We start from the raw sequence: 57,671 nt of genomic DNA, 5'->3' as shown, positions 1-57,671 counted from the left end.
CTTGCGGTCGGCGACACGCTGCCCGCTTCGGTGCGCGACCACCTCGCTGGAACGCCAGAAGAGGACGCCAACGGCAACAAGGTCCACCTGCGGGTCCTGGCTGTCGGCGGCACCGCTGCAGTGAGCGATGCGGTCATGTCAGCAGCGGTAGACGCTGCTGCCTCGGCTGACGCACTGTCGGTCACCATCAGCGGCGCTGCAGACAAGGCAGACGCCGGTCTGGCAGCGGCTCGCGGCGGCAGCACCATCTACCTGCACTTCAGCGACGACATCTCCCGTGAGGCGAATGCGAACCTTCGCAACAAGCTGGAGGACGTCCTGCAGATCAACGGCGTGCCTGCCGACGTGGCAACCGATGCCCCCGGCACCGCTGCGCCGTGCGATCCCGACACCGTGACGGTGACGCTGGAGCGCACCCTGAAGGCCAACGACGTGATCTCCGTCGTTGAGGGCACAGTGCTGGTGGGCGCCGACGGCGACCGCCGGCCCGTGCAACCGACTTCGGCAACCGTGCCTGCGGCTGCGGTCGACACCCAGCGTCCGACGATCCGGATTGTCGCCATCCGTGGCCACAATGCGGTCTACGGCTTGGTGTCTGACGACACAGGGCTGGCGAACGCCGGTCTCGCGTCGGGGTCGCTGACTGATGCCAATGGCGAGGCTCTCTTTGAGGTCACCGCCGGCGACGTTGGTGTCACCGGAGTGACTGTGACAGGTGTCGACTTCACTGATGGCGATACCACCAACGACAAGAGTGCGCTGCTGACGTTCGCCCTCGGCGACGACCCGAACAGGGACGGCACCCAGGTCGGCGTGATCGATGCCAACGACCGCTTCCGGGCGAACCGCGGCGCGATCACCGACACCCGGACGCCGGAAGCCAACCAGAGCCAGGTCACCACTGGCGTGCCGGTGGCTCCCGTCAGCCAGCTGCGAGTGAGCAGCGTGCAGATGAGCAGCCTGGACCACAACATGCAGGCCATTGCGCCGATCCCGTCGGCGCACCAGGGCGCTGCTGCTCCGACGGATGCCCGCAGCGCCACGCAGGCACAGGCCAATGAGGCCGTGTGGCTGCAGGCCAAGGCTGACGGTGCTGCGGCTGGTGCGTTCGGCAACGGCTGGACCATCCGTGGCGACCGGGCGAGCACGTGGGACGTGAAGAAGGACGCCGACATCGACGTCTTCGTCAGCACCACGGATCGTCGCATCGTGTTCCGGATCGTCAACGGCGAGCCGACGTTCGCTGACCTGAAGGCTGCCCTGGAGGGCAACGCGACGGTCAACAGCCTGTTCAACGTCCTCGTGGACAACTCGTACCTCGACGACAACACGGACACCTGCAAGGCTGCGAACCACAAGCTGATGCATGCACTGCTTCCGGTGTCGACTGCCGAAGACGCAGGCGACGGTGACGATGTCGCCACGCTGGCTGGCGGCAATACCCGGGCGAACCTCAGGGTGACCTTCAACGGCTACGTCGAAGACATCACCGCTGATCAGTCCGGGCGTCTGATGACACACGTGCTGGCTGGCGCGCTGACGCGTGCGCAGGCAGCTGGCGTTGCCGATCAGGCGGCCCTGCTGACGGCGCTGAATGCAACGGCCGGTGACTTCACGAAGGATGCTGCTGCTGGCCCGATGCGGACCGGCATGTTCGACATCAGCACGGGCAATGCTGCGGCACTGCCGAAGGCGCGGGACATCGTTGATATCCCTGACGGCTTCGACAAGAACGCTGACGGCACCCCGGTTGACAGCGATACCAGCACCACCACCGTCATCGACCGGCAGGACAGCACCGGTAACAACTCGGTGGCCAACGGCTACGGCGACACTGCCGCTGGCGACAACGACTTCAACTACGGTTCGAAGATCCGCATCGCCATGAGCGCCAGCGTCCCTGCGCCCACCGGCTAGGAGCTGGTTGCACAGTTGACCTAAACCGCTCGGGCGGCTCGCCCGCCCGACCGGAACAGCAAAACTGAGAGGAGCCCCGGGGCATCCGCCCCGGGGCTCTTCGCGTCCCCCCAGCCGGCCCCAAGCCGCTGCAAGAACGGTCAATTCCTGAAATCACACGGAAAGGAGTGGAACAAGGAGAAACACACCTTGATTACCTATTCGAAGCGGCGAGGCAGGCGCTCTCTCGCAGCGATCTTGGCAGCGATGCTCATGGCATCAGTGCTGGCAGTCGTAGCAGGGACACCGGCCCAGGCCGCAAACACATCGCGAGAAGTGCTGGACGACCACGACAGAGATCCGAGCACTGCCGAAGTACGGCAGTTCGCCGGTACCGATCGGTACGCAACCGCGCTGGCTTTGGCGAAGGCATTCGCGGGGCAGGTGGGCGGTATCGGCTCAGTGCCTGTGGCGTTCGTCGCCTCGGGCGAGTCACTCGTTGATGCTGTCGCCGTGTCCGCGCTGGCTGGCGACGAGGACGCGCCAGTGCTGCTCACCCGAGGCGGGGAACTGCACCGCGGCGTCAAAAACTTCATCGAGGACTACGGCGTGGCGCAGGTCTATGTGCTCGGCGGTCCCGCTGCCATCTCTGACAGCGTTCTGACTGCGATCAGGTCTGCCGTGAACAAGCCAAGTGTTGAGCGAATCGACGGCTCTGACCGCTATGCAACCGCTGCGCAGATTGCATCGCGCATTGCTGTGCCCGGCTCTTGGTGCGGGGACACTGCCGTTGGGGCGATCCTTGCGAACGGCGGAGATGTCAGTCTCGCTGGAGCAACCGCTATCGCCCCAATCGCGAATCGGCTGTCGCTGCCGGTGCTGCTCACACGAGCAGATGAGTTGCCCGACTCGACGCAGGAGTGGATCGAGACGAACGACGTGCGCACCGTTGCAGTTATCGGTAGCGAGACCCATGTCTCACAATCGGTGCGCGCAGCGCTGACCTCGTCGGGTGTTCAGACAATCATCCCGGTTGACGGCGACAGCCCCGCGCAGATGTCGGTTGCGGTCGCGAATCTCGCGCTCAACGAATGCGCGGACGACTTGCTGCCCGTCAACATGATGAGAGCAGCGCTGATCAACAGCAGCGGACACGCTGTGTCGCCGGATGCGATTGCAGCCGCTCCCTACCTCGCCGAAGGGCACTTGGTGCCGGTTCTGTTCGTGAGTGACACGTTGCCAGCATCCGTGCGAGATTGGCTGGCGAGCCGACCCGAAGAAACCACTGGCGGCGACAAGATCGAATACGAACTGCTCGCCATCGGCGGCTACAGCGCAGTCAGTGCCCAGGTGATGGCGGACGCTTTGGCGGCATCGGCATCGGCGGATGCGCTTACCGTGAGCATCACCGCTAGCGCAGCCGACACCCCCGACGGCATGAAGCCTCCAGCAGCGACCGCAACAGTGTTCACGCTGCGGTTTAGCGACGCCGTCAATCTCAGTGCGGTGCAAGACCAAATCGGGGAACTGGTCACCGTCAACGGCGTACCCATCTCCACGACCGGCACCGATGTCGCCGCAGCAGTCGTCGACGCGTCAGCGGCCGGCTCATGCGACGTGCGCAAGGTCACCGTGACGTTGGCCGATGTCCTTGAGAGCGGCGACACACTCGCCATCCAAGCTGCTGCCGTGGGCGCTAGTGAGGACAAGCGCAAAGTCACGCCGACCGAGATCACGATCGCGACAGCTCCCGGCGACACGACCGGCCCGGACATCAGCGTGGTCGCCGTGGAGGACAAGCGCAGTGAAGGTGCGGTCGGTCTGGTGTTCCTCAATGTCGTCTCCGACGACATCGGTACGGGACCCGGCGACGGTGTGATCGTCACACGCGACGACACCGCGACTCGGAACGCTGACGAACGCGAAATCCGAGTCACCCGCAGCGGTGGCCCAGCACTCGGTCCTGATGCTGGAATCACCGTCACCGCGACGACCGCTACTCCCCATGCGGCAGCGGTCGACGTCGAGGCCGACAATCCGCTCAAGGCAGGCGACACGATTCTCGTCAGCAGCGATGCGCTGCGCGACGTGGACAACAACAAGAGCGGCCGCGCGATAGCAACCGTGGATGCCGCCCGGAACAGCCCCGAACTGCGGCGCGTCTACATCAACGTCAAGACCCACGCCTCGGCCACTGGCCTTGTGGCTGCAGAACAGCTTGACGATGACTCAGCGGTCGCTGGCACTGGAGTCGGGAGCATCACCATCAAGGCCAAAGCCGACGGAGATGCGGCCGGCGCCGACGGTAACGCCTGGACCGTGACTATCCGTCGCCACAGCGGCTACGACCCGGCCAAGAAGGCCGACGTTGCTGTAGCGGTTGATGACAGAGGTAAGCGAGTCGTCGCGACCATCCTCAACGGACGGCCCACTTACGGCATGCTCAAGGCAAAGCTCGATGCGCACAGCGGCTTTGCTGCCCTGTTTGAGGTCACGCTCGGTGGCTATGACGATGACGATGACGCCACTACATGCTTGGCGGCATCTGACACGCTGAAACTGCGAGTGCCGACTGCCGGTAACGGCGCCACGATCGACATTGGCGACACCACCACGACCGGCCAAACGGCTGGTGTCACGCTGGTGGCAATCGAGGCCCACTGGCACACGTCGCTCAGCGCCGCCAGTAGCGAAGGAGAGGGCCTGTTGGCAGCGATTCTGACTGCCGCCAACGCTCGCGCCCCCGGCGATTCTCCCGCCGCTGATGCAGCCCAAACAGCCCTCGGACTGGCCACGCTTGATCCCGATGGCGCAGGCCGCAACGTATGGGCACCCGGAGTGACGCCGACGAACCAGCCCGGCCGTGTCGTGCGTTACATCGGCGTTCTCGACAGCGCGGATACTTGGGCGATCCCGCGGCCCAACAGCAACGGCGACCTCATCCGCTTTGAAGCAGGCAACAACACAACCAACCTGGTTAGCGGCTTCGCTGCGGCCGCAAGCGCGGCAGCGAACGCTCAGGGCGTGTTTGTCCAGCACAACGCAAAGCAGACCGGCCTCTACATCAGCGACCGCGGCAGGATCGCTGACCCGAAGCCGCTCGCGGAGTAGCTGACACGCACCCAGTGTGAGGGCCTGAGGCCCCCGCCCGATGCAGGCATCACATGCGTCCGGGCGGGGGCCTCTCCCATTGTCGGCAGCCCCTAGGCCCGACTCTCGCTTCGGGACGTAGGGGACGCTCGGGTTTCGGCCCCGGGGCTTCTTGCGTCTGTGCTCGGCGGTTGTGGCGTGAGCTGGCCGCTAGCGCCCCGTCGGGCCCCAGAGCCGGATCAGGCTCTCGGCGGCATACCAGCGGCGGGCCCGGCCGACCTGGCCCGTGCGGACCTCGATCTCGGTGAGCACGCTGTGCTCGGCCAGCTTCTCGAGGGCGGTTCTGCCGGTGCGCTCGCTGACGCCGAGCAGGTCGGCGACGTCTGCTGAGTTGACGACGGGGTGCCCGGCAAGGTGGGCCAGCAGCACTCGGGCGGCGCTGTCGCGGCGCAGGATGCGGCTGACCAGCACCCGTCCGAGGCGGCCGTTGCCGTCGCCGTATGGGTGGATCGCCTCGAATTGCGCGTGGGCGATCGCAGCGCGCGACACCGCATCGAGATCGTCAGCGGCATCGGCGAACTGCACCAGGTCTTCCATCAGCCGAGGGATCTCGGCCGGGGGCGGGGGCACGTAGACCGCATCGTGGGGTGACGTGCCGCCGACCCAGCCCTGAGCGGGCCTGAGCACGCCGACCATGTCCGCAGCCAGGTCGATTTCGGAATGACCTGACGCCCGGGGCTCCTCGTGTCACCGCTCGACGGGTTCGAGCAGGAAGCTCGGTATCGGGAAGATTATAAAATCTTCTGTCAAGAAATCACCAACTAGGCGTTTATTCCAGAAGATTGTAAAATCATCCTGTACAAAACTCTTGTATGACAATTCCAGAGGGAAGATATTAGAATCTTCTGGTTGAGGGTGGTGCGCATGGCACGGTCACAGCTTCGTCTGGTTGATATCCCCGACCGTCTCACGGTTGACGAGTTCTGGGATCTCTTCGGCAGCGTCGAGCACGAGACGCTCGATTTCAAGGGCGGGCCCAACGACAGCTTCAAGGAGCTGCTTCCTGCCATGGCCATGACCGAGGGCGGTCTTGCGGTTCTGGGCGTGAGCGATACCGACGACGAGCGCGAGATCACCGGCTGCCCGCTCAGCCAGCGCGTACAAAACAGCATCACTCGCTACGCGAATCAATGCAACGTCCCGGTCGAGCTCAAGGCGTTCGGCGTAGCCGAATTCGAACTGATCGCTGTGGGGATCCCCCGGATCAGCGACCGTATTGTCACGACGCCCGACGGGCGGCTGCTGCGCCGCGTCGGCGGTGATTCGCAGCCGCTCACCGGTGACGCGCTCGCGGCGTTCGTTCGGGACCGGCCCCGCCGGTCGGCGGAGGAAGAGCCGCTGGGACATCGGTTCGACTCAGTCGACTTCGACCTTGAACTCGTCAACTCCGCGCTTGACCGTGATGGGCGGCCCGCTGTCGCCGAGACAGATCTCAGCAGCGCTTTCGTTGACTTGCATCTCGCCGAACGCGCCCCAGGCCCCGAACCGAGCAGCACCGTCGAGGTGACGACCGCAGCAGCGATTCTGTTTGCGCGCGACCCGCGCCGGTTTGTCCCAGGTGCCGCTGTGCAGCTCGTTCGCCGGACTGGGATTGGCCCGACTGCGGGCGCCACTTCGGACCGCCACGAGTGCTGGGGGCCGCTGCAGACTGCCTTCACGTGCTGTGTCGAGTTCATCGACCGGCACACCCGTACCTACGAGACGGTGAGCGGCCTGTTTCGCGAACCCATCCCGGAGTATCCGCATGCCGTCGTGCGCGAGGCACTGCTGAACGCCTTGGCGCACCGCGACTACGGCCTCATCGGGACCACCATCGACGTGACCGTATGGGACGACCGCATCGAGATCCGCAGCCCCGGTCCGCTTCCTGGTCACATCACCGTTGACAACATGCGACGAGAGCACTTCAGCCGCAATCGCCGGCTGATGAGAGCTCTGCGCGGCGTAGGCCTCGTGGAAGAGTTCGGCGAAGGCGTCGACCGCATGTACCACGAGATGGAGGCGCGCCTGATGCCGCCCCCCGAATTCGCTGCCGCCGCCGACTCGGTGACCGTCACCTTGCGCAACCAGTTCCTGGTCGATTTCGAAGAGCAGGCATGGCTGCTTGCGCTGGAGGGATGGCCAGGCTCGGCCGAGGAGCGACGCGTGCTGGTCGAGCTTCGTCGCCGCGGCGAGGCGGCCAAGCGACACCTCGCCGAGGTACTGCCCAATGTCGATCTGGACTACCTGCTCGACCGGATGCGCTCGCACGGCCTTGTCGAACGAGTCGGCCGTGCCGGCGGCACACAGTATCGGCTGTCCGTTGATGTCCTCCGGCGAGCCGGGGCCCCAGCCGAGGCCGAGGCGCGCCTGCACAGCGGCGGACTGCTGCGAGAACTCGAGCGGGTGGGCAGCCTGTCGACAGCCGAGGCGGCGAGGCTGCTCGGCATCGAGCGAGCTGCGGCCCGCAACATGCTCAATGAACTCGTCGCCGCCGGCAGAGTGCGGCCAGTCGGCAACACACGCGCACGCCGCTATTTCATGATCAGCGACGACGCCGACACGGGGACTGCGAATTCGACGCAAGGTCCGAACGCCTAGCCGCATCGCTCCCAGCAGCGCGGTACCCGCACCGGCTCGGAACGCATTCGGGGCGAACGGCTATGGCGGCAACCACGCGTCACCGCTCGACAGTTCGAACTCGTCGGACGGAAGCGTTACATTCGACGGGGTGGGCAGGCGTGAGCAGGTCATCGGCCGGTTCCGGGCGGAGATCCGAGATGCGGCAGCCCGCAACAAAGCAAGCGCGATTGCGCTCGTCGGCTCCGTTGCCCGGGGCGATGATGACGCGCAGAGCGATCACGACTTCTTGGTCGAAGTTGACCAAGAAGTCGTGGTTGTAGTGAGATTGGCGTCGTAACTGTAGTCAAATTGGCGTCGTTATTGTAGTGTCAGCGTGTGAGCTATCTCGCGAGGACCGTCGACGCTGAGCTCGATGCGCTCGGTGATGCACCCGCAGTCTCGATCGAGGGCGCTCGCGGGGTGGGCAAGACCGAGACGGCGCAGCGGCGAGCCCGCACGGTGCATCGTCTTGATGACCCGGGCCAGTTGGAGGTGCTGCGCGGCGAGCCGCGGCGGGTGGTCGAGGGCAACCCGCCGGTGCTCATCGACGAGTGGCAGCGACTGCCGGTCTCGTGGGACCTCGTGCGTCGAGCCGTGGACGACGATCCTTTGCCGGGGCGTTTCCTTCTGACGGGCTCCGCGACCCCGTCAGAGGCGCCCACCCACACCGGTGCCGGCCGCATCATCGCCTTGCACATGCGGCCGCTGTCCATCGCTGAACGCCAGATCGCCCACCCGTCGGTCAGCCTCGCCGAGCTGCTCGCCGCTGGCCCAGCCGCGCTGGGAGGAAACACGCGCATCGGCGTCGAGCAGTACGCCGAGGAGATCGTCTTGTCGGGCTTTCCGGGCATGAGGCGCCACCCGGATCGGGTCCGGCGCGGTCTGCTCGACGGCTACATCGATCAGATACTCAGCCACGATGTCCACCAATTCGGCCACACCTTCCGCGACCACGGCTCGTTGCGCAGGTGGATGACTGCCTATGGCGCGGCGGTGTCGACAGCGGCCTCATTCGAGAAGATCCGCGACGCCGCTTCGGCGGGCGAAGCCGACAAGCCGGCGCGATCGACCACCATCCCGTACCGCTCCGCGCTCGAAGGCTTGCGCATGATCGAGGAAGTCCCGGCGTGGCTGCCGACCCGCAACAGGCTGCGACGGTTGGGCACCGCTTCGGTGCACCAGCTGGCCGACCCGGCGCTGGCCGCTCGGCTGTTGGGTGTCGACGTCGACACACTGCTCGGCGGATCCGGCACCTGGAGCGGCGACGGCACGCTGCTCGGAGCGCTGTTCGAGTCGCTGGTGACCTTGTCGGTGAGGGTGTACGCGCAGGCATGCGAGGCACGGGTTCATCATCTGCGCACCCAGGGCGGCGAGCATGAGGTCGACTTGATCGTGGAGCGCGCCGACGGCGCCGTAGTGGCGCTCGAAGTGAAGCTCAGCGCGGTCATCGGCGACGACGACGTACGGCATCTGCGATGGCTCGCCGATCAGATCGGTCCGCAGCTCCTCGACGCCGTGGTGATCTCGACAGGATCGGATGCCTACCGGCGCCCAGACGGCATCGGTGTGATCCCGGCAGCCCTGCTCGGTCCTTGACCGCAACCGGCGCACGGCGCTGATGGGCGAGGCGACGGGGCGTGAAGCAAGACCATTTGGCCGCCGACCAATGTCCAGTTGCCCGGTTGGATCGCGGCAAGCTCCAGCAACGCCGGCCAGAGAGCTTCATCGATGCCCGGCAGGACGGGAAGCTCAATGGGTTCCCGCTCGATGAGGGTGCGGTCTTTCACGATCTGGCCAGCAGCTCGCGGGCGGCACGCTGGGAGCGGTCGTCGTCTGCCTCGAGCAGATCGACGGCGACGACCGGAGCGGGAGCGACCCGCTGGCCGGCTTCGAATGGCCAGTCGTGGTCGCTGACCACGCGCAGTTGCACATTGGGCTTGTCTGCATCCCCATCGAGAGCGAAGCGATCGGCCAGTTCGGAGACTCGCGATTCGGGTACGTACGCCTCGGCTTGGTCGCTCACGATGAGATCCACGCTGTGGGCACTCAGCGCGCTGACCCCGCTGGCGACCACGGCGGGATGCGAGAGCAGCTCTGAGTGGACTCCTGGATGTGCGTAGAACCAGCGGCGCTGGGCGCGGCTCGACAGGCGCTTGGCAAGCGCTTCGAGTCCGCACTGCAGTCGCTTCTTGGCCCGCGACCGGTCGACCGGCGACGCTCGCACAGCGTCCCCGCTGGCGAGCGCCAGCACATTCCAGGCGGAGGTTGCATTCCACGGCCGGCCGGCCTCTGGCCGAGAGCGCGCAAATCGTTGGACTTCGGCACGATCGAGCACCCATGATCGCCCGATCCGGTGACCGTTCAGCTGACCTGAGGCCACCATCTGGTGGATGCGTCGGGCACTGACTCCCAACCGCCTTGCAGCATCAGCTATCCCAATCGGCTCCATATCATAATACTACTTATTAAGGAAGTAATGTGCAACCACGGAGTACGCGAATTCAAGTGCAAGAAGCACCGCGCAACAGGGCCGAGTGAGTCTGTAACTCAAGCGCCGCAGACCGGACGAGTATCCGCCTGACTCCCTGCATAGCGCCACGACGCCCCGTTCAGTGAGCGGCTGCTATCGGGGTTGTCAGGACCCGAAATCACACGGAAAGGAGTGGAACAAGGAGAAACGTAACCTTGACTACCACCAGATTGCGGCGGGGCAAGCGCTCTCTCGCAGCGATTCTGGCAGCGATGCTCATGGCATCGGTGCTGGCAGTCGTAGCGGGATCGCCAGCTCAAGCCGCAAACACATCTTTCGAGGTCCTGGGCGTCGACACGAACAACGACGGTGTCAACGATGCCCGTGCGTTCGCCGGCCAGGACCGCTACGACACCGCGCTGCGACTGGCGAAGAACTTCGCCGTCTCCAAGGGCGGCCTTGGCGCAGTGCCTGCAGCGTTCGTCGCGTCGGGCGAGACCTTGGTCGATTCCATCTCGGTTGCCGGCCTGGCCGGCTATGTCGACGCTCCGATCCTGCTGACCCGGGGCAGCTCGCTCCACGGCGGGGTCGCCGATTTCATTGAGGACTACGGCGTCAGCACGGTGTATGTGCTGGGCGGCTCGGCGGCCGTGGGCGACGCGGTGGTGACCTCCATCGAAGGCCTGCAGTCGAAGCCGACGGTGACCCGCATTGCGGGACACGACCGCTACGCGACAGCCGCGGCGATCGCCAACATGATCGGCAGCGAGTCGTCGTGGTGCGGTTCGAACGCGGTTGGCGCCGTGCTGATCAACGGCGCCACCGAAGCGATGCCGTTCGGCGTGGCAGTGCAGACGATCGCGTACCGGCTGCAGCTGCCGGTGCTGATGACGACGACCGGCGAACTGCCTGACGCGACGGCGGAGTACATCACCGCCAACGACGTGGAGCACGTGCAGATCATCGGCGGCACCGCAACGGTGTCGGCCGAAGTCGCATCGGCACTGACCACGCTCGGCGTGGACACCGTGGGACGCGTCGACGGCGACTCCGCTGCCGCAGTGTCGGTTGCGCTGGCGCAGATGGCCGGCAACGGCTGCGGCGACGCCTTGGGCCTCGTGTCCACTGACCGGGTCGCGCTGGTTCGCGGCAATCCTGACGGCGTGGTCGGCGCCCCGGTGCTGGCCTCCAGCCTCGCCGGTGGCTACCTGGTGCCGCCGCTGGTCGTCAGCGACAGCCTGCCGGCCTCGGTGCGCGACTACCTCGCCGCGACGCCCAAGACCATCGGCACGAACAAGCTGAACCTGGGCATCGTCGCTATCGGCGGCACTGCTGCGGTCAGCGAAGCCACGATGAGCGCCGCTCTTGAGGCGGCAGCCTCTTCCGGCACACTCTCGGTGCAGATCGGTGCCGCTACCGACACCAATCTGGACGGTGTTGCCAACGCGAGCGATCCCGTGCGTCCTCAGAATGTCGCAGCGGCTTCAGGGAGCGACCCTGCCACCCCGTACTTCACGCTGTACTTCAGCGACGACGTGGACTTCGCCGACACCGCTGCACTGCTGGGCGAACTCCGAGACATCGTCCAGGTGAACGGCGTCCCAGCCGTGGTCAACGCAGTGACACGGAGCACGGCCGGCGGCACCTGCGACAACCGCAGGATCAATGTGACGCTGGGACAGGCGCTCAAGGCAGGCGACACGATCTCGATCGCGGCGTCTGGCCACAAGCTGGGCACCAACACCGACGAGCGCACCATTGCACCTGCGTCTGCGACAGTGATGGCTCCTGCGCCTGATCGTGCGAGGCCGACGGCGACTGTCCTCGGCATCGCGATGGCGGCGAGCGGCGTGACCAATCACGACGCAGACGGCTTTGCGGTGACCTTCAGCGACGCAGGCGGTTTCCCAGCCATGGACGCGAACAGCCTCGATGCTGACGACTTCACGTTCGTGCGGGCATCGGGCCAGACGACTGGAGCCATCGCCGCCAACGGCGTGACACATGGTGCTGTCACGGCAGGTGCCAAGTCGTTCACAGCGACGGTCACCATCGACCGCAATCTGGCAGTAGGCGACAGGCTCGTCGTCAAGCCGGGCATCGTCAGTGACAGGGCCCTGCCGCTGGCCAACACCAACGCCGGCACCTCCGGCAGTGCCATCAAGGCACAGGCGAGCCCGCGCATCACCTCGGTGCTGATGAGCAACCTGCGCCACAGCGCGCAGAACACCTGGTCGGTGCCCTCAGCGCTCGTCGGAGGCGCGACTAGTGGCCATGAGATCACGATCACGGCCAAGGCCAGCGGCGACGCCGCGGGCGCGGCCGGCAACGGCTGGACGATGGTGTTCGACCGGGCCAGCAACCACAACCCCGCTAAGCCGCTGGATATCGACGTGCGCGTTGACACCAAGGGCCAGCGGGTCACGGTGCGGTTCGTCAACGGTCCCGCTACGGCCACGTTGGGTGACCTGCTCGCTGCGCTGAAGGCGAACGCCGACTTCGACGCACGGTTCTCGGCAGGCTTTACCACTTGCACCACAGGACGCGGCACGACGGCGCTCGGCCTGGTCACCACTGCGGACGCCCGGAACTCTGTCGCAGCCGCGTCGAGCCTGGGCCGTACCCAGTTCGCCATCGAGGTGCGCTTCAACGCCTACGTCGACACCGTCACCGATACCGAGCTGCTGGCCGACATCCTGGCTGCCGCAGCTCGGCGAGCGGGCACGACGAACGACGCCAGTGGAATCCGAGCTGCCCCTGCCGGTGCCGATGGAACTCCTGCTGCAGGCGGCCTCGACCTTGCGAGCCCGACTGCGCCCACCGGCCCAGTGACGCTCGTGCGCTACGAGGCGACGACGGCCTTGACCAAGAACCTGCCCATGGCGCGTGACTTGGTGGACACGAAGGCAGGCCATACCGGCGCAGCCGCCATCACCGGGCCGCCGGCCTACCCGGCGATCAGCGCGGTGGCCGCAGTCGCAACCGGCTACGCCGATGACGCTGTCACAGGTGCCGACAACACCGGCGCGCAGGACAAGGTTGACGAGGACAAGAACGGTGCCTCGCAGAACCGGATCCGTGTGTCCAGCAGCGTCAAGGTTCGCTAGGAGCCAGCTGCACAGTTGACCTGAACCGCTCGGGCGGCTTGCCCGCCTGATCGGCCAAGACCAACAACGAAAGAGCCCCGGGGTTTCGGCCCCGGGGCTCCTCGCGTCTCCGGTCTCGATCGGGACTCTGGCGATAAATAAAATACTCTGAAATTCATTTGAATATAAGGACAGCGTCTTTTACGGTGCTTGGCAGTTCGCTGCTGGCACCGGGAGGTCGCCGTGTCTGAAGAAGATCGATCTCGCCTCTACGCTTGGCTGCGTGAACAGACCGACGAGCCGCTGGCGGAGTACCTGATGTCGTGCCTGCCGGTTGCGCCGCTGTCGGACCTGGTGACCAAGCAGCATCTGGAAACCGTGCTCTCGGCAGAGTTCTCCGCGTTCGAGCTGAAGATGGCCGCGCAGCGCGAGGTCGATCGCAAGGAAGCGGCCGCACTGCGCGAGGCGGATCGCGAGGTTGCCGGCAAGCGCCACAAGCTGCTCGTGGGCGCAGCGATCATGCTTGCCGTGGAGATCGTCGCGGCTGAGGCGGGCTGGCTGCGGTGGTTCACCGACCTGCTCGCCAGCACGTTCTGACGCTGGAGCGCGTCGGGCAGGCGCGGCACTGTCCGGGCGTCACCAAACGCGGGGTCGATGCCGGCGAGAGCTAGGCGCTGACGACCTCGAGGCCGTGTTCGCTCGCTGTCTCCGCGAGCCGGGTGTCGAAGGTGACGACTGCTCGTGCTCGGTGGCTGAGGGCGGTATCGAGCACGACGGCGTCGGGAAGCCGCAGCCCGGTCTGGGCTCGCAGCGCCGCCCAGCGCACTGGTGCATCGCGGTCGACCTCGGGAATGTCGAAGGCTGCGCGCAGTCGCAGCACGGCGTCCTGCAGAACGCCCAGGCGGGCCGGTGCGACAAGGCACTCGGCAAGGGTGACCGGGTGCAGCCACACGTCTTCGTCGGCGATGCCCCGATTGATGGCAGCCGCTGAGAGGTGGTCACCGTCACTCGGGTCGCGCAGCGCCACCACCCAGCTTGCGTCGGCGACGATCACGCAGGCCAGTCCTCGGTGCGGTCATACAGCGCAGCCGAGCCGGGCAGCGACCCGGCCAGATCGGCTCGGGCATCGGCGCGCGCAGCGGGCGAGCGCCCGCCCCGGGCCCAGTCCAGCAGCACGAGCTGGACGAGTTTCGCCCGGGGCACGTCGGACCAGCGCTGCGCCGCCGCGTCGAGCACGTCGGCGATCTCGTCGGTCTCGGTCACCGGGTGACGGGGCCTCGTGGTGGGCACCACGAAAGTGTAACACTAGGTATCGCACCTGATCGTGCGGCCCACCGCCTGCGCGCCGAGCCGCGAGCGCCGCCGATAACGGCTGCGATATGAGAGGCTGGGAGTCTTGCCGGTGCCGCAGTGCGGCGGCACCGGTGCCCGGGTTCCAAGCTGAAGGCGTCGAACTGTGCCTCGCGTGCCTCACCATCGACGTCGGCGTGCGCTCGCAGCGGTGCTTGCCGGGATGCTCGTTGCGACGGTGCTCGCTGTTGTCGCGGGAACCCCGGCCCAAGCAGCGAACACCTCCGGCGAGTACCTCGCCCCCGACGGCGAGCGTGAATTCGCCGGCAGCGATCGCTACCAGACCGCGCTGAAGCTCGCGAAGCGGTTCGCTGACGACCGCGGCGGCATCGGCTCGGTGTCGAATGCCCTCGTCGCGTCGGGCGAGTCGCTGGTGGACGCCGTGTCGGCCGCCGGTCTCGCCGGATTCTTGGATGCCCCGGTGCTGTTGACCCGCCCTGACACGCTGCATCGGGGCGTGGCCGACTTCCTCGACGACTACGGCATCGGCAGCGTCTACGTGCTCGGCGGCGCCGCAGCCGTCAGCGATGGTGTGATCGACGAGCTCGATGGGCTGGAGGGTGTCAGCTCGGTGGAGCGCATCGGCGGTGACACCCGTTACGACACATCGGCGGCGATTGCGTCGCACCTGTCAGGCGAGTCATGGTGCGGCACCAATGAGAACTCGGCGATCCTGGCCAACGGTGCCGACGAGTCGCTGTTCGATGCCGTGGCGATCGGGCCGGTGGCGAACCGGCTCGAGCTGCCGGTGCTGCTCACCGCCGGCGACGAGCTGGCCGATGCCGTGCTCAGCTATATCGACGCCGAAAACATCGAGCACGTCGTGATCGTGGGCGGCGAAGGCAGCGTGTCTGGCGCGGTTTCCCAGGCGCTGCGCGATGCCGGTGTGGGCATGGTCGAGCGCATCGGCGGCGACTCCGCGGCCGCTACGTCGGTCGCGATTGCCGAGACCATCGGCGGTGCCTGCGCCGATGACCTGTCGCCGGTGTCGGCGGACACCGTGGCGCTGGTGAACCGTGAGCGGCTGGCCGACGGCATCTCGGCCGCTCCGGTGCTGGCTGACGACACCGACCAGCTCGGCGGCGGGCTGATTCCGATCCTCGCCGTAGGCGACACCCTGCCGTCGTCGGTGCGCGACCACCTGGCTGCGACGCCTGCGGAGGACCCGGCTGGCAACAAGATCCACCTGCGGATCTTGGCCGTGGGCGGCACAGCGGCGGTGAGCGACTCGGCGATGGCGGCCGCCGTCGCTGCGGCCGGCTCAGCCGGGGCGTTGACCGTCACCCTCAGCGCATCGGCCGACAAGGCAGATGCCGGCCTGGCAGACGCACGCGGGCAAGACACGATCCACCTGCACTTCAGCGACGACATCTCCCGAGCCGAGAACGCCAATCTCCGCAACAAGCTGGAGGACATCCTGCAGATCAACGGCGTGCCCGCAGACATCGCCACGGACGCCCCCGGGCTCAACGCACCGTGCGCTCCCGACACGGTCACTGTGACGCTGGAACGCACCCTGAAAGCCGGCGACACCGTGTCGATCGTTGCCGGAGCCGTCCTGGTCGGCGACGGGGGCGATCGTCGTCAGGTGCAACCCACGTCGGCCACCGTGCCTGCGGAGCCGGTCGACCGGCAGCGCCCGTCGATTCGCATCCTTGCCATCGTCGGCCACGATGAGATCTACGCGGTCGTGTCCGACGACACGGCGCTCGCACAACAAGACGGCACGCTGCTGGCTTCGACCGCCCCGACTGGAGCCGGCTTGAGTGCCCTGTTCGAGAAGACGCGAGGCACGGCGGCCATTTCGAGCCTGGCCACGAGAGGGCTGCCGCCGACGAGTTCATTCCTGACATTCGCCCTCGAGGATGACACCGCGACGGCGGGTGTCGATGAGGGCGTGGTCGGCCGAAACGACGCATTCCGGGCGAACCGGGGTGCCGTCAGGGACGCGGCGGGCAACGAGAGCCAAGTCACGACCGGAGTGGCCGTCAACCCGGTGAGCAAGCTGCAGGTGAGCAGCGTGCAGATGAGCAACTTGAACCACACCAGGCAAGCAGTGGCGCTGATCCCGTCGGCCCACGAGGATGAGACCCCTCCGACTGCGCCGGCGAGTGACAACCCGGCGGTGTGGCTGAAGGCCAAGGCCGATGGTGACGCCGGCGGTGCATTCGGCAATGGCTGGACCGTCAGGGTTGACACGGCGAGCAGCCACGACCCCTCAGAGAATGTCGACCTCGATGTGTTCGTCAGCACCGAGGACCGCCGCGTCGTGGTGCGGGTGGTCAACGGCGAGCCGAGGTTTGCCGATCTGAAGGTGGCACTGGAGGCCGATTCCACCGTCAACAGCCTGTTCGACGTGGTGGTCGACAACAAGCACGACGAAAACGGCGACACGTGCAGGGCTGCCAACGAGAAGCTGCAGCTGGGCTTGCTGCCTCAAACAGGCGATGAGAACGCTGCCGACGGCGACGACGCCAACACACTCGGCGGTGGCATCACCAAGGCCAGGATTGAGGTGAAGTTCAACGGCTTCGTCGAATCGATGAGCGCTGACCAGTCTTCGCGCTTGATGGGCCATGTGTTCGCCGAGGCACAGAAGCGGTTCGCGGCTGCTGGCAATGCCGGCGACGTGGGCGCTGCGCTCGGCCCAATCACGGTCGAAGCAGACGGCACGTTGACCCATGCGGCGGCAGCGCTGGGCGCAGTTGACGGTCCCCTGGAGAGTCGAGGGATCTTCATCGAGGTCAGCGATACGTCGGCCTTGCCGCAGCCGCGGGACATCGTCGAGATTCCCGACGGCTTCGACACGGACGCCGACGGTGACCCGGTGGACAGTGACGGGTCGGCTGACGGGGTGCAGCGCACCGACACCGGCGGCCGGTCCGTCGCTGACGGCTACGGCGACAACCATTCCGACGGCACGACCGACAACGACTTCAACTACGGCTCCAAGGTGCGGATAGCGCGCAACAGCAGCATCGAAGCTCCCGAGTAGCGGCGGGCTGCCGGCCGCTGGCAGCCATGCCGACCGACGACGGTGAATTCGAGCGGCTCGACGTGTCGCACCTGATCGGCGTCCGGAAAACCAGTTAGTGAATGTCGCGGCAGTCGGCTACGTTGAGTCCAGCCTCGTTGCCCGGCATGTGCGGCGACCTACCAGGAACCGATCGTGCGCTATTGAGCGCCGCGACGAACAGCGAGGCTCGATGACCTCTCCAGTCGAGACGACCGCCGCCATGACGCCACAGGCCGAGCAGCATGATCCCGCCGACGGCGCTCCGGCTTCTGGCACTACGGCGCTCACCGAGCCCTCGCCGGAAGCGGTTGCGGACGTCTCCAGCGACGCCGGCGAGCAGGCAACGAAGCGGCGGGAGCTGTCGCAGAACGCTGTGATCGGCCTGTTCGGCGGGCTGGTGACAGTGCTGCTGGGTGCGCTCATCGGATTGATGATGTGGCAGTTCGACTCGCTCAGCGACCGTATCGACGGCCAAAATGACCGCATCAACTCGCTCGGCGCCCGCATCGACTGGCTCGGCGCCCGCATCGACTCGCTCGGAACTGAGCTGCGCGCCGAGATGGACGACCTGGAAACCGAGATGCGGGCAGGATTCGCTGAGATCAACGCGGTGCTGCTCGATCACACCGACCGGCTCGCCCGCCTCGAGACCGCCGCCGGGCTGCCGCGGCCCGGCGGCTGAGCCCTTCGCGGGTGTCGTGCTTCGCACAGCGCTGAGCGTTGCGGTCGCCCTTGCGCTGGGCGTCGGTCTCGCCTTGGGGGCGGGACTGCCGGTGCCGGCTGGTGCGGCGGCGCAAACCGGCGATGCGGCGACCGGCTCGTCAGCGGCACGCAGGGTGCTGGTGATCGTGCGTGGCTCGTCGTCGGTCGACGCGGCGGTGGCGTCGTCGCTGGTGGCCGCGGGGCTCGGCGACGCCGTGGTGTTCGCTGAGTCGGCGGATGCCCTCGGCGCCGACAACACCTCGATCATCGGCGAAGTTCGGCCCGCCGAGGTGCTGCTGGTCGGCGGCACAGCGGCGCTGTCGGCGCAGCTCGAAACCGAGGTGCGACGGCTGGTGCACGACGTGGAGATCGACCGGATCGCCGGCGACGACCGGATGCACACGGCGGCGCTGGCGGCCGAGCTGGTGCTGGCAAGAAACTCAGCACAGCCCCGAGCCTCGACAGGCTCGACGGCGCAGGGGAACCCGGGGGAGCCCGGGCGGCCGAGCATCGTGCTCGCCAATGCGTGGTCACCGCAAGACGTCGGCACCGCGGCCGCCGCGGTGATCGCGGGCGGTGCCGATGCGATGCTGTACACCGCGGATGGCTGGCTCGGCTCCCGCACTGCGAGCGTGCTGCGTGCCCATCAACCGGGGCGGCTCGTGATCGCAGGCACGCCGGCGACTTTCACCCACGAAATGGTCACGAGCGCACTGCTGGCCGCGGACTCCAGCACGCCACCGGCGCGGCTCGACGGGTCCGACGGTGCTGCTGCCTCGGCGCAGGCGACGCAACTGGATGCACCGGCCGACATCTACGCAGCAGGGCTCGTCGACATCCCAGACGTCTTCGAGGTCGTTGTCATCGCCCGCGGCGAGCACCCACAGGACGTCAGTGCGGCGCTTGCTCTTGCGGCGGCCGTCGACCGTGGCGCGGTGCTGCTCACCCATGACGCGCAGCTCGCTGACGGTGCCGAGGCGCTGCTGCTCGGACACCAGGCCCCGCACATCGTGATCATCGACGCGACCGAAGCCGCAGGCAGCGTCGGCGTGGGCTCGGCAGCGATTGCAGATGCTGGCAGCGACTCGCTGGCCAATGCAGACGCCGGCGCGCAGCAGAGCGGCCTCGCCGAACTGCTTGCCCCCGCGCTCGAGCAGTTGGCGACTGCCGCAGCCGTGACCAGCGTTTCGACGCTCACTGACTCGACTCGCCAAGCGCTTGAAGGATTCGCGATTGCCGATCGCTCGGTGCGGCTCGGCTTCGTATCGGTGTCGGTCGGCCACGACCACGTCTGCGGGCTGCGCAGCAACGGCACCGTCGCCTGCTGGGGCGTCGGTGCCGGCGTCGGCAGCGCTGCCGCCGGCGGCAAGGCACGATCGCCCAGCGGCACCTACCGAGCCGTGGCGGCGGGCGGCACGTTCACGTGCGCCATGCTCTCCGACAGCACCCTGAACTGCTGGGGCAGCAAAAGCCAGTGGCAGGTGTACACGCCCGACGGCAGGTTCGCCGAAATCACCGCCGGCTGGGGGCACGCATGCGCCCGGTTCTCCGACAACAGCGTCACCTGCTGGGGCGATCAGTGGGGGGCCGAGTTCCTGATTCCCAGCGGGGCGCCGTTCCTGGCGCTGTCGGCGGGAAGGCACCACACGTGCGGGCTCGAACCCAGCCTCAACATCACGTGCTGGGGCAAGGCCGGCGACGGTCAGCTCACGGCTCCCGACGGCGTCTTCGTTGCCGTGGCCGCTGGGGAAACCCACTCATGCGGCCTCGAGATGAAGGGCGCACTCGAATGCTGGGGCAACCGGAGCGGCGGCGGTACCGGCGCTGGTGCCGGCAGCGTTCTCCCCGACGAGTACGCCGCTCGCAGGTACGTCAGCGTGAGCACCGGGTCGGGCGTCACGTGCGCTCTGCGACCCGCCCAGCTCATCGACTGCTGGGACATCAACAGGGGCGACGCCGGCAGCAGCGAGCGCAGCAACGCTGCCATCGAGCACGTGCCCGGTGGGCTCTATACCGCCGTGTCAGCCGGCGGATCGTTCGCCTGCGCCTTGCGCACCAACACCAGCGTGGTCTGCTGGGGCCGTGAGCCCGGCGACGCCTGGGAACCCTTCGGCGGCACCCCCAGCCGAGCCGCTGAGCAGGCCGGCGCAGGCTAGTTATCGTCAACGAGTGCTCGTATCCGGAAAGGCGCGGCGGGGGACCGTTCTCGGCGTTGCTGTGGGCGTCATGGCGGGTGTCGTGCTGGTGCTCGCCGCAGCCTGCTCGGCCTCGCCCGACACCTCGCCCGATGCCGGGACAGCGGGCGTCGAGGGCGAACCCGCGCCCGGAGCCGTTGATGACCCGGACGGACCCGAAGGTCCCGACGGCTCAGACGGCGCTGCCACAGGTGCCGGCGCCGGCGACGCTGCAGACGGCGGCGCCGACGCCGGCTCAAGCGACGGTGCCACAGCAGGCGATCCTGCTGGGGGCCGCTTGACCGGGCTCGCCGCAGAACCCCGACCGTCCCACGAACCGGCCCCCGTGCCGCCGTGGCCCGGCACGGCCTACCCCGACGACGACGGCCACCCCGACGAGGGCTGGATCGAAGCGCTCCACAGCGAGACCGTCGTGTTCGGCTGCGGCGACGGGAACTTCTGCCCCGACGAGCCCATCGCCATGGCCCATCTGGCCGAGCTGCTCTACAACCTGCGTTTCCGCTCCCCCGACGGGCACGAGCGACCCACCATCGACCACGCACTCGCCGACATCGCCGCCGTGTGCAGGCAAGAGCCGTCCTGCTTCGATCGGCGGGTCACCGCCGGGCAGCTAGCGCTGATCCTGGTGCGTGCCTTCGACCTGCCGCCCACCGCCGCCGCTGCAGACAGGTTCGACGACATCGACGGCCACCCCGCCCAGCAAGCCATCGAGACCGTCGCAGCCGCCGGCATCCTCACCGGCTGCGACGAGACCAGCTTCTGCCCTGACCGTCTCGTCACCCGCAGCCAGGCCGCAGCCGCCCTCATGCGAGCGCTCGGGCTGCCCCCGACAGCGCCCCGCCCGGTGCCGTGGCAGCTCGAACTGGTTGTCGGCGAGCTCGAAGGCGGCGGCACCACCGATCTGCGTGCCCCCGCCGGCGACGACCGCCTGTTCGTCACGCTCAAAGGCGGCACCATCCGCATCGTGGCCGGCGGGGTCATGAGCGACACCCCGTTCCTCGACATCACCGACCAGGTGCGCAACGACCACAGCGAGCGGGGCCTGCTCAGCCTGGCGTTCCATCCCTCCTACGACGACAACGGCCGCTTCTTCGTCTTCTTCACCGACCTCGACGGCGACGGGCGCATCGTCGAGTACCGGGCCGACCCCGCCGACCGCGACCGGGCCGACCCGACAAGCGCACGCCCCGTCATCGCCATTCCCCGCGGCCGCTACCTGCCGAACCACCAGGGCGGCAATCTGCAATTCGGCCCCGACGGCATGCTGTACATCGCGGTCGGGGAGGCCGGCTGGTACAACGACTGGCCCCGCAACGGCCAGAACCCGCACACGCTCGAAGGCACCCTGCTGCGGATCGACGTGGACGCACCCGGCGACGGCACGGCGCCCTATGGCATCCCGCCCGACAACCCCTTCGCCGACGGGGTCGGCGGCCGGCCCGAGGTGTGGGCGTACGGCCTGCGCAACCCGTGGCGGTTCAGCTTCGACGGGGGGAACATCTACATCGGCGACGTCGGCCACGAGCACCGCGAAGAGGTCAGCGTCGCCCCAGCCGCGGCGGGCGGCCTCAACTACGGGTGGAGCCTGTTCGAAGGCACGAGCTGCTTCCGCGGTACCGGCTGCGACGCCGCAGGCCTGGTACATCCGGCGGTCGAGTACGGCCGCGACGACGGCGTGGGCGTCATCGGCGGCTACGTGTACCGGGGCGATGCCATCCCGCAGATGCGCGGCCACTACTTCTATGCCGACTTCACGGGCGGATGGGTGCGCACCTTCCGATGGTCGGGCGGCGAGGTCACCGAGCACTACGACTGGTCACGGGCCGTCGAGCGGCCCGAGAGCGCCCGGTTCAGCTGGTCGTTCGGCGTGGACGGCCACGGCGAGCTGTATCTGCTGACCCGCTGGGCGATCTGGCGGATTGCGCCGGCGTCAAGTTCGTGAGCGGCCCGCCTCAGCCGCGCTGACGCAGCGAGGCCACGAAGGCGACGAGCGAGTCGATCTCGGCCTCGGTCAGGATTTCGGCGAAGCCCGCCATCTGGGTTTCTGGCCGGCCGTAGAGCAGCACCTCGCGCACTTCGTCGGGGGCGAGCGTCGAGATGGTCAGGTCCAGACCGATGCGCCCCGTTCCGTCGTCGCCGTGGCAGACCGAGCAGATGTCGTCGAACAGCGCCTGCCCGGCGGCGTCGGCGCCCGGCGCGGTGCCGGCCGATTCGCCAGCGGACTCTGCCGCCGACCTTCCGGCCGAGCCCGCAGTGTCCTCGCCGTTCGCCGCATCCGCCGCGAGGCCCGCCTCGGCCAGCGCGCTGCGGGCCTCTTCGTCGGACATGGCATCGGTGTCCGCAGCGTCACCCTCGGGCCCGGCATCGGCGCCCGTCGCAACATCGCCTGCGGATCCGCTACCGGCGCCTGCGGTCGTCTGCGCTGCGCCCATGCCCCCCGACACCGCAGCATCCCCGTCTGCTTCGCCGTCCCCCGCCGCACAGCCCCCGACGAGACAGCCCACAGCGGCCGAGCCCACGAGCACAAGCACGAGCAGAGCTGTCCGACGCACCGACGGGCACAGTACCGACGCACGGCGCGACTGAGCGCGCCGGGAGGCGGGGTACCCTCGCCGCCTGAGCCTGTGACACCCTTCGGGCAGGCTGCCGATTGGTCATGGTGATGGGATCCTCCCGACGAATTCGATGGGTGGCCGCGCTGGCCGCCAGCCTCATCGCGGCCTCGTTGCTGGCAGTCCCCCACGCCGGCGGCCAGAGCGCCGAGGAAGCCGAGGGACCGGTCTCGCCGCGGCAATGGCCGCAGTCGTTCCTGGCCCAGCCCGAGCTGGAGGGCTGGCCGAACGCGGTGCGCATGTGGGGCCCAGACCGCCACCAGACCGCCCTGGCCGTGTCGCTGACCCTGCGAGGCAGGGGCGGCTACCCGTTCGACACCGCCGATGCCACCTCCGGCGGCGGCCGCAGCCTGGGTTCGTCCGATGGCTGGTGGGGGCTCGAGATGTGCCCCCGGTCCGTCATCGTGGTGGCCTCCGACGTGCCCGCCGATGCAGTCACCGCCGCCTCGCTGTCGGACTCCACCGGCGGCTCCAGCGAGCCGTACCTGCGGCGCGTCGCTGCCAGCGACCCCCTGTTCGACCCCATCGGCGGCTTCGCCCGGGTCGACACCTATGCAGCTCCCATCCTGCTGACCGAGTCCACCCGTGACGGCGCCGATGCGCTCAATCATGCCGCTCGCCTCGCTGCACAAGACCTGCGCACGGGCGGCTGCAACGCCGCTCGCCAAGCCATCATCGTGGGCGGGCCCGCTGCAGTGCCCGTCGAGATCGAGCAGGAGCTTGTCTCGATCGGCTACGGCGAGGTGTTCCGGGTGAGCGGCGAGACCCGCTATGGCACTGCGGCGGCGGTGGCTCAGTCGCTGGGCACCCGTTCGATTCCCCGCAGCACTGCGGGGTGCAAGGACAGTTCGGCAGCCGACGGCAGCGCCGTGCCGGCCTTCTACGCCAACTCGGTGGTGGAGTGGCGCGAGCGGGCCAGCAAGTGCGAGCTGCTGGGGCGCACCGTCGTGCTCGCAACGTCGCTCGATGCGTTGGCGGCCGGCTGGTGGACCAGCTACTGGCAGGTGCCGGTGCTGCTGCACGACGGCAGCGACGAGCTGCCCGAAGCTACCGCCGTGGCGCTCAGCCTGCTCGATGTCGAGAACCTGATTGTGCTCGGTGACGCCTCGCAGGTGTCCGAGGCGGTGGCGGACCTGGCTGCGCAGATCGCCGGGGCCGAGCTGCGCCGGGTGGCGGGCGCCGACCGGTACGAGACCAGCGTGGGGATGGCCAAGATCTTCGGCGGCTGGTGGCCCACCCGCACCGGCGACCACTTCGCCCGGTCGTCGGTGTGCCTGGCGGCATTGAGCGACGAGAGCCAGCGCGCTCAGGGCTGGCCCGATGCGCTGGGCGCCGGGGCGTTCTGCGGCGCGGCCACGGCGCCGTCGCCCGTCACGGTGCCCTACGCCACCGTGCGCTTGGCGGGCCCGCTCGACGCGGCCGAGCCGGGCCTGGCGGCGCTGGCACGACGCCCGGCATCAGCCCCCGCTTCCACAGCAGTGCCCCGGCCCGCGCATGCGGCGGTGCCCATGCTGCTGGTGCCCGCCGGCGCTTCCGAGTTGCCGGCATCGGTCGAGAAGTTCCTGCGCGACGCCTTCGTGCCGGGCCGCCTGTGCTCGCGGGCGGTTGGCGGCATCGAGTCCGACGGCTCAGGCGCCGACGACGGCGGGGCCTATGCCGCCGCGGTGAACTCCGGGCGGTGCTTCGCTCCGGGCATGGTGCTGGCCTTCGGCGGCGAGGCCGTCATCACCGCCGACGTGCTGGCGCAGACGTCGGCACTGGTAAGCGGGCGCTTGGCACCCGACGCCGAACCCGACGTGCCGGTGCTGGTGGGGGCGTATGCGCCCCATCACAGCGACCCGGACCGCATCGAGAAGGCGCCGTCGGCCAAGCGGGGCCTGGGTGTGTTCGCCAGCAAGCTCAGGTTCGACGGCACGGTGTTCCATCGGGCCAATGCCGACGGGGCCATCACCGGCCCCGCCAGCAGCTCGCTCAGCTCGGGTCAGGACTGGCTGTGCTTCCCCCGCGGCACCTATGACGATGCTCGCTGGCTGGTGGTCGAGACCTCGCCCGACCGGTCGCCCGTGCTCGAGGTCGACCTGACCGCCTTGGGCTGGTACACCGGCGACGCGGACGGTGTGCGGCGCAGGCCACGGCCGGCCAGCCCGGGCTGCGTGGCGGTGGTGCTGTCGGAGACCGATCCCAACTACGTGCGGGCCGCCGGCCCGTACGGGCGCACGTCACGGGCAGTGGCCGTGGCGGCCAATGCCAACCGGCAGTTCCGGCTGACCGACGTGGTGGAAGCGGCCGAGCCGGTGTCGAGCGGCGTGCCCAGCGGCGAGCACCCGCCTACTGGCGGCACCACCAGGCTGGCGTTCCGCAGCCGCGATCCCGGCGTGTTCGCACAGCTGCCGCCGCGGCGCCAGCAGGTGCGAGAGGCGTTCGTGTCGGTGGAGATCGTGCGCGGATTCGGTGCGGGCGCGCCCGATCTGTTCAGCGCCCTGTGGTCGCTGGAGACCGCGGCGGGCACGGTGTCGGGCATTGCCGAGGGCGAGGCCCGCTTCGTCGACAACCGCTGGGAGCTGCGGGGCATGAGCGCTCTGCGGTCGGGGTCGTGGCTGCGCTCGCTGTACGGATCGCGGCCCTCCGAGCCGTCCGGCCTCGAGGCCGGGGCCGCCGTGGCCGGTCTGGCCGACGACGGTTACGGCGCCGGCGGTTTCGTGGCCACGGTCGGCGTGAACGACCTCGGCAGCGACGACGACACGGTCGTCTGGCGGGTGGACGGGTACATCAACGCCGAGCCATAGACTCCCGGCGGCCGGGAGGGCGAATCAGACATGAGTCACACCCTGCGTCGGCACAGCCGCGGCGCGAAGGCACAGCCGCAGCATGAATCCGCCCGCCGAGCACGCCGCCGACGCCGCCCGTTAGCTCTCGGCCTGGCTGTCGCCGTGCTGGCTGGCTCGGTGGTGCTCGCCTCGGGGCCTGCGGGCGCACAGAGCGCGGACATCACCGCCCAGCGGGTCACCGGTTCGAACGTGTACGACATCGCCGCCAATGTCGCGGGCACGCTGTGCAGCACCGATGCCGGCTCGCACAGCGTGGCGCTGGCGTCGGGCGAGAACTGGCCCGACGCGCTCGCAGGCACTGCGCTCGACCGGCCGCTGCTGCTCACCCGCAAGGACTTCCTGCCGGCCATCACCCGGCTGTATCTCACGCCGTGCGCCGATCACCCCAAGGCCAAGGTGATCATCCTGGGCGGCACCGCTGCGGTCTCCGAGAGCGTGGCCGACACGCTGCGGGGCATGGGCTACGAGGTGGACCGCGTTGCCGGCGCCGACCGCTACGAGACCGCCCGGCGAGTCGCACGGCTCTTCGCCCCCGACACGCTCAGCACGGTGTATGTGGCGTCGGGCCGCAACTTCGCCGATGCCATCGCTGCTGCGCCGAATGTCAGCAAGGACACCCCGCTCATCCTCACCGAGCCGGACGAGCTGCACGCCGAGGCGCGCCGCTTCCTGACCGACGAGGACCGGACCGTCGAGTCGGTGACGATCCTCGGCGGCACGGCAGCCGTCTCGGCCGGCGTGGAAGAGAAGATCAGAGAGCTCGGCATCGACACCGACCGCATCGCCGGCGCGGACCGCTACGAGACGGCCGCGCTCATCGCCCGCCGTGCGTTCACGCGGTCCGACTGTTTCCCCGTCACCGATGTGGCGGTGGCCAGCGGGACGATCCCGTACGGCGGCCTGGCCGCGGGAGCGGTGCGCGGTCCCTGCCAGCCGATGCTGCTGGCGCCCGATCCGGACAGGCCGGTGCCCGAGGTGCTCGCCGAGTTCGGGCGCGACTGGGCGCTGGCCATCGGCGCCGACACCCGGGCAGAGGTGACCGGCATCGGCTCGTCGTCGGTCATCTCGTCAGCGGCGATCCTGGCGGTGTCGACCGGCATCGCGGCCGACTCCGGCGACCCGGGCGGCGCCACCGGGGAGCTGGACTGGGCCCGGCTTGCTCCCGCTGTGGTGCGGGTGGAGTGTCTCGACCTCTCGGGCCGCGCGATCCAATTCGGTTCCGGTTTCTTCGTCGACGACGGCCGTTCGATCGTCACGAACTACCACGTGGTTGAGCATCCGCGCGGTGGCGACTGCCGCCGCATCCGGATTCTGCGAGGCGGCACCTTCGAAGTGGAACCGACACGCGAGCTGGCAGTGGCGCTCGAGCGGTCAGCCCCAGACCGTGACCTCGCCCTGCTGGTGACCGATCCCGACATCGAGCCCCATCGCACGCTGTCGGTGTCGACCGAATCTCTCCGGGCCGGCGAGGCGCTCACGGCGCTGGGATATCCCGCCTTGGGCGGCAGCACGCTCACCCTCACGACCGGTCGCTACTCGGGCGCCCAGCAGTTGGATGGCCTGACGTGGATCAAGACTGATACGCAACTCAGCAGCGGCAACAGCGGCGGACCGGTGCTCAACGACCGTCAGGAGGTCATCGGCGTGGCGACCCGGCTGCGAATCCTGACCGGCGGCGGTGCCACCCTCGGCACGCTCAGCCTGCTGGTGCCTGCCGAAGACGTCATCGCCCTCATCAACGGCGACCTCGGGGAATAATCGACGCAACCGGCTACTCCGGGAGAGACAGCAGCGATGAGCATGAGCCGAAGCGAGAGGCTGCTGGAGATTCTGCGGAGCCAGGGGCTCACTGAGCTGCCCGAGCCGGTGCAGCTCGCCTCGGGCAACTACTCGCGCTACTTCATCGACGGCAAGGTGGCGCTGGGCGCCGGCGACGACCTGCGACTGGCGGCAGAGGCCATCAACGAACGAGTGACCGGTGCCGGGGTCGAGTTCGACGCCGTCGGCGGCCTGACCCTGGGTGCCGACGCGCTGTGCGCCGCTATCGCTGTGGTGAGCGGGGCGAACTGGTTCATCGTGCGCAAGGAGGCCAAGGGCCGCGGCACCAACCGGCTGGTCGAGGGCACCCGGATCGGCGCGGGCCACCGGGTGCTGCTGATCGACGACGTGGTCACCACCGGCGGCTCGATCCTGAAGGCATACGAGAGCGTGCAGGCGACCGGCGCCCACGTAGTGGCCGCTGTCACGCTGGCCGACCGGGGCGACGACGCCCGCCGTTCGTTTGAAGAGCGGGGCGTGCCCTACTTCCCGATGGCCACCTATGAGGACATGGGCATCCCCGCCATCGGCACCGAGACCGCCAGCACCGCCGGCTGACTGAGCGATTTCAGGACAGCTCAAAATAGTAATAGCCGTTATGTTCTACGGGGATGCGACGCCCCAGTGTCATCGTGCTGGCTTTGTTGGCCGCACTTCTCGCGCTCGGCGGTGTGGCGGTGCCTCCGGCGAGCGCGGCGGCGGCTGAGCACCACGTCGCGATTGAGGCAGCAGACAGCGCCCCGAACGCCCCCGCAGACGACGGCTCGGATGTCTCGATCACGCGCTATGGCGGTGCGGATCGGTACGAGACCTCGCTGAGGATCGCCGAGGCGGTGGCCGCAGAGGCCGGCGGCTCGCTGGAGTGGGTAGTGCTGGTGTCGGGCGAGCGCTGGACCGATGCGGTGGTGGCCGCGCCGCTCGCCGGGGCACGCAACGCGCCGGTGCTGTTGACCCCTCCCCACGAGCTGCGTCACGATGCGCTGGAATTCCTGCAGCGGGTCGGCGTCTCGCTCGCGCTGGTCGTGGGACCGGATGCGACCGGCGGCGTGCATGGCCCGGGTCGAGGGGTTGCCGAGTCCGTGCTCGCCGATCTCGCCGCGGCAGGCATCGCCCCCCAGCGGGTGACAGGCGTGGACCGGCATCACACGAGTCGCGTTGTCGCTGCCACCTATGGGCCGAGGACCATGGGGGACCTGGGTTCGACTGCCATCGTCGCCAGCGGCGAGGTGTTCGCCGACGCGCTCGTGGCAGGGCCATTCGCCGCTCGTGGCCATCATCCGGTGCTGCTGACCCCGCCCGACGAGCTTTACCCCGAGGTGGCCCGCTACCTGCAGTCGGTGCGCATCGAGCACGTCGTGTTGATGGGTGGCACCGCGGCGCTGTCAGAAGCGGTCGAGCAGTCGATCAAGGACCTGGGCATCAACGTGACCCGCGTGGCGGGCGCCACCCGCTACGACACCGCGGTCAAAGCCGCCGAGCTCGCGGCTGATCGCTACACCAGCACCGCCGGCGAGCCCTGCTTCGCCACCAGCACCGTCGGCATCGCCCGCGCCCGGGTGCCGTTCGACTCCTTCAGCGCAGCACCGCTGCTGGCGCGCCTGTGCGCCCCGCTCGTGCTCGCAGACCCCAAACAGATCCCGCCCGACACCGCCGCCTATCTCGACGCTGCCCGCGAGGCCCACGACACGGTGGACCTGCGGGTGTTCGGCGGCGATGCCGCCGTGTCGGGAGCAGCCATCGACGCCTACCGCACCGGCACCGAACCCGTCGCGGACACGGGCGGGACCGGCGAGGAGGCCGGGGGCGCCGACGCTGGGGACATCGAGATCACCCCGATCGGGCGCGGGGTGTCGATCACCTCCGAATATCAGATCATCATCGAGCTGCAGCCCAGCGACGTGGAACCGGCCAATCCGCTCGATCTGAGCAACCGCACCCTGGTCTTCACCCCGAACGCAAACGGGGACTATTCGCGTCAAGTACTGCCGCTGAGCTGGGAGCCCGACTTCCGAGGCGAGCGGTACAGAGGGTCGGCAGAGATCGAACTGCAGCACTTCCCGTTCGAATTCTCGGGTGAGTCGTGGCGATCGTTCCACCTGTCTCAACGCGGCCTCATCACCTTCGGCGAGGCCTTGCCAGAGAGCGACCCCGTCCGATTCGGCACCATGCCGAGATACGCGGATTTCATCGTCAGGAGCGCAACGCCAACGATCAGTGCGCTCTACAAACCAACGCTCTGGGGAAGCTTCTACGTCACTGAACTTTCCGATCGGGTGATCATCACCTGGCTTGCCTGGGACCCACTGCTTTCGCCGTACGGGCAACGGCCCGAGCAGACGTTCGATGTTCAGATGGTTCTTCACTCGGACGGACGAGTCGCATTCAACTACGGGCCCGATCCGGCGAATCCTGACGAAGCGTTCCGGGACGGCGTGGTGGGGCTGTTTCAGGTCGACCAGTCGACCGGTGCGCCGCGAGTCGAACCCGGCCGGATGGCCGACCTGTCGGATCCCGACACGCACTTCTCACCCGTGCAGATCGAGGCGTTTCGCTATCACGCGATCGAACGCGGGGGCGACGGTGTCGCCGACATCTCGTGCAGGATCATCGACGTCCTCGGCAACGAATTCGATTTCTTCGCTCTCAACAGCCAGTCCCGCGTCGACCAGCAGGAGGCGGGAACCCCGTCCAACATCTTCAGAGGCAACATCCAAGCCGCGATCCAGGGCACCGGACTCAAGGGGCACCTGCCGACAACTCCATGCCAGAGCAGGCTGAAGACTGCCTGGCTCTTTCCCATCTGGATGAAGGCAAGAACGGTGGTCAATGAGGACTACATGCGATACGGGCATGGCGGTCCCTATGACGTGGGTCTGACGCTGTTCGCTCACGAACTCGCCCACGTCTGGACCGCATTCGCCTCCTACGAGACCAATGGCAATCGGGTGCCGTTGCACGACGCGTATTGCGACTGTCACTGGTTGTTCGAGTTGCATGCGCCGGCAGCGTTTCCTTGGCGCGGCAGCGAGGACGGTTCGATCATGGGGGGTGCCTTCTGGCGCGAACATCCCGATGGATCGTTCAGCTACACCGACGGCTGGAAGACCAAGGCGGGCGGATTCTCCTGGCTCGACCTGTACCTCATGGGACTCGCCGCACCCGACGAAGTGCCGGACATGTTCATACTCCGCGATCGGCAGCTGGTCGGCAATCACACCGGCGTCTACACAGGTACCAAGGAGGTCGTCACGTTGGAGCAGATCATTGCGGCCACCGGGGTCCGGAAACCCCCCGCTGACGAGGCGCGACGCGAGTTCAACATGGGCTTCGTCTACCTGTTGTGGCCGGGGGAGACCGTCGACCTCGAATTGCTGCGCGAACACGCCGACTACCGCGACCGCGCCGTGGACCACTGGCACCACATCACCGGCGGGCGAGGGCGGCTCACCTCGACGCTGCCATGAACAGCGGCACCCGCGTCCGATGCAATGCGCTTGCCGCAGCGCGTCCAGTGCGGCGCGCCGGCGTCATCCTGCTAGCTGTGCTCATGGCACTCGGCAGCGTGCCGGCGTTCCCGGCCAGTTCGGCTGCGGCCCAGTCGGGCACTCACGACGCCGACGGCGCCGACGTCCCGCTCGTTCGTTACAGCGGCGCAGACCGCTACGAGACATCGCTGCTCATCGCCGAGGCAGTGGCTGAAGCGTCTGGCGGCTCGCTGGACTGGGTCGTCCTGGTGTCGGGCGAGCGCTGGACCGATGCGGTGGTGGCGGCCCCGTATGCGTGGGCGCGCGACGCACCGGTGCTGCTGACGCCGCCCGATGAGCTGCGGTCCGATGCTCGGGAATTCCTGCAACGGGTCGGCGTCACGCGGGCAATGGTCGTGGGACCGGACGCCAGCGGTGGCGTACATGGCCCGGGCCGCGGGGTCTCTGCGGCCGTGCTCGCCGAACTCGTTGCAGCGGGCATCTCCCCCGACCGGGTGGCGAGTGTCGATCGCTATGCCACGAGTCGCGCCGTTGCCGCCCGGTATGGGGCGAGAGACATGGGGGAGTTGGGCCGCACGGCCATCGTGGCCAGCGGCGAGGTGTTCGCCGATGCGCTGGTGGCTGGACCCCTGGCTGCTCGCGGCCCCCATCCGGTGCTGCTGACGCCGCCCGATGAGCTGTACGAGGGTGTGGCCGACTATGTGCAGTCGGTGGGCATCGAGCACGTGGTGCTCATGGGCGGCACGGCCGCACTCAGCGAAGCAGTCGAACGCGGCCTCACCGACCTCGGCGTGGACATCACACGGGTGGACGGTGCTACCCGTTACGACACCGCGGTCAAGGCCGCTGAGCTGGCGATTGACCGCTACACCCGTGCCGCGAACCAGCCCTGCTTCGCCACCAGCACCATCGGTGTGGCCCGGGCTCGTGTGCCGTTCGACGCGTTCAGCGCCGCACCGCTGCTCGCCCGGCTGTGCGCCCCGTTGCTGCTGGCAGATCCCGGCCAGATCCCGCCCGACACTGCAGCGTTCCTGGATGCGGCACGCCAGACGCACGGCAGCATCGAGCTGCGTGTCTTCGGCGGCGATGCGGCGGTGTCGCATGCGGCCATCAACAGCTACTTCGGCAGCCAGGTCTCTGAAGAGGCCGACGCCGCCGACGACCCCGCCGCCGACTCAGCCGATGAGCCGGTCGGTCAGCCACCCGGAGCGTGCGGCGGCTCCATCGATGACGAGCCCCGCCAGTTCGTGCCCTCCAGGAACGCCGAGGACGCAGCGTGGTCGCCGGACTGCAGCCAGCTCGTCTACACCCAGGACGGCGCTATCTGGCTGGTGAACAACGACGGCACCAATCGCCGGCGGCTCGTGCCCTCCAACGGCGGCTACCAGGCCTATGCCGTGTGGTCCCCGCTCGGCGATCGGATCGCCTACGCACGCGGGTACCAAGACGGCGACCACTGGGACTCCCACATCTGGACCGTCAACGTGGACGGCAGCCACAACAATCAGCGCACCGAAGGCGACGTGGTGGACCGCTGGCCCACCTGGTCGCCCGACGGCAAGAAGATCGCCTTCGAGCGCATGTCCGGCAGCGGCCGCGACGCCGACGGCCATCGGCTGGACAGCGATCGTCACATCGTGGTGATGACGTCGTACGGCAACAACCCGAAGGTCCTCAACTCGGGCGGTGCTTGGGAGTACTCACCCGCGTGGTCACCTGACGGCACGCAGCTCGCCTACGTGACCAACGGCGACGTGTGGCTGTCCGATGCCGACGGCAGCGATGCACGGCGGGTGCAATTCGACGCGTTCTTCAACGCTGGGGTGTCGTGGTCTCCCGATGGCCAACGGCTCGCCTTCGTGCGTCCCGGCAAGGAGCAGGAGCAGATCGTCATCTCCGACCTCGACGGTCTCAACGAAGAGATCGTCTTCTCCTTCCCGGGACACCTCCGCACCCCTCGCTGGTCGCCCGACGGGCAGCTGCTCGCCTTCCACACCATCGGCGGCGACAGCAGCCACGTCGTCTATGTCGGCGGGGCCCGAGGAGAGCCCGTCCCGGGAGCCGATGGGTGCAGGCCCGAGGACTTCCCGAACTCGATTCCCGGCTACTTCCTGCACGGAGGCCCCACGGCGACAACCGGCACACGCCGCATAGCGGTGCTGTTCGTGGACTTCGCCGACAAGCCGGCAGCCCACACGACGCACGAGGAAGAATCCGGCGCCCTGGAGTACGCCGAGACGTATCTCGAGGCCATGAGCTATGGCGCGCTGGACGTCGAATTCGTCCCGGTGCACAGGTGGCTGCGAGCCGACCAGACCGCCGAGGAGTACCTCAAGCTCCACATCGATCATCTGCTCGAAACCGACGGCGAGCTGACGACCCGCGCCGCCGAGCAGGCGGGCGACGAGATCGACTTCTCGACGATCGACGAGATCATGGTGGTGTTCCCGAGCACCCACTTCTACGGCGGCAACACGTTGGCCGCCGTCGAGATCGACGGAGGCGTGCTGCCCGTCTCATGGGTCAACACCTTTCCGAGCGCTAGCCCTCACGGAACGCTGTTGTGGGGCCATACCGCGGCCCACGAGATAGCGCACAATCTCGGGCTGCTGGACATCTACTGGTTCGGTTACGAGCCCACTCCCGAACCCCCGCCCGGAAAGGTCTGGGTGCGGTCTGAGTGGGGGCTGATGTTCATCAACGTGTTCTTCCTGGTGCCCGAGCGCCACCCCGGGATCCTCGCCAGGTTCGAGCGACCCGACGGCACCACCGGAACCGAGGTGTACCCGTGGCTAGCGCCACGCGAGATGCTGGCATGGCACCGCTGGGTGCTGGGGTGGCTGGACGAGTCGCAGGTCGAGTGCGTGACCGATGACCAGACGACGGTCGAGCTGTCTGCCGTCGCCGATCCCGGCTCTGGCACTGCGATGGCCGCAATCCGCCTGGGTCGGAACGACGTGCTCGTGCTCGAGAGCCGCCGCGCGCAGGGCCACGACGCCGACATACCGGCAACGAGATACGACGGAGCGAGCGGCACGCTGCCGCGCCTCATAGAAGAGGGAGTGCTCGCGTACACCGTTGATGCCTACCCGGAATCGCACCGGCTGCCCGTCAGGCTCGCTCAGGATCCCGAGGGCACCCAGCACCTCGACGAGGACCCGATCCTCGCGGTGGGCGAGTCGGTGACTGTGAAGGGTTACACCATCACGGTCACCGCCGATGACGGCGATACCCACACCGTGTCGATCACCCACGACGACTAGCAGCAGTAGCTTGCCCAGGATGCGTCGTCTCGGTGTCATCCTGCTCGCCGCGGTACTGGCGGCGTGCAGCGGTGCCGCAACGCCGCAGCCGGAGTCAACTCTGCCGAGCGACACGTTGTCATCGTCGACGGCGTCGCCGACGACGCAGCCTGTTTCCACGACCGATTCGTATGAATCGTCTGCGCCCGCGCCCGCTCCGGCAACAGCGGCGACGACATCAGAGCCAGCGGCGCCTGCCTCGGTGCCAGAGACCCCGACAGAGTCGACATCACCGCCCATTCCCACGACGGCGGCACCGACCCCCGAAACGACCGGCGTCCAGCCCGACGCCGCCCCTGAGGCCGCACCCGACGACAGCACTGCAGTGGCAGGTTGCCGAGCGATAGACCCGCTGCAACCTGCGGGCGTCAGCGACCCCGAGGGCGCCCACGCGTTCACGTTCACTGGCTTCAACGGATCAGCGGGTTCGCTGTCTGGCTACGCAGGCTGCGGGCTCATGATCAACTTCTTCGCGTCGTGGTGCAGCCCGTGCGTTGCGGAGATGCCCGACTTCGAGGAGTTCTGGCAGCGCCATGGGCACCGGGTCGCGGTGCTGGGACTTGCTCGGGAAGATTCCGCGGAGGACGCGCTCGAGATGATCGCGACCACGGGCATCACCTACCCAACCGGAATGGACAGCACTGACCTCTTCATCACACTCGGCGGTCTGGGCATGCCGACCACGGTGTTCATCTCGCCGGAGGGCGCAATTCTCGACGCTTACAGCGGTCTCATGACTGCCGACGTGATCCTCGAGTTCGCAGATCGGTATTTCGGGCCGCTCAACTAGATGCGATAACCCGGCGATGTCGTGCATTGCCGAATGGCCATCGCCTGAATGCCGTGCATGGAAATCGCCACATATGCTTCGCGCGCATGGGCGAAGCCGCACCACCGGCTGCGACCGCTGTTCGAACTGGCCGGCGAACGCTGCGACGGGCGCTCGGTGCGTTGCTGGCGACATGTGCAGTCGGCGCAGTCCTGATGGGGGTGCCCACTGGCACGACTCAGGCGGCAGCGCTGGAGGGCACTGTCGAGCGGATCCACGGGCGGGATCGTTTCGAGACCGCTGCGACGACGGCGTGGCGGTTTCGGGACAACGGCGGGTCGCTGTCCACGGTGGTGCTGGTTTCGGGCCGCTCGTTCGCCGACGCGCTGTCGGCGGCGGGGCTCGCCGGGCTGCTGCGAGCGACGGTGCTCTTCACCGAGCGCGACACGCTGCCCGATCCCACCCGTGAGGTGCTGCATCGCGCCCGCACGCATCGTGTCGTCGTAGTCGGCGGCACGGCTGCTGTCGGTGCCGATGTCGAAGCGGCGCTCGCCGAAATGGGCATCACCGTCGAGCGCATCGCGGGCGCTGATCGATACGCCACCGCGGCCGAAGTGGCGCGCCGGATCGCTGATGAGGAAGTCGGCTACTGGCTCGGCCGTCGTACCGCGTTGGTGGTCTCCGGCACCGGATGGTCCGACTCTCTCGCCACTGGTCCCGCTGCGTGGGCCGGGCCCCACCCGGTCGTGCTGACCAGCGCGTCGCGGCCGGCAGCCGAAGTGGTGGACCTGCTCGTTGAGCTGCGTATACGCCACGCCGTCGTGGTCGCCAGGCAGGACGCGATGCCCCTCAACGTCGTCCGGGCACTGGGCGATGCCGGCCTGAACGTCACGCGCATATCGCGCGCAACGACCGTCGAGACGTCGGGACGATTCGCGAGGGAGCTGGCCCTGACGCACCCCGAGTTCGACGGCGAGATAGCGGCGACTGTTTCCGGCAACGACTTCGTCGACGGCCTCGCGTCGGCGCCCCTGCTGGGACTCCTCGGGGCCGCGCTGGCGCTCGACGATGCTCGACCGGAAGACGCGGGCAGCGCCAGCGGGGACGGGTACTTCGTGATGTGGCTGGAGTCGCAGCGCAGGATCAAGCACGTGCTGGTGATCGGCGGCCGCGATGTGGTTTCGGCGCGCACCGTCAGTCGGGCACGAGTAGTGCTTGCCGAGCAGCGCACCGATGAGTTCGTACCTGACCGCTCGCCCGGGTTCGCGTTTGTCAAGCCACCGATCGAGCCCCCGCCGGCACCCCCTCCGGCCGTCTCGCCCGTTCCGAACCCTCCGGGTACACCGCCCGGCACGACCCCGCCAAGCACGACCCCGCCCCCGACAACCGCGCCAGCGCCTACCTACGTCACTCCCATCCAGATCGCGGGCGACACTCCCAATGTCACCAAGTCGGCGTTCCACGACGGCAGCGGCAAGACAGCGCACGAATATTGGGGCGATGAGAATTTCCCCAAGGTCTCGGGCCTCGACTTGAAGCCGATCAGGCGTGCTTGCAGCGGCAAGGACTGTTTCGTCTCCGACGATGTCCCGACATTCGAGACTGCGAGCACGTACGACCTCTGGCCCAGCGCCAACGTGCTGGTCATGACCGTCGGATCGGAGACTCGGGCCTACCCCGTCAGCGCCGTCTCCGCGCACGAGGTGATCAACGACACGTTCGGAGAGGTGCCGGTCGCCGTCACGTACTGACCGCCGTGCAATACAGCCGTCGGGTTCCGGCGGACTCTGGGAGACAGAACCTTCAGCTTCGGCGTGTCGGGGTACCTCGAGGGTCCCTTCGATGCGTCGCCGCCGTTGCTCATCTATGACCGCCAGACCGAAACGCTGTGGCGTCACGGCACCGGACTGGCCATCTTGGGCGAGCTGGCAGGCAAGCAGCTCACCGTGATCTCGATACGCACCATGACGTGGCAGAAGTTCAAGGCAACGTATGCCACGGGCGACAACGATCCGCTCGTGCTGCTCGACTGAGCAGCGACCTGCAACGCAAGCGCGCATCAACAGCCGGCATGGGCCATGTTCGGCTGCACCATCGCCGTCACGGACGACGACGGCTCGGCGCACACCGTGTCGATCAGACCCCGATGAGCTGGGCAGTTTCGGGATGTTGTGCGGCGAGTCCGCGATCGAGCGTCACTAGCCGCCCGTCGAAGTGTCGAGCCAGTGCAGCAAGGTAGGCGTCCGTGACCTGGCGGTGCCCGATGACACCGGCGAGCACCGTCGCGTCGAATCCGATCTCGTCGGCCCAGAAAACGTGCTGGGGCAGCGCCTGGATCTGCCGCAGTGCGCCGAGCGCGTCGCGCAGGCCGACCCCTTCCCGGATGAGGAATCTCAGCAGAGCGCCTTGGGTGATCGGACAGGTGGCCAACCCGTCGGCTTGGCCGTCGAACCACGTTCGCGCCTGGCGATGGTGCACATGGTCTTCGACGGTCAGGGCAATGAGAACGTTGGCGTCGGCCAGGGCTGCGGTCACTCGTCCTCCAGCGATCTGACGTCTTCGGCGGTGACGACTCGGCCGATCTGGATGGTGGGCAGGCCGCCAGCCGGTACCGGAATCGTCGACGCGTCGACGGGGTTGAGTGCGAGCCGGATCAACTCACAGACGACCTGGCTCAGCGACTTGTGCTGCTGGTGCGCCATTTCTCGGGTGACGGCGTGCAGATCCTCTGGCAGATCGATCGTTGTCCGCATCATCGCATCATATCATCATGATGAAACAGCGCAGGTCAGGCCAGTTTCGCCGCTGACTGAGCGAACCGGGAACGATGTGCGATAACGGACGTTATGTTGCCGGTGATGCGCCGCCTGGGTTCCGCCTTGATTGCGGGCGTACTGGGCCTGACTGCGTTGCTGGTCGTCACCGGTCCCGCCCGGGCGGCCAACACCGCTTCGGAGCTGCTGGTCGACCCCGCTGATCGGGTTACGACGGTTGAAACCGATGGCGTGCGGCCCTTCGCTGGTCGTGACCGCTACGAGACCGCGCTGCGCCTCGCCGAGCGCTTCGCCCACGAACGCGGCGGCCTCGGGTCGGTCTCCACGGTGATCCTGGCGTCGGGGAGAGCCGTGGCCGATGGCGCCGTCACGGCGGGTCTCGCCGGGCACCTCGCAGCGCCGGTGCTGCTGACGCGTCCCGACGATCTTCCCGAGGGCGTGGCGGACTTCATCGATCACCACGGCATCTCGACCGTGATCGTGGTGGGCGGCGTGACGTCAGTATCGGAGCGGGTGCTCGATGAGCTCACGGCGCTTGAGACGGAGCCAGCGGTCCGGCGCATCGCCGGCGCCGATCGGTTCGCTACCGCAGCGGCAGTCGCCGCCGAATTCGACAGCGGTTCGACGTGGTGCGCCACCGACGATGTTGCCGCCGTGCTGGTGAACGGCAGCAACGAGCACCTTGCTGAGGTGATGGCGATCGGGCCGCTGGCCTATGCGCGCGAGCTGCCGATTCTGCTGTCGCGCCAGCACGAGCTGCCCGAAGCGGCCGCGAAGTACCTGCGAAACCGGCGCACCGAACGTGTGGTGATCGTGGGCGGCACGGAGGTGATTTCGGACGAGGTGGTGTCCGCGCTGCTCGAGGCGGGAGTGGACGAGGTGGAGCGGGTTGCGGCGACGCGCACGGCATCGGTGGAGACGGCCATGGCGCAGCTGATGACCGTCACCTGCCGGCACGAGTTGGAACCCGCAGTGAGCATCGTGGCGTTGACGCGCCGGGGCTCGGCCGGCGACACAGCCGTCGATGCGATCGCGGCCGGGCCTGTCCTGGGCGCCGGCCTGGGCGATTCCGGACCCATCCCGCTGCTGCTCGCAGGCAATCCGTTGCCGCGATCGGTGGGCAGCTTCCTGGCTCGCACACCCAGGGAAATCGACGGCCGCAAGAACCATGTGCTGGTGGTGGCGATCGGCGGGCGCAGCGTCATCGACGAGACCACGATGCGGGCCGCTGTACAAGCAGCCGCGTCGGCCCGGCAGCTCAGCGCCCGGATCACGGCGAATGCGGGAGAGAGCACGCTGCGCATCAGCTACAGCGAGAGCCTTGAGGTGGACGGCGACCGCTTCGCCGGGACGCTGCGCGACTTGCTGTACGTGAACGATGTGCCGGCCTGGATTGACGGGCAGCCGGTGGTCAGCAGCCGCACGGCCGATCCGTGCGAGACGTTCTCGTCGTTGGACGTCACGTTGCATCGTGAGCTCGAAGTCGGCGACAAGATCGACCTGCTGCCCGCCGAGGACTGGCCCAGCACCAATGGCGATCGGCGCGTGATCCGCGGTGCCACACGCACCATTCCCGAGCCGCGCCCGTCGTTCCGCGGACCGTCGATCGAGGTCATTGCGCTGCCCGGGGCCACCAAGCTCTGGGTTTCAGTGAAAGCCACCGAGTACCGCAATCCCGAGACCGGCGCCGATGGCGGCATCACCGTCAACTCGGGCCGCATTCGCGTGGTGGCTGAGGACGACACCGCGGTGACCGTGGGCCAGCCGGTGCGGGTGCGCCTGGATCGGTTCTTGGGCACCGCGCTGTACTCGTTCGATCTGCAATCCGGCGGCGGCACCTACGCATTGGCTCCTGACGATCTGGTCATCGTTCGCAACGGCGTGGCGATCAATGCCAGCGAGCGGCGCAGCGGCAGCCGTCGCGTCATTGTGGAGGAGCCCGAGGTGCGGCTGGGGGTGGCTGCAGTGAGGGTCGGTCCGCCGAATCCGGGCGTCGACGACAGCGTCCAGACGACACGCCCAGCGGAAATCGCCACGGTCAGCAAGCGAGCGCAGGCTTCATTGGGCGGCTCGCTGTATGTGGTGGCCAAGTGGTCGGGGTCGGCGGCGGGTGCGGCGGGCAATGCCTGGCAGATTCACAGCACCCGTGCTGACAACGCCGTGGTCACGCCCGGAACTGTCGAGGGCGACGACCCGCCCGCGACGCAGGTTTGGGTGGACGCCACCCGGCAACTCGTCAGCATCAGGCACATCAACGCACCCGCCGGCCAGGAGCGCGAGCAGACCTACGGCGAGCTGGTGCAGGTGCTGAACAGCAACCGGGACTTCTCACGGCACTTCGTGGCCGAGCTCACCGAGCCATGCGAGGGCGACGAAGAGGTGGTGGATCTCGGCGAGGAAGGCCTGACAGGCGACGCCAGTTTCGCCGGCGGCATCAGCTCGATCAGCTTCCTGGTCACGTTCAACGACTACGTCGAGGCATTCCAGACCGACGGCACCACCGTCATCGGGGCCGGCGCAGGTGCCGTGGGGGAACTGATCGACGATGTACTGGGCGGGCTCATTCCCGACTACGGCCAAGCGGCCACCGGCATCCCAGCCGATCAGGTCGAAGCAGCAGCGCCGGTGCCGGGCAAGGACGTGGTGTTCCGGTTCACCACCCACGACCCTGATCACACCATCGCTCAGATGATCAATGTCCGCAGCAAGCGGATCGACCTTCGCGAGGGCCTCGCAGCCAGCTATCGCCCCGACGACGGCAGCACGGCCGACATCGACGAGAGCGTCAGCGCCGGTCGTGCCCTGTTTGCGGTCTCCAGCCGTGACTCGCGACTGCTGAGCGACCTCGCCCGGGGCGCCAACTCCGGTGGCTGACGCGGCGTCGGGCGCAACTGCCGGGGTCGCGAAAATGTGACGGCGAGCCTGCTTGGGGGTCGCGGTAGCATCGTGCTTGACGGGAGCGATGGCGCTCCTGCTGTTCCCACGCGTGACTGCTATGGCCCTGCGCCTTGAAGACAGAGATCTGGTCCTCGCGTACCAGGCCGGCGACGATGATGCGTTCGCCGAGCTGGTGCGGGAGTACCGACCGCAGCTGCTCGGTCACGCGCGCCGCAAGCTCGGTTGTCCCGAGGCGGCTGAGGACGCCGTGCAGGAGGCGTTGGTGCGGGCGCTGCGTGCCATGCCGCGCTTCAACGGCAACTACCTGGTCGGTCCGTGGCTGCACCGCATCCTGTCGAACGTCTGCAGCGACGAGGGCAACCGTAAGCGCCGGGAGGGCGAGAAGACCGAGCGGTTCGCGTCGAACGACCGGGCGCTGAACCCGCCGTCGACCATCGAGGACGAGCTCGGTCTCGACATCGACGATTCAGAGCTGGCCGACGCCGTCGACAATCTGTCCGAGCAGTACCGCGAGGCGCTCATGCTGCGCTTCGTCGAAGAGCTGAGCTACGAGGAGGTCGCCGCCAAGGCCGGTGTGTCCGAGGAGAACGCCCGGGCACGGGTGTCCAGGGCACGCAGTGCTGTCCGCGCTGCCCTGAAGCTGGCGGCCGCTGCGCCGGTGGCGCTGATCGGACTGCTGCGTCGCGGCGAGCGTGCCGCTGCCGCGGTGACCAGCCAGTCTTCGCCCGGTGCCGGCCGTGCCGCACTGAACTCGGCCATGCCGGTGCTGACCGAGGCAGCCCCGATGGCGTCGCGTGCGGCGGCTGCGACGGCGAATGCCGCGACCGTCGGCGTGCCGGTGGTGGCAAAGGCCGCAGTCGGCTTCGGGTTGGCGACCGCAGTGATCGCCCCGACGGTCGACTCGCCGGTGCACAAGGCGGCCGACCGGGTGCTGCCCGACTCGGTCATGGAGGTGCTGACGCCGCTGGCCGTGGCGTTGCCGGCACCCGATGCGCCTGTCGTGGTGCCCGCCGCTGTTCCGGCGAGCGGTGTCGCCGACGTGAGTGATCCGGCTGGTGCCGAGGGCTCCGCCGTGTCGGCGCCGGCCGCCGTGGCAGCCGCTCCTGAGCCCGAAGCAGCCCCGCAGGTGGTTGAGGCGTCGGCTGCTGCTGTTGTTGCCGCACCTGCGGTCGACGACGGCGTCCAGGTCTCAGAGACGACGGCTGAAGCCGTGCCGGAGATCATCGAGACGAGAGTCGCGTCCGAGGTCGTGATCAATCCCGATCCCGAGACCACGGTGAGCGACAGCAGCAGCGTCCAGGGCGCCCAGTTGACGTTCACGCCGTCGGGTGCCGACCGCTACGACGTGGCCGGTTCGCTGGCGTTGCAGGTCACGACGACGACCACGATCACCGATGGCGATCAGGAGACCTCCGAGTCGATCACCACCACCGAGTCGGTTGCGGTGATCTCGCCCAGCTCGGCATCGCTGGAGGCTGCCGACCCGGCGATCGACGAGCGCCGCTTCAGCGCTTTGCTGGTGTTCGCCCCCGGCGACGACGGTGCGTCTGCCGAGATGCGCCTGGCCGCCCGCGGCACGGCGAACGACGACGGCTCGCTGGCCATGACCGGCTTCTTCACCGCCACCGGCACCGAGTCGCTGCCGCTGGCCGAGCGAGGCACCATCTCGGGCACGCTCACCCTCGACGCCGAAGGCATGCCCGCCTCCCTGTCGATCACCCTCATTCAGTAAGCACCGGCCGGGCGCCGCCAATCCGGCATCGGCCGGACGACGGACGCGGTCAGGCGTTCTTGATGAGGAGGCCGCCGTCTACGGGGAGCACCGCGCCGGTCATGTACTGGCTGGCGGGCAGGCAGAAGTTGAGCGTGCCGTGGGCCACTTCCTCGGGCTCGGCGTAGCGACCCAGCGCCGTGCGGCGCTTGGCGAAGATGGTCTTGTGCTCCTCGGAGATCTCCGCCGTCATGGCGGTGCGGATCGGGCCGGGGCAGATGCAGTTGACCGTGATGGCCTCGCGGCCCAGCTCCACGGCCAGTGACTTGGTGAGGCCGATCACGCCGTGCTTGGCGGCCGTGTAGGGCGAGCCGAACTTGGTGGCGCCCCAGCCCTCGGTGGAGGCGATGTTCACGATGCGGGCCGCGTCCGACTGGCGCAGGTACGGCAGGGCCGCACGCACGGTGTAGGTGTGCGCGGTCAGCAGCACCTCGAGCGAGATGGCCCAGTTGTCCTCGTAGCCCTCGTCGTCGATCGGCGAGAAACGGGAGATGCCAGCGTTGTTGATGAGATGGTCGATGCCGCCGAACCGCTCGGCCACCTCTGCGGTGACCTGGTTGACCCGGTCACGGTTGGCCACGTCCATCGTCCAGCCCGCGGCCGAGCCGCCGGCGTCGTTGATCTCGGCCACCACGGCATCCACCTCGGCTTGGCCCAGGTCGGTGACCGCCACGTGCGCCCCCTCGTCGGCGAACAGGTGGGCCGTGGCCCGGCCCTGGCCCATGCCCGCACCGGTGATCAGCGCCACCCGGCCCTCGATCGACCGGTTCAATGTCGACAGTCGCTTCGTCGTCCCCACAGCAAATCTCCTCGTTGAATGTGTCCTCGTTGAATCTGTGCTCGCTGAATTCGGTTGTGCCGCGCGCCGTTGTCCGCGGCGTGCGGCCTGCTCAGCCGGTCTGCCAGGCGGTGCCGCCGTCGATCTTGAGCACTGAGCCGGTGGTGTAGCTCGACGCCTCCGAGGCGAAGTAGAGCGCAGCGCCCACCACCTCATCGGCTTCGCCGCCGCGGCCCAGCGCGATCTCGTTCTCGGCCCGCTCGTTGAACGCGTCCATGTCCCAGGCCTTGGAGATGTCGGTGAGGAACGGCCCGGGCATGATGCAGTTCACCCGCACGCGGGGCGCGTACTCGCGGGCGAACGACTGCGTGATGGCGTGGATGCCCGCCTTGGCCGCCCCGTAGGCCGTCTCGTTGGGCGAGGGCGCCACGGCCGCCACCGAGCTCACGTTGATGATCGAGCCGCCCCCGGCTTCGTACATGCGCTTGCCGAACACCGCCGAGGCCCGGAACGGGCCCTTCAGGTTCACGTCGATGACCTTGTCGAACAGCGCCTCGGACACCTCGTACAGCGACGGGTACAGGGGCGACAGGCCGGCGTTGTTCACCAGCACCTCGCAGTGGTCGAACTCGTCGTAGACACGCTCGCACAGGGCGTCGTTCTGGTCCCAGTAGCCCACGTGGCACTCCACCGGCAGCGCCCGCTGGCCGGTCTCGGCCTCGACCTCTTTGGCCAGCGCCTCGCAGTTGTCGAGCTTGCGCGAGGCGATCACCACGTCGGCACCGGCCCGGGCGAACGCCAGCACCATCTCGCGGCCCAGCCCCCGCGAACCGCCGGTGACCACCGCCACCCGGCCCGACAGGTCGAACAGCGCTGCGTTCGACTCGGCAGCTGGCCTCTGATCGGCCATCTCAGCGGCTCCAGGAGTTCCAGCTCATCACCGAGTCGAGATCGGTGCGAGTGGCCAGCTTGAACTCGGTGCCCACGGTGTAGGCCACCGGGCTCAGCGCGTACTGCCGCACCTTGTCGTAGGGGATGCCGAGGATCTCCGCGGCTTCCTTCTCGTAGCCGAGGTGCAGCGTGGTCCAGCAGGTGCCCAGGCCGCGTTCACGGGCGGCCAGCATGAAGCTCCACGCTGCGGGGATGATCGAGCCGGCCTGGCCCACCATCATGCGGGCGTCGTCGGTGCGGCCGGTGATGCAGGGCAGGAACAGCACCGGGCTGCGGTGCATGTTCTCTGACAGGAACTCCGCCGACGAGGTCACCCGCGCCTGCTGCGCCTCGCGCTGGGCGCCCAAGCCCTCGCCTACCCGGCCGGCGTACATGGGGCTGTTGCGGTAGGCGTCGAAGCCCTTCTTGTACAGCGCCGAGATGGCCTCGATTTTGTCGCGCTCGGTGACGAACACGAAGTGCCAGCCCTGCATGTTCGAGCCCGTCGGGGCCTGCACGGCCAGCTCGACGCACTCCCGCAGCACCGATTCGGGCACCGGCCGGTCGAAGTCGAGCCGCTTGCGCACTGCCCGGGTGGTCTGCAGCACTTCGTCGGCCGACAGGCCCAGTCTCAGTCCAGTTTCAGTCATGGCGCAGGAGCGTAACCGGCGCCCGTTCCGCGTACCGGGGCGCATCTAGCGGAGGAACTTGCTGGTGGTGTTGTCGGCCAGGATGCGGCCGCTGGTCTGGCAGCCGGCGCAGTAACTGACGGTGTAGTCGCGGTACTCGACGGCTCGCACTACGTCGCCGCAGACGGGGCACGGCTGGCCGGTGCGGGCATGCACCGCCGAGGGGCGCTCAGCGGACCGGCTCATCTGGGGGAGTTCCCGTTCGGCGGCCAGTGACTCGTCGACGACGGCGCCGATGGCGGCCACGACGGCCTCGACGCCCTCGCTGTCCATCCGGCCGGTGGGTGCGAACGGCGACAGCTTCGCCCGGTGGCAGACCTCGTTCGCCAGCCGCCGCCCGAGCCCGGACATCACCCGCTGGTCGCGCAGGAAGTTGTGCAAGCGCGCCGGATGCGCCGCCATGAGCTCAGCCATGCCCGCTGTGTCCACCTCGGTGGCTTCGGGCCCCAGCCCGGCCAGCGGCTCAGCTGCGTGAACATCGCCAGCCAGCACCCACACGCCTGCCCGCTTCTGCGTGCCCGGCTCGGTGAGCATCAGCCCCAGCCCGCTCTCGAACTCGAAGCGGGCCAGCCCATCGCGGGGCCGGCGCGGTCGCTTGGCGTCGGGCTCCAGCACCCGCAGCCGGCCGCCCTGCATCAGGTGCACCACGAACGTCAGGCCTGCGTTGCCGCTGTCGGAATCACTCGACGGGGGAGCGAGGTGCAGCAGCAGGAACTTGGCTCGCTGGCTAATGCGTTCGAGCGACCAGCCGACGGCGTCGTTCGGCTGCGGGCTGGCGGTCTTGAGCGCCGTGAACGACAGCGGCTCGAACCGCTTGAGCACCCCGCCGGCCGCCAGCGCCTCCAATCGTTCGGCGTGCGCCCGGATCTCAGGTATCTCGGGCACGAGCCGTCAGCCTCCGGCGCCGCTGGCCGGATCGTCGCGGTCATCGGCGCCGTTGCTGGGTGCGCCGTCCTGCTCACCGGCGAGCGCTGCGCCCAGGGCCGCGTCCACCACGGCCAGCGCCTCGGCAGCGGCGATCAGTACTCGCACGTCGCCGCTGATCTTGATGAGGCCCGCCTGCATCGCCGCCAGCGCACCGAGCTCCCCCCGCCGCACGGCTGTGGCGGTTTCCCGGGATTGGCTCATCACCACGGTCCGGTCATCAGCATCCGCGGTCCCCTCGGCCTCGTCGGCCCCATCAGGACCATCGGCACCATCGGCACCGTCGGCATTGCTGACGTCCGCGCCGTCAGGCACCGGCTCGAGGTGTGCTCGCCCGCTGTCCAACACGAGCCGGTACGCAACCACCGGTCCGCCGTTGCCGTCGCCGATCCGCTGCTCCACGGTGGCGTGCACCTCGGGCAGCTCCACGTCGGCGAGCACCTCGGACATCGCAGCGCACCACGCTCGGGAACCGATTTCCACGCCAGCGAACCTATGCCACGCATCAATCCGGTGTCACGGTCGTGCTGCCCGGCGCACGCCGCCCGGCGGCACCGTTCTGCCCGAACCTGCTGGTCCTATTCAGGCCGGACGAACTGCAAGATGCACTCTGTCGAATTCGTCTGGTACCGGAACGGCGCATAGTCATCTGCGCTGTGCGAGTAACCCCGGACGCGCTCTCCTGCGGTGAGCAGCACGGGTTCCCATGCGTCCCGCCGGCTGAGCTGGTCGGGATCATCGGTTTCCTGCAAGACCAGGTATCTGCAGGTGTCGCTGGGGTTGTGCCAGCGCCACCAGCCCGCAGCGATGCCCTCCCCGACCGCACACGAGACATCGGGATGGTCTCTGAGCGAGTACGTCGTCCAGTCGAGCTCGGTCGCCGGTTCGGCGCCCGTGTGCGCATGCGCATAGCACGACCGCTCGGGACCGAAGAAGTCGAGGATGCACTGGGTCGCCGTGGTGCTGATCGTGAACGGCGCGAGATCGTCTGCGCTCGCTGAGTAACCCCACACGCTCTCGCCCGCTGTGAGCAGCAAGAGCTCAGATGCGTCACGCCGACGCAGCCGATGACGATCAGGGTCGTCGGCGTCTTGGGTCACCAGATATCTGCAGGTGTCGCTGGGGTTGTGCCAGCGCCACCAGCCCGCAGCGATGCCCTCCCCGACCACACACGACACACCGGCATGATCGTCGGGGGAGGCCTTGGACCAGTCGAGCTGGGTCGCGGGTTCGGGTCCGACATGCGCGTAGCACGTCCAATCAGCCTCGCTATCGACCTCGTCGACCCCGACCAGATCTGTTGTGTCGTCAAGTTCGGGCATGTCGCGGTCACGCTCGCTGCCGTGACGCTGCGCATAGACGTCGATGCCGCTGGTGTAGCTGCCGACTCGTTCGAGGAAGCACCGCACAGGGTTGGTGGAAATCACCATCTCGTCGTGGTTCGGCTGGGGCGCGAACCCCAGCACTATCTCGCCCTCCGCGAGCACGACCGGGCCGCGTGCATCCAGCCACCAGATGTCATCCACTGGACTCGCGTAGGACCCGTCGGGCCGTCGGGGGTGCGGGGAAACGGCGATGTACAGGCAGTTGCCGCGCGAATTCGCGGCCCACTGCCACAGTCCTGGTGCAAGCTCGACTCCGACGACCCCGCTGGTCTCGTCGAGGCAATACGTGCCGCAATCGAACTTGTACTCCTCCCGCAATGGCTCGCTCTCAGTTTCACCTTCAGCCTCGACGTCCATGCCGGCGCCATCCTCCGCACCAGCCGCTTCGGTCGTGGTCGGTGGTGCAGCCGTTGCTGTCGGCGGCGGCTCAGGCGCCGCCGTGGTGGTTGCAGCATCCTCCGTGGTTTCGTCCGGCGCGTCGTCCACGCCGGTGCACGCCGTGGCTGCGAGTACCACGACGGTCACGACGAGCATCCAGCGCAACGCCGAGGCCCTCCGTCCCGTCTTCACGCGGGTGAACTTACGTCATGGGCGTCGAGATCGGCGTGGCGCGGCGTACGCCGGACTCTGCCCCGAGGCTGCCGCCAATAGCATTGAAGGGTGACGTTTCCGTCTCGCCGCCTTCGTCGGCTGCGCCGCACCCCTGCACTGCGCCGGCTTGTTGCCGAGACGACGGTCAACCCGGGCGACCTCATCGCCCCGCTGTTTGTGCGTGAGGACGCCACCGAGCCGCAGCCGATCATCTCGCTGCCGGGTGTGGTGCAGCACACCCAGGAGTCGCTGCGCAAGGAAGTGAACGAGCTGGCCAACCTCGGCATCAACGGCGTGATCCTGTTCGGGCTTCCCGCCCGCAAGGACCCCGTCGGTTCCGAAGCCTGGAACCCGGACGGCGTGGTGCAGGTGGCGTTGCGCAACCTGCGAGACGACCACGGCTCGGAGCTGGTGATCATCGCCGACCTGTGCGTCGATGAGTACACCGACCATGGGCACTGCGGGGTGCTGACCGATGCCGGCGACGTCGACAATGACGCCACGCTCGAGCTGTACCAGCGAACTGCGCTGGCACAGGCTGAGGCCGGCGCCGACATGGTGGGGCCGTCGGGGATGATGGACGGGCAGGTCGGGGCGATCCGCCAAGCGCTCGACCGCAACGGCTTCGAGCACCTGCCGATCATGGCCTACTCGGCGAAGTACGCCTCAGCCGAGTACGGGCCGTTCCGCGATGCCGTGGATGTGACCATTGCGGGCGGCGGCGACCGCAAGGGCTACCAGCAGGATCCTGCCAACGCCCGCGAGGCCATGGCTGAGATCGAGCTGGACATCGCCGAAGGCGCCGACATCATCATGGTGAAGCCGGCGCTGGCCTATCTGGACGTGATCGCTGCCGCACGGGCCCGCTTCGACCTGCCGCTGGCCGCCTACCACGTGTCGGGCGAGTACGCGATGCTCAAGGCCGCTGCCGCCAACGGCTGGATCGACGGGGACGCCACCGCAGTCGAGCACCTCACGGCCATCAAGCGGGCCGGTGCCGATCTGATCCTCACCTACCTCGCACGCGAGTTCGCCGAGACCCTGCAGTAGCCCCCCGCTCAGCGCTGCGGGTGCGTGATGCGTGCCACCCCGATGGCGCAGAGCGCACCGATGAGCTGCGCCACGATGAACAGCGGCGCGCTGGCCGGGGCGATGCCGGCGAACGTGTCGGAGAACATGCGGCCGACGGTCACCGCCGGGTTGGCGAAGCTGGTCGATGAGGTGAAGAAGTAGGCGCCGCCGATGTAGGCGGCCACGGCGAAGGCAACGAACTGGGTCCTGCCCGAGCGCACCACGCCGATGATCACGATCACCAGCCCGAACGTGGCGATGATCTCCGACAGGAACGCCGCCCCGCTGATGCGGTCCTTCGTCGACCAGAACACGGCGTCCAGCTCGAAGATGACGTTGGCGGCGACGACGCCCAGGATCGCCCCGGCAACCTGGGCCAACACATACAACCCAGTCATCCGGTTGTCGAGCTCGCCGGCGAGACGCGCCCACAGCGTCACCGCCGGGTTGAAGTGCGCCCCCGACGTCGACCCGAACAGCAGGATGAGGCACAGCAGCGCCCCGGCCGTGGCCATCGAGTTCTCCAGCAGCTGCAACCCGACATCGTTCGGGCTGAGCCGCTCGGCCATGATCCCCGAGCCCACCACGCTGAGCAGCAGGAACCCAGTGCCGACGAACTCCGAGGTCAGCCGGCTGGCCGTGGTCTGGCGCAGAGCTGGCACCGGGACAGCCTGCCAGCTGCGGGCAGACGAACCCTGTCTCCGCGGTGACACCGGGTCTGCGCCGACCCCCGCCCACTCGACGGCTAGTAGAAGACCAGCGGCGGCGTGTACGTGACCGTCGCCGGTGCGGGCTGTCGAGCGACCAGCTCGCCGAGACTGCCGGCGCTGTCCAATGCAGCGCCGATGGCAGACGCCGCGCCGTTCGCGGTTGCGCTGCCATCCGGTACGACAAAGACGTTGTCGCTCATCTCGCTCCCGACGGACGTGTTGCGGCGAATGACGTCGGCAAGGGTGGTGCCGCGCACCTCGTCGAGCAGGCCGGTGTTGGCCACGAAGAACGGGTCATTCTCGAACCAGAAGCGGTCGCCGTCACGCAGGCGCCGGAACTGGTCGCCGATGACGGCCTGCAGCGTCTCGCCGACCGATGCGCCCTCGGCATGGTCTTCGGCCAGCGCGGCAGGCCACAGGTCCAGATCGTCGACGTCGCCGTAGGCGTCAGCGAGGGCCTGCTGGACGTTCGCGTCGGAGCTGATGTCGGCGAAGCCGGTCACCGGGTCCAAGCCGTAGGCCTCGCGCACGGTGTTGAAGTCGCTGAGGCCGTGGTCGCGCCCACGCTGGATGTTCAGCGCCGCCAGATCGAACACGGGTCCGCCGGGTCCCCGCATCAGGAAGTTGCGGACATCGTCGATGACCAGCGCGTCCACGTTCTGGGCCTGCTGGGAAGCGAAGCCCCGCAGCACCTCGGCGATGTCGTGATCGTCGTAGAACGCCGGGCGGAAGAATGCTTCGCGGAGCTCCACGTGGGCGGACTCGCCGCCGCCGTCCAGCAGGTGCAGATTCGACGACAGCAGCGTGTGGCCGACCCGGTAGGACGCGGCCGAGAACTCGCTGGCAATGGTCGCATCGACGTCGGCGTCGTAGCCCGCGTAGGTGCCGAGCGCGTCGGGACCCAGCAGCAATGGCAGGAACTCGCTGTAGGTGATGTTCTGGATCACAGCGCCGACGATCTTGCGCGCCAGTTCGTAGATCTCGTCGCCGCTGAGGTCGGGATTCTCAGCAGCGATGAGGTCGGCCAGCCGGTTGTGCTCGCGCACGAACAGCGTGTGCATCGCGATCAGGCCGATCTGCTCGTTGACCCGCAGATCTCCGGCCACGAACAGGTTGGTGCGGTGCGCCCCGCCCTCGTTGTCGAGTCCTTGCGTGTTGTAAGGCAGGAACTTGCCGCCGCCCGAGGTGTTGAGCTTGCCGGTGCCGTCGTTGGTGCGCAGCGCGCCGGCCCGGGCGCGGTCTGAGCCGTACACCTGCGAGCCGTCGACGAACGCGGTGAGCGCGTTGATCTGCCGGCGAGGATTGCCGGTGCCGGTGCCCGTGCTGGCATCTGCCGCGGAGCGGTGCAGCTCGATCGTCATCTCGCCGGCGCCCATGGGGTCGAACACCGAGTCGCCGCTCGGCACAGCAATCGAGAACACTTCGCCGAGGTTGTCGGGGCTCAAAGTGATGTCGTGATCGATGAACTGTCCCCACTGCCACACCAGGTCGCTGCCCCCCACGATGTGCGTCACCGATTCGTCCTGGGCGAAGACGACGTTGCTGATGGTGCGGGCGTTCGGCCGTCCCGTCGTCGGCGTCGACACCCCGTCGGCGTAGGCGTCGGCGGCTTTCTTCAGCAATGCGATGCCCGCCGAGCCCCAGGTCGGATTGGCGGCGTTGTTGCGTCGGCCGTCGAATGCCCGGGGCGTGAAGCTCTGCGGGAATTCCTCCAAGCTGATCGCAATCGTGTCGCCGCGCTCCCAGTCGATCTCGACGTCGTCCCAGGTGTAGGTCCCAGCGTCGATCGTGGCGTCGGCAAGGTTGAGTCCGAGCGCACCGAGCCGCAGCCGCAGCGCGTTGGTCTCGTCGGACAGCTCTGGCGCGACGGTGAAGCTGACCGCGCCGATGCCGGCGCCTGAGGTCGCCGGGGTGAAGGTGGCACCCTGCACCGAGTGATCCGCTTCGTTCCAGGTGAAGGAGGCATCGGTGAGATCACCGCCCAGCGATGATCTGTACCCGAGTCGGCCCGCGATGCTTCCGACCGTCAGGTCTGCCTCCCAGACGCTGCTGCCCCCGTCAGGAACCCAGTCGAGAGCATCCTCGTCGTCGATGTCGTCGACGACTGCGCCGACCGGAGCGGTGCCGTCGTCGGTCCGCTCGACGCTGAGGGCTCGGCTCTGCAGGGGCGGCGCAGCCACTGCCAAGACGAGGCCCAACGTGACTGCAGGCGCGACGAGGCGACGGAACGGGGGCAGGTATCGCACGGGGGACGCGCTCCTTGAGACGATGCGACCGGGCCGCTGCCTCTGATGGGGGATGTGAAATCACAACAGCCCCCGTCCACCGCTCGGGGATGCAACTTCCCCATGCTGTGGTCGGAGGCTGAGCGCCGAACCGTAACGGTGCCGCTAGGTCAGGGGAACGTCATTTGGCTGAGGGTTCCCTATGGACTCCCTGAGAGATTCCACTGCCCATGTCCTTGACCTGAGCCGCGCAATATCCAACAATCCCCCAGCTCGAATGCCCGACAGCGCTCAGCCTTGGCGGAGGTCGAAGGCGATCTTGGTGGAGCCTCGGGCGCCGGCGTTGGCGGCGTGCTCGAGGGCGTTGCGGTACTCCTCCAGCGGGTACAGCGCGGACACCAGGCGGCCCAAGTCACAGTCGCGCACCAGCTTGATGGCGGCTTCGAAGGTGTGGCCCCCGTCAAGCCTCGGCTCGGTGCCATAGCAGTACGCACCGACCAGCTCGGTCTCGCGGTGCCACAGCGCCGACAGGTTCAGCTCGACGTTGGCGGGCATGCCCAGCACCACCACGCGGCCGCGGGGCCGGGTGAGGGCGATGGCGTCGGTCAGCGACTGCGATGAGGCCACCGCGTCGATGGTGACGTGCGTGCCCGAACCCAGCGTCTCGCCGATCACCCGGGTGCCGGCCGCCCGGCGCACGGCCCGGCCCAGCTCGTCGGGCGACACGGCCAGGTCGGCGCCCAGCTCGCGGGCCAGGCGGCGCTGGTGGCTGTAGCGCGCGCCCACCACGATCGCCGCCACGCCGGTGAGCTGGCGCAGCGCTGCCACCGCCACCAGGCCCATGGTGCCGGCGCCGATCACCGCTGCCGTGCCGCCCTCGGTCACACCCGACCGCAGCGCGGCATGCACGCCTGCCGCCGTCGGCTCGATCATCACCGCCGCCTCGTCGGACAGATCCTCGGGGCCCAGCGAGCCCAACGAATGCAGCTGCGATTCGTGCGCAGCGAACATCTCCGACCAGCCGCCCCCGGTGGAGGCGCACGACCCGGTCTGCAAGCCGGCCTCGATCTCGCCGCCGATCAGGTGGCCGTAGTCGTCGCCGTCGGCAGGGGCGGCGTCGGGCCACGGCGGGGCGAAGCCGTGCGCCTCGTGGCCCAGCACCGGCTCCAGCACTACCCGGGTGCCGTCTTCGGTGTGCCCCACCACCTCGTGGCCGGGCACGAACGGGAACGACACCAGCGGCTCGAAGTAGCGCGACACCTTGCCGTCCACCGTCGCCAGGTCCGACCCGCAGATGCCCGACAAGGCCGGCTCCACGTACTGCCAGCCGTCGCCGGGCAGGTCCGGCGGATCCATCTCGGTCAGCCGCAGCGGGCCGACGCCCGCACCCGAGCCGGGCTTCAGCTTCCCCGCAGCCATCGCCGCGGCGAACCGCAGCTCCTTGCGCTCGAAGACCAGTGCCTGCACGCCCGCCCGCCGAGCCTCAGCTGCCGTCCGGGTCCGTGGCCGCACTCACGTCGACGGCCTTGCGTTCCACCTCGTCGGCCAGCTGCGCCATGAACTCCGCCAGCGGCACGTCGCGCTGCACCGGCTGCCCGCGCGGGTTCACGCCCACCGTGCCCGCCGCCACGTCGTCGTCGCCCACCACCAGCACATAGGGCACCTTTTCGAGCTTGGCTCGCCGGATGCGCGCGCCCAGCGGGTCGTCTGCCGGCACGGTCTCGGCCCGGAATCCGGCCTCGGTGAGCTGCGCTGCCACCTGCGACGCGAACGCGTCGTGGTCGGCACGCACGCCCATCACCACGGCCTGGGTGGGTGCCAACCACGGTGGGAACGCACCCGCATAGTGCTCCACCATCACGCCGAAGAACCGCTCGATCGAGCCGAGCAGCGCCCGGTGGATCATGATCGGCCGGTGCACCTCGCCGTCGGCGCCGGTGTAGCGCAGGTTGAACCGTTCGGGCAGGTTGAAGTCGACCTGGATGGTGGACAGCTGCCACGAGCGCCCGATCGCGTCGAGCACGTCGATGTCGATCTTCGGCCCGTAGAACGCCGCCTCGCCCTCTGCCTCGGTGTAGTCGTGCCCGCGCCGATCCAGCGCGGACCGCAGCGCTGCGGTCGCCCGCTGCCAGCCCTCGTCATCGCCCACGTATTTCTCTGGATCCTGCGTGGACAGCTTGAACTCGAAGTCGTCGAAGCCGAACGCAGCCAGCACCGACAGCACGAAGTCCAGCAGGCGCTCGATCTCGTCGCCCAGCTGCTCGGGTGCCACATACAGGTGGCTGTCGTCCTGGGTGAAGCCCCTGATCCGCATCAGCCCGTGCAGGGTGCCCGAGCGCTCGTAGCGGTACACGGTGCCCAGCTCGAACAGCCGCAGCGGCAGCTCCCGGTACGAGCGCTGGCGCTGGTTGAAGATCAGGCAGTGCATGGGGCAGTTCATCGGCTTGGGGTAGTAGACGCCGTTGTCCATCTCCATCGGCGGGTACATGCCCTCGGCGTAGAAGTCGAGGTGGCCTGAGGTCTCGAACAGCCGGGCGTTGGCCAGGTGGGGCGTGTAGACGAACTCGTAGCCGCCCGCTTCGTGGCGGTCGCGGCTGTAGTCCTCCATGATCCTGCGGACCACAGCGCCCTTCGGGTGCCACACCGCCAGCCCGCCGCCCAGCTCGGCAGGGAAGCTCAGCAGATCCAAGTCGGTCACCAGCCGCCGGTGGTCTCGCTTGGCGGCTTCCTCCAGCCGTTCCAGGTGGGCGGCCAGCTCGGCCTTCGAGCCCCACGCGGTGCCGTAGATGCGCTGCAGCATCTGGCGGTTCTCGTCGCCCCGCCAGTACGCCCCCGCCACGCGCATCAGCTTGAAATGACCCAGCCGCCCGGTGTCAGGCACGTGCGGGCCGCGGCACAGGTCCACGAACTCGTCGGTGTTGCGGTAGGTGGTGATGACCCCGCCTTCGGGACCCGACGCGGGGTCGTCGGCTTCGCCGTCGAGAATCTCGATCTTGTAGGGATGGTCGGCGAACAGCTCATCCGCCGCAGCCCGGTCCACCTCTGCCCGGATGAACGGCTGCCGTGCCGCCACGATCGCGCGCATGTCGGCCTCGATGGCCTCGAGATCCTCGTCGGAGAATGTCCGCGGCCGTCCGCCCTCGTCAGCCCCCAAGTCGAAGTCGTAATAGAAGCCGTCAGTGATCGGCGGCCCGATCGAGAAGGTGGCGCCCGGGTAGAGCCGCAGCACCGCCTGGGCCAGCACATGCGCGGTGGAGTGGCGCAGCACTTCGAGTCCCTCGTCCGAGGAACCGAATACCAGCGACACCGAGGCGCCGTCGGGCAAGGGCCGGTTCAGGTCGAGCTGCTCGCCGTCGGCCACCGCGATCAGCGCATCCTTGGCGGCGCGCCGCCCCAGCGACGCGGCAAGGTCGGCACCCGTGGCGCCTGCGGGCAGCTCGCGGTTCTGCCCGTCGGGCAGCACCACATTGACCGCGGCTGCGGAGGCCTCGCTGAGGTCGCTCATCGGACTGCACTCACGAACCCGGCTTACCAGACCGGATTCGTCGAACCGGTCTCATTTTCTGGGGCGGCATGCCGCAGCAACTATCTCCCGCCGCCGGAGAACACGATGTTGATGAGGACGATCAGGAACAGCAAGCCGGCCAGCACCCAGAGCTTGTCCGCAAACTGGAAGCTCTTGAACTTCGCGAACGGCACCATCATCTTGTACGGGTCCTCGAGCGACTTCCCGTCGACCTTGCGGGTATCGGCGTTGCTGCCCATGAGTGCTCCTGAAGAAACTGTTCAGCGGCCGATGCCGCGGTCCGAGAAGGGGGTTCGGCCGCGCTCGCAGCCAACGGGGAAGACTAGTGGCCCGGCTCGGTCGTGGCGGAGCGACCCTGCCGCCGGCTAGGTGCGCACGGCGTCGGCGCCGAGCAGTTCCCGCAACGGACCAGCGAGCGTGGTGGCGTCGACCCAGCGCGATTCGGGCAACTGCACCACCGAGCCGCCCACCCGTATGTGCACGGGCGCATCGCCCGGGCACTCCGACAGCATCCGCTCGAACGCCTCCAGCCAGTGCTCGTCGATGTCGACCCGTTCCACATTCAACGACACGGGCACCGGGCCCTTGCGCAGCTCCAGCGCCTCCACCTCGTTGGCCAGGAATGCCGTCTCGCCCTCGCCCCGGCGGTCGGGCCGGCCCCGCACCAGCACCACGGCGTCCTCGGCGAGCGTCGCGCCGGCGGCAGCGAACCCCTTGGGGAACAGCGTCACCTCGATGGAGCCGGACAGGTCCTCGAGCATGAATCGGGCCATCGGATCGCCGCCGCGCGTGTAGCGGCGCTGCAGGCTCTGCACCACGCCGCCCAGCGTCACCCACTGCTGGCCGCCGTCGGGGTTGGGCGCCAGATCGCCCAGACCGCTCACCGAGCAGGTCACCGAGCGCCGCAGCTGCGCCTCGCCGCCGCGCAGCGGATGGTCGGACACGTACAGCCCCAGCAGCTCCTTCTCCCAGGCCAGCGTGTCGCGCTCGGAGGCCTCGATGTCGGGGATCTCGATGCGCTCGTCAAAGCTGGGACCTTCAGCGTCGCCGCCGGCACTGGCGTGGCCGTTGCCGCCCGCGAACAGCGACTGCACCCCGGCAGCGTCCTCTTCGCGCCGTCGCAGCGCCGACTCGACGATCTGCTCGAACACCGCCAGCAGCCCGCCCCGGCTGTGCCCGCAGGTCTCGAAGGCGCCCGCCTTGATGAGCGACTCGGTGAACCGCTTGTTGAGCACCTCGCGCGGCACACGCATGCAGTAGTCCTCGAAGTCGGCAAACGGTCCGTTGGCGGCGCGCTCGGCGAGGATCGGCTCGGCCACCTTCAGGCCCACGTTGCGCACCGCCGACAGCCCGAACGGGATGGTGCGCTCGTGGGCGGCGAAGTCCAGCTCGGAGCGGTTGATGTCGGGCACCAGCACGTCGATGCCGGACTGGCGGCAGTCGGCCAGGTACACGCCGGCCTTGTCGATATTGCGCTTGGAACCGGTCAGCACGGCCGCCAGGAACTCGGTGCGGTGGTTGGCCTTCAGGTAGGCCGTCTGGTAGGCGATCAGGCCGTAGGCGAAGGCGTGGCTCTTGTTGAACGCGTAGTCGGCGAACGGCTCGATGATGTCGAAGAGCTGCTTGCCCAGGTCCTCGGTGTAGCCCTTGGCCACGCTGCCTTCCACGAACTTGGTGCGGTGCTCGGCAATCTGCTCGCGGTTCTTCTTGCCGCACGCCTTGCGCAGGTCGTCGGCCTCGGCCATGGAGTAGCCCGCGATCTCCTGGGCCACCCGCATCATGGACTCCTGGTAGATCATCAGCCCGTAGGTCTCGTCGAGCAGCTCGGCCAGGTCGGGGTGCGGCGGCGTGGCGGGCTGGCGGCCGTTCTTGCGGTGCGCGTAGCTGTTGTGCATGTCGGCGGCCATGGGGCCGGGCCGGTACAGCGCCACCAGCGCGCAGATGTCCTCGAACCGGGTGGGGCGCATGGACTGCAGCAGCGAGCGCACCGGCGTGGACTCCAGCTGGAACACGCCCATCGTGTCGCCGGCGCACAGCAGCGCGAAGGTGGCGGCGTCGTCCAGCGGCACCGAGTCGATGTCGAGCTGTGTGCCGGTGCTGCGCTCGACGAGCCGCACGG

General features: G+C 68.3%; 40 protein-coding genes (2 of these 40 only partly in view). 21 read left to right on the top strand and 19 right to left on the bottom strand.

What is annotated here, in order from left to right:
* Together ACOGXE_RS07590 and ACOGXE_RS07585 are read left to right on the top strand one after the other, a co-directional pair.
* Positions 1 to 1,917, top strand: partial view of a cell wall-binding repeat-containing protein gene (locus tag ACOGXE_RS07590; RefSeq protein WP_419933489.1) — the 3' portion only. Its footprint begins 936 nt before the window's first position; only the last 1,917 of its 2,853 coding nucleotides appear in the window; its start codon lies off the left edge, out of view; it ends in the stop codon at positions 1,915 to 1,917.
* Between the two features lie 252 nt (positions 1,918 to 2,169).
* Positions 2,170 to 5,007 carry a cell wall-binding repeat-containing protein gene (locus tag ACOGXE_RS07585; protein WP_419933340.1) on the top strand — a complete coding sequence of 946 codons (2,838 nt, stop codon included), beginning with the start codon at positions 2,170 to 2,172 and terminating at the stop codon, positions 5,005 to 5,007.
* A gap of 189 nt (positions 5,008 to 5,196) precedes the next feature.
* On the opposite strand, the gene ACOGXE_RS07580 is transcribed toward ACOGXE_RS07585, so the two are convergent.
* Complete coding sequence (locus tag ACOGXE_RS07580; protein WP_419933339.1) at positions 5,197 to 5,682, bottom strand: Fic family protein; 486 nt, start codon at positions 5,680 to 5,682, stop codon at positions 5,197 to 5,199.
* Between the two features lie 228 nt (positions 5,683 to 5,910).
* Between ACOGXE_RS07580 and ACOGXE_RS07575 the strand changes: the two genes are divergently transcribed.
* From ACOGXE_RS07575 to ACOGXE_RS07565, 3 genes are all read left to right on the top strand, one after another.
* Positions 5,911 to 7,626 (top strand): ATP-binding protein, encoded by a 1,716-nt coding sequence (locus ACOGXE_RS07575; protein ID WP_419933338.1) that lies wholly within the window; start codon positions 5,911 to 5,913, stop codon positions 7,624 to 7,626.
* Positions 7,627 to 7,756: 130 nt separating this feature from the next.
* Positions 7,757 to 7,945, top strand: a complete 189-nt coding sequence (locus tag ACOGXE_RS07570; RefSeq protein WP_419933337.1) for a nucleotidyltransferase domain-containing protein — start codon at positions 7,757 to 7,759, stop codon at positions 7,943 to 7,945.
* 38 nt (positions 7,946 to 7,983) lie between these two features.
* Positions 7,984 to 9,243: an ATP-binding protein gene (locus ACOGXE_RS07565; RefSeq protein ID WP_419933336.1), complete on the top strand. Its 1,260-nt coding sequence runs from the start codon at positions 7,984 to 7,986 to the stop codon at positions 9,241 to 9,243.
* 187 nt (positions 9,244 to 9,430) lie between these two features.
* On the opposite strand, the gene ACOGXE_RS07560 is transcribed toward ACOGXE_RS07565, so the two are convergent.
* Entirely contained in the window at positions 9,431 to 10,096 is a 666-nt protein-coding gene (locus ACOGXE_RS07560) for a helix-turn-helix domain-containing protein (protein ID WP_419933335.1), read from the bottom strand.
* Positions 10,097 to 10,332: 236 nt separating this feature from the next.
* On the opposite strand from ACOGXE_RS07560, the gene ACOGXE_RS07555 reads away from it, so the two are divergent.
* Together ACOGXE_RS07555 and ACOGXE_RS07550 are read left to right on the top strand one after the other, a co-directional pair.
* Positions 10,333 to 13,224: a cell wall-binding repeat-containing protein gene (locus tag ACOGXE_RS07555; protein ID WP_419933334.1), complete on the top strand. Its 2,892-nt coding sequence runs from the start codon at positions 10,333 to 10,335 to the stop codon at positions 13,222 to 13,224.
* Between the two features lie 222 nt (positions 13,225 to 13,446).
* On the top strand, positions 13,447 to 13,800 hold the full coding sequence (locus ACOGXE_RS07550) for a hypothetical protein (RefSeq protein WP_419933333.1): 354 nt from the start codon (positions 13,447 to 13,449) through the stop codon (positions 13,798 to 13,800).
* Between the two features lie 70 nt (positions 13,801 to 13,870).
* On the opposite strand, the gene ACOGXE_RS07545 is transcribed toward ACOGXE_RS07550, so the two are convergent.
* Together ACOGXE_RS07545 and ACOGXE_RS07540 are read right to left on the bottom strand one after the other, a co-directional pair.
* On the bottom strand, positions 13,871 to 14,257 hold the full coding sequence (locus ACOGXE_RS07545) for a type II toxin-antitoxin system VapC family toxin (RefSeq protein ID WP_419933332.1): 387 nt from the start codon (positions 14,255 to 14,257) through the stop codon (positions 13,871 to 13,873).
* Complete coding sequence (locus ACOGXE_RS07540) at positions 14,254 to 14,493, bottom strand: hypothetical protein (protein WP_419933331.1); 240 nt, start codon at positions 14,491 to 14,493, stop codon at positions 14,254 to 14,256. Before ACOGXE_RS07540 ends, ACOGXE_RS07545 begins: the two co-directional genes overlap by 4 nt.
* A gap of 175 nt (positions 14,494 to 14,668) precedes the next feature.
* Between ACOGXE_RS07540 and ACOGXE_RS07535 the strand changes: the two genes are divergently transcribed.
* The 4 genes from ACOGXE_RS07535 (at position 14,669) to ACOGXE_RS07520 (ending at position 22,408) form a co-directional block, all read left to right on the top strand.
* Positions 14,669 to 17,548, top strand: a complete 2,880-nt coding sequence (locus ACOGXE_RS07535) for a cell wall-binding repeat-containing protein (RefSeq protein WP_419933330.1) — start codon at positions 14,669 to 14,671, stop codon at positions 17,546 to 17,548.
* Positions 17,549 to 17,759: 211 nt separating this feature from the next.
* Positions 17,760 to 18,251, top strand: coding sequence for a hypothetical protein (locus tag ACOGXE_RS07530; protein ID WP_419933329.1), 492 nt, complete (start codon positions 17,760 to 17,762; stop codon positions 18,249 to 18,251).
* A 16-nt stretch (positions 18,252 to 18,267) separates the two neighbouring features.
* Entirely contained in the window at positions 18,268 to 20,427 is a 2,160-nt protein-coding gene (locus ACOGXE_RS07525) for an RCC1 domain-containing protein (RefSeq protein ID WP_419933328.1), read from the top strand.
* A gap of 13 nt (positions 20,428 to 20,440) precedes the next feature.
* Entirely contained in the window at positions 20,441 to 22,408 is a 1,968-nt protein-coding gene (locus ACOGXE_RS07520; protein WP_419933327.1) for a PQQ-dependent sugar dehydrogenase, read from the top strand.
* 10 nt (positions 22,409 to 22,418) lie between these two features.
* Here ACOGXE_RS07520 and ACOGXE_RS07515 read toward each other — a convergent pair whose 3' ends face one another.
* A complete protein-coding gene (locus ACOGXE_RS07515) occupies positions 22,419 to 23,018 on the bottom strand; it encodes a c-type cytochrome (RefSeq protein ID WP_419933326.1) in 600 nt (199 codons plus the stop codon).
* Between the two features lie 137 nt (positions 23,019 to 23,155).
* On the opposite strand from ACOGXE_RS07515, the gene ACOGXE_RS07510 reads away from it, so the two are divergent.
* The 7 genes from ACOGXE_RS07510 (at position 23,156) to ACOGXE_RS07480 (ending at position 37,313) form a co-directional block, all read left to right on the top strand.
* A complete protein-coding gene (locus tag ACOGXE_RS07510) occupies positions 23,156 to 25,864 on the top strand; it encodes a cell wall-binding repeat-containing protein (RefSeq protein ID WP_419933325.1) in 2,709 nt (902 codons plus the stop codon).
* Between the two features lie 144 nt (positions 25,865 to 26,008).
* Positions 26,009 to 27,664: a cell wall-binding repeat-containing protein gene (locus tag ACOGXE_RS07505; protein ID WP_419933324.1), complete on the top strand. Its 1,656-nt coding sequence runs from the start codon at positions 26,009 to 26,011 to the stop codon at positions 27,662 to 27,664.
* A 36-nt stretch (positions 27,665 to 27,700) separates the two neighbouring features.
* A complete protein-coding gene (gene pyrE, locus ACOGXE_RS07500; protein ID WP_419933323.1) occupies positions 27,701 to 28,282 on the top strand; it encodes an orotate phosphoribosyltransferase in 582 nt (193 codons plus the stop codon).
* A 53-nt stretch (positions 28,283 to 28,335) separates the two neighbouring features.
* Positions 28,336 to 31,188, top strand: a complete 2,853-nt coding sequence (locus tag ACOGXE_RS07495) for a cell wall-binding repeat-containing protein (RefSeq protein ID WP_419933322.1) — start codon at positions 28,336 to 28,338, stop codon at positions 31,186 to 31,188.
* Positions 31,185 to 34,472: a cell wall-binding repeat-containing protein gene (locus tag ACOGXE_RS07490; RefSeq protein ID WP_419933321.1), complete on the top strand. Its 3,288-nt coding sequence runs from the start codon at positions 31,185 to 31,187 to the stop codon at positions 34,470 to 34,472. The genes ACOGXE_RS07495 and ACOGXE_RS07490 overlap by 4 nt, the downstream gene beginning before the upstream one ends.
* A gap of 241 nt (positions 34,473 to 34,713) precedes the next feature.
* Positions 34,714 to 35,301, top strand: coding sequence for a TlpA family protein disulfide reductase (locus tag ACOGXE_RS07485; RefSeq protein WP_419933320.1), 588 nt, complete (start codon positions 34,714 to 34,716; stop codon positions 35,299 to 35,301).
* Between the two features lie 86 nt (positions 35,302 to 35,387).
* Positions 35,388 to 37,313 (top strand): DUF3179 domain-containing (seleno)protein, encoded by a 1,926-nt coding sequence (locus tag ACOGXE_RS07480; RefSeq protein ID WP_419933319.1) that lies wholly within the window; start codon positions 35,388 to 35,390, stop codon positions 37,311 to 37,313.
* Positions 37,314 to 37,416: 103 nt separating this feature from the next.
* Here ACOGXE_RS07480 and ACOGXE_RS07475 read toward each other — a convergent pair whose 3' ends face one another.
* Together ACOGXE_RS07475 and ACOGXE_RS07470 are read right to left on the bottom strand one after the other, a co-directional pair.
* Positions 37,417 to 37,815, bottom strand: coding sequence for a TA system VapC family ribonuclease toxin (locus ACOGXE_RS07475; RefSeq protein ID WP_419933318.1), 399 nt, complete (start codon positions 37,813 to 37,815; stop codon positions 37,417 to 37,419).
* A complete protein-coding gene (locus ACOGXE_RS07470) occupies positions 37,812 to 38,033 on the bottom strand; it encodes an antitoxin (RefSeq protein WP_419933317.1) in 222 nt (73 codons plus the stop codon). Before ACOGXE_RS07470 ends, ACOGXE_RS07475 begins: the two co-directional genes overlap by 4 nt.
* A 105-nt stretch (positions 38,034 to 38,138) precedes the next feature.
* Here ACOGXE_RS07470 and ACOGXE_RS07465 point away from each other — a divergent pair, with 105 nt between their 5' ends.
* Together ACOGXE_RS07465 and ACOGXE_RS07460 are read left to right on the top strand one after the other, a co-directional pair.
* Positions 38,139 to 40,928, top strand: a complete 2,790-nt coding sequence (locus tag ACOGXE_RS07465) for a cell wall-binding repeat-containing protein (protein WP_419933316.1) — start codon at positions 38,139 to 38,141, stop codon at positions 40,926 to 40,928.
* A 121-nt stretch (positions 40,929 to 41,049) separates the two neighbouring features.
* Positions 41,050 to 42,684, top strand: a complete 1,635-nt coding sequence (locus ACOGXE_RS07460) for an RNA polymerase sigma factor (protein WP_419933488.1) — start codon at positions 41,050 to 41,052, stop codon at positions 42,682 to 42,684.
* Between the two features lie 49 nt (positions 42,685 to 42,733).
* Here the strand turns inward: ACOGXE_RS07460 and ACOGXE_RS07455 are convergent, their stop codons facing one another.
* The 6 genes from ACOGXE_RS07455 to ACOGXE_RS07430 all read right to left on the bottom strand — a co-directional run bounded on the left by ACOGXE_RS07455 (position 42,734) and on the right by ACOGXE_RS07430 (position 47,999).
* Positions 42,734 to 43,522, bottom strand: a complete 789-nt coding sequence (locus ACOGXE_RS07455) for an SDR family NAD(P)-dependent oxidoreductase (protein WP_419933315.1) — start codon at positions 43,520 to 43,522, stop codon at positions 42,734 to 42,736.
* A gap of 91 nt (positions 43,523 to 43,613) precedes the next feature.
* Positions 43,614 to 44,411, bottom strand: coding sequence for an SDR family NAD(P)-dependent oxidoreductase (locus tag ACOGXE_RS07450; RefSeq protein ID WP_419933314.1), 798 nt, complete (start codon positions 44,409 to 44,411; stop codon positions 43,614 to 43,616).
* 1 nt (position 44,412) lies between these two features.
* Complete coding sequence (locus ACOGXE_RS07445) at positions 44,413 to 45,081, bottom strand: nitroreductase family protein (protein ID WP_419933313.1); 669 nt, start codon at positions 45,079 to 45,081, stop codon at positions 44,413 to 44,415.
* A 45-nt stretch (positions 45,082 to 45,126) separates the two neighbouring features.
* Positions 45,127 to 46,005, bottom strand: coding sequence for a DNA-formamidopyrimidine glycosylase family protein (locus ACOGXE_RS07440; protein WP_419933312.1), 879 nt, complete (start codon positions 46,003 to 46,005; stop codon positions 45,127 to 45,129).
* Positions 46,006 to 46,011: 6 nt separating this feature from the next.
* The gene (locus ACOGXE_RS07435) at positions 46,012 to 46,527 is read right to left on the bottom strand and encodes a hypothetical protein (RefSeq protein WP_419933311.1); all 516 of its coding nucleotides are present in this window, start codon (positions 46,525 to 46,527) and stop codon (positions 46,012 to 46,014) included.
* A 95-nt stretch (positions 46,528 to 46,622) separates the two neighbouring features.
* Positions 46,623 to 47,999, bottom strand: a complete 1,377-nt coding sequence (locus ACOGXE_RS07430) for a hypothetical protein (RefSeq protein ID WP_419933310.1) — start codon at positions 47,997 to 47,999, stop codon at positions 46,623 to 46,625.
* Positions 48,000 to 48,089: 90 nt separating this feature from the next.
* Here ACOGXE_RS07430 and hemB point away from each other — a divergent pair, with 90 nt between their 5' ends.
* Positions 48,090 to 49,070, top strand: coding sequence for a porphobilinogen synthase (gene hemB, locus ACOGXE_RS07425; protein WP_419933309.1), 981 nt, complete (start codon positions 48,090 to 48,092; stop codon positions 49,068 to 49,070).
* A gap of 8 nt (positions 49,071 to 49,078) precedes the next feature.
* On the opposite strand, the gene ACOGXE_RS07420 is transcribed toward hemB, so the two are convergent.
* From ACOGXE_RS07420 to dnaE, 6 genes are all read right to left on the bottom strand, one after another.
* Positions 49,079 to 49,753: an MIP/aquaporin family protein gene (locus ACOGXE_RS07420; protein ID WP_419933308.1), complete on the bottom strand. Its 675-nt coding sequence runs from the start codon at positions 49,751 to 49,753 to the stop codon at positions 49,079 to 49,081.
* 83 nt (positions 49,754 to 49,836) lie between these two features.
* On the bottom strand, positions 49,837 to 52,047 hold the full coding sequence (locus ACOGXE_RS07415) for a peroxidase family protein (protein WP_419933307.1): 2,211 nt from the start codon (positions 52,045 to 52,047) through the stop codon (positions 49,837 to 49,839).
* Between the two features lie 270 nt (positions 52,048 to 52,317).
* Positions 52,318 to 53,493 (bottom strand): zinc-dependent alcohol dehydrogenase, encoded by a 1,176-nt coding sequence (locus ACOGXE_RS07410; protein WP_419933306.1) that lies wholly within the window; start codon positions 53,491 to 53,493, stop codon positions 52,318 to 52,320.
* A 16-nt stretch (positions 53,494 to 53,509) separates the two neighbouring features.
* Positions 53,510 to 55,531 (bottom strand): threonine--tRNA ligase, encoded by a 2,022-nt coding sequence (thrS, locus tag ACOGXE_RS07405; protein ID WP_419933305.1) that lies wholly within the window; start codon positions 55,529 to 55,531, stop codon positions 53,510 to 53,512.
* 80 nt (positions 55,532 to 55,611) lie between these two features.
* Positions 55,612 to 55,791 carry a hypothetical protein gene (locus ACOGXE_RS07400; RefSeq protein ID WP_419933304.1) on the bottom strand — a complete coding sequence of 60 codons (180 nt, stop codon included), beginning with the start codon at positions 55,789 to 55,791 and terminating at the stop codon, positions 55,612 to 55,614.
* A gap of 126 nt (positions 55,792 to 55,917) precedes the next feature.
* Positions 55,918 to 57,671: the final stretch of a DNA polymerase III subunit alpha gene (dnaE, locus tag ACOGXE_RS07395; protein ID WP_419933303.1), read on the bottom strand. It continues 1,807 nt past the right edge of the window; 1,754 of the gene's 3,561 nt are visible here — the last part of the coding sequence; its start codon lies off the right edge, out of view — the gene reads right to left on this strand; the stop codon is at positions 55,918 to 55,920.

The organism is Candidatus Poriferisodalis sp. (assembly GCF_965208555.1).
Classification (GTDB): domain Bacteria; phylum Actinomycetota; class Acidimicrobiia; order Acidimicrobiales; family Poriferisodalaceae; genus Poriferisodalis.
The sequence above is the reverse complement of the archived record's forward strand: the minus strand, read 5'-3'. Positions and strand labels throughout refer to the sequence as shown.

Coding starts and splice junctions, on each gene's coding strand:
- ACOGXE_RS07585 (WP_419933340.1), top strand. CDS start 2,170: ATGGCATCAGTGCTGGCAGTCGTAGCAGGGACACCGGCCCAGGCCGCA.
- ACOGXE_RS07580 (WP_419933339.1), bottom strand. CDS start 5,682: ATGGTCGGCGTGCTCAGGCCCGCTCAGGGCTGGGTCGGCGGCACGTCA.
- ACOGXE_RS07575 (WP_419933338.1), top strand. CDS start 5,911: ATGGCACGGTCACAGCTTCGTCTGGTTGATATCCCCGACCGTCTCACG.
- ACOGXE_RS07560 (WP_419933335.1), bottom strand. CDS start 10,096: ATGGAGCCGATTGGGATAGCTGATGCTGCAAGGCGGTTGGGAGTCAGT.
- ACOGXE_RS07530 (WP_419933329.1), top strand. CDS start 17,760: ATGACCTCTCCAGTCGAGACGACCGCCGCCATGACGCCACAGGCCGAG.
- pyrE (WP_419933323.1), top strand. CDS start 27,701: ATGAGCATGAGCCGAAGCGAGAGGCTGCTGGAGATTCTGCGGAGCCAG.
- ACOGXE_RS07495 (WP_419933322.1), top strand. CDS start 28,336: ATGCGACGCCCCAGTGTCATCGTGCTGGCTTTGTTGGCCGCACTTCTC.
- ACOGXE_RS07490 (WP_419933321.1), top strand. CDS start 31,185: ATGAACAGCGGCACCCGCGTCCGATGCAATGCGCTTGCCGCAGCGCGT.
- ACOGXE_RS07470 (WP_419933317.1), bottom strand. CDS start 38,033: ATGCGGACAACGATCGATCTGCCAGAGGATCTGCACGCCGTCACCCGA.
- ACOGXE_RS07465 (WP_419933316.1), top strand. CDS start 38,139: ATGCGCCGCCTGGGTTCCGCCTTGATTGCGGGCGTACTGGGCCTGACT.
- ACOGXE_RS07460 (WP_419933488.1), top strand. CDS start 41,050: ATGGCCCTGCGCCTTGAAGACAGAGATCTGGTCCTCGCGTACCAGGCC.
- ACOGXE_RS07450 (WP_419933314.1), bottom strand. CDS start 44,411: ATGGCCGATCAGAGGCCAGCTGCCGAGTCGAACGCAGCGCTGTTCGAC.
- ACOGXE_RS07445 (WP_419933313.1), bottom strand. CDS start 45,081: ATGACTGAAACTGGACTGAGACTGGGCCTGTCGGCCGACGAAGTGCTG.
- thrS (WP_419933305.1), bottom strand. CDS start 55,531: ATGAGCGACCTCAGCGAGGCCTCCGCAGCCGCGGTCAATGTGGTGCTG.
- ACOGXE_RS07400 (WP_419933304.1), bottom strand. CDS start 55,791: ATGGGCAGCAACGCCGATACCCGCAAGGTCGACGGGAAGTCGCTCGAG.